42 protein-coding genes, 6 tRNA genes, 2 pseudogenes and 1 other annotated feature are annotated in these 46897 nt (G+C 32.7%); of the genes and pseudogenes, 3 read left to right on the top strand and 47 right to left on the bottom strand.

Annotated elements, in window-relative coordinates:
* The first annotated feature begins 552 nt into the window (after positions 1-552).
* On the top strand, positions 553-726 hold the full coding sequence (locus ACH6CY_RS07680) for a transposase domain-containing protein (protein WP_374066747.1): 174 nt from the start codon (positions 553-555) through the stop codon (positions 724-726).
* A 276-nt stretch (positions 727-1002) separates the two neighbouring features.
* Here ACH6CY_RS07680 and ACH6CY_RS07675 read toward each other — a convergent pair whose 3' ends face one another.
* From ACH6CY_RS07675 to ACH6CY_RS07585, 19 genes and pseudogenes are all read right to left on the bottom strand, one after another.
* The gene (locus ACH6CY_RS07675) at positions 1003-3321 is read right to left on the bottom strand and encodes an ABC transporter permease (protein WP_374066746.1); all 2319 of its coding nucleotides are present in this window, start codon (positions 3319-3321) and stop codon (positions 1003-1005) included.
* Between the two features lie 13 nt (positions 3322-3334).
* Positions 3335-4039 carry an ABC transporter ATP-binding protein gene (locus tag ACH6CY_RS07670; protein ID WP_374066745.1) on the bottom strand — a complete coding sequence of 235 codons (705 nt, stop codon included), beginning with the start codon at positions 4037-4039 and terminating at the stop codon, positions 3335-3337.
* A gap of 15 nt (positions 4040-4054) precedes the next feature.
* Positions 4055-4993 carry a PEP/pyruvate-binding domain-containing protein gene (locus tag ACH6CY_RS07665; protein ID WP_374066744.1) on the bottom strand — a complete coding sequence of 313 codons (939 nt, stop codon included), beginning with the start codon at positions 4991-4993 and terminating at the stop codon, positions 4055-4057.
* A 28-nt stretch (positions 4994-5021) separates the two neighbouring features.
* Positions 5022-5876, bottom strand: coding sequence for a beta-ketoacyl synthase N-terminal-like domain-containing protein (locus ACH6CY_RS07660; RefSeq protein ID WP_374066743.1), 855 nt, complete (start codon positions 5874-5876; stop codon positions 5022-5024).
* Positions 5869-6810, bottom strand: coding sequence for an ACP S-malonyltransferase (locus ACH6CY_RS07655; protein ID WP_374066742.1), 942 nt, complete (start codon positions 6808-6810; stop codon positions 5869-5871). Before ACH6CY_RS07655 ends, ACH6CY_RS07660 begins: the two co-directional genes overlap by 8 nt.
* Before the next feature lie 4 nt (positions 6811-6814).
* Positions 6815-7987 carry a beta-ketoacyl-[acyl-carrier-protein] synthase family protein gene (locus ACH6CY_RS07650; RefSeq protein ID WP_374066741.1) on the bottom strand — a complete coding sequence of 391 codons (1173 nt, stop codon included), beginning with the start codon at positions 7985-7987 and terminating at the stop codon, positions 6815-6817.
* 18 nt (positions 7988-8005) lie between these two features.
* Positions 8006-8497 (bottom strand): 4'-phosphopantetheinyl transferase family protein, encoded by a 492-nt coding sequence (locus ACH6CY_RS07645; RefSeq protein WP_374066740.1) that lies wholly within the window; start codon positions 8495-8497, stop codon positions 8006-8008.
* Positions 8490-10454, bottom strand: coding sequence for a PEP-utilizing enzyme (locus tag ACH6CY_RS07640; protein WP_374066739.1), 1965 nt, complete (start codon positions 10452-10454; stop codon positions 8490-8492). Before ACH6CY_RS07640 ends, ACH6CY_RS07645 begins: the two co-directional genes overlap by 8 nt.
* Entirely contained in the window at positions 10448-11197 is a 750-nt protein-coding gene (locus ACH6CY_RS07635; protein WP_374066738.1) for an SDR family oxidoreductase, read from the bottom strand. Before ACH6CY_RS07635 ends, ACH6CY_RS07640 begins: the two co-directional genes overlap by 7 nt.
* Complete coding sequence (locus tag ACH6CY_RS07630) at positions 11191-12225, bottom strand: 3-oxoacyl-ACP synthase III family protein (RefSeq protein ID WP_374066737.1); 1035 nt, start codon at positions 12223-12225, stop codon at positions 11191-11193. The genes ACH6CY_RS07635 and ACH6CY_RS07630 overlap by 7 nt, the downstream gene beginning before the upstream one ends.
* Positions 12226-12241: 16 nt before the next feature.
* Complete coding sequence (locus tag ACH6CY_RS07625; protein ID WP_374066736.1) at positions 12242-13486, bottom strand: beta-ketoacyl synthase N-terminal-like domain-containing protein; 1245 nt, start codon at positions 13484-13486, stop codon at positions 12242-12244.
* A 12-nt stretch (positions 13487-13498) separates the two neighbouring features.
* The gene (locus ACH6CY_RS07620) at positions 13499-13864 is read right to left on the bottom strand and encodes an ApeI family dehydratase (protein WP_374066735.1); all 366 of its coding nucleotides are present in this window, start codon (positions 13862-13864) and stop codon (positions 13499-13501) included.
* Positions 13865-13873: 9 nt separating this feature from the next.
* Positions 13874-15130: a beta-ketoacyl-[acyl-carrier-protein] synthase family protein gene (locus ACH6CY_RS07615; RefSeq protein ID WP_374066734.1), complete on the bottom strand. Its 1257-nt coding sequence runs from the start codon at positions 15128-15130 to the stop codon at positions 13874-13876.
* Entirely contained in the window at positions 15120-15578 is a 459-nt protein-coding gene (locus ACH6CY_RS07610; protein ID WP_374066733.1) for a hotdog family protein, read from the bottom strand. Before ACH6CY_RS07610 ends, ACH6CY_RS07615 begins: the two co-directional genes overlap by 11 nt.
* Entirely contained in the window at positions 15579-15959 is a 381-nt protein-coding gene (locus ACH6CY_RS07605) for an acyl carrier protein (RefSeq protein ID WP_374066732.1), read from the bottom strand.
* Between the two features lie 26 nt (positions 15960-15985).
* Positions 15986-16714, bottom strand: coding sequence for an SDR family oxidoreductase (locus ACH6CY_RS07600; protein ID WP_374066731.1), 729 nt, complete (start codon positions 16712-16714; stop codon positions 15986-15988).
* A 27-nt stretch (positions 16715-16741) separates the two neighbouring features.
* The gene (locus ACH6CY_RS07595; RefSeq protein WP_374066730.1) at positions 16742-17380 is read right to left on the bottom strand and encodes a TetR/AcrR family transcriptional regulator; all 639 of its coding nucleotides are present in this window, start codon (positions 17378-17380) and stop codon (positions 16742-16744) included.
* Between the two features lie 297 nt (positions 17381-17677).
* Entirely contained in the window at positions 17678-18076 is a 399-nt protein-coding gene (locus tag ACH6CY_RS07590) for an IS110 family transposase (protein WP_374066729.1), read from the bottom strand.
* A 128-nt stretch (positions 18077-18204) separates the two neighbouring features.
* Positions 18205-19165: pseudogene (locus tag ACH6CY_RS07585) on the bottom strand (IS30 family transposase).
* 393 nt (positions 19166-19558) lie between these two features.
* Between ACH6CY_RS07585 and ACH6CY_RS07580 the strand changes: the two are divergent.
* Positions 19559-20180, top strand: a pseudogene (locus ACH6CY_RS07580) (transposase); the annotation flags it as partial.
* A gap of 526 nt (positions 20181-20706) precedes the next feature.
* Here the strand turns inward: ACH6CY_RS07580 and ACH6CY_RS07575 are convergent.
* From ACH6CY_RS07575 to ACH6CY_RS07525, 11 genes are all read right to left on the bottom strand, one after another.
* Complete coding sequence (locus tag ACH6CY_RS07575) at positions 20707-21318, bottom strand: superoxide dismutase (protein WP_374066728.1); 612 nt, start codon at positions 21316-21318, stop codon at positions 20707-20709.
* Positions 21319-21701: 383 nt separating this feature from the next.
* A tRNA-Phe gene (locus ACH6CY_RS07570) sits at positions 21702-21774 on the bottom strand.
* 24 nt (positions 21775-21798) lie between these two features.
* Positions 21799-21891: transfer RNA gene (locus ACH6CY_RS07565), tRNA-Ser, on the bottom strand.
* 17 nt (positions 21892-21908) lie between these two features.
* A tRNA-Ile gene (locus tag ACH6CY_RS07560) sits at positions 21909-21982 on the bottom strand.
* A 10-nt stretch (positions 21983-21992) separates the two neighbouring features.
* Positions 21993-22068 (bottom strand) — tRNA-His (locus ACH6CY_RS07555).
* A 32-nt stretch (positions 22069-22100) separates the two neighbouring features.
* Positions 22101-22177 (bottom strand) — tRNA-Met (locus tag ACH6CY_RS07550).
* 4 nt (positions 22178-22181) lie between these two features.
* Positions 22182-22256 (bottom strand) — tRNA-Asn (locus tag ACH6CY_RS07545).
* 189 nt (positions 22257-22445) lie between these two features.
* Positions 22446-24089 (bottom strand): Na/Pi cotransporter family protein, encoded by a 1644-nt coding sequence (locus ACH6CY_RS07540; RefSeq protein WP_374066727.1) that lies wholly within the window; start codon positions 24087-24089, stop codon positions 22446-22448.
* A 254-nt stretch (positions 24090-24343) separates the two neighbouring features.
* Positions 24344-24973 carry an NfeD family protein gene (locus ACH6CY_RS07535; RefSeq protein ID WP_374066749.1) on the bottom strand — a complete coding sequence of 210 codons (630 nt, stop codon included), beginning with the start codon at positions 24971-24973 and terminating at the stop codon, positions 24344-24346.
* 567 nt (positions 24974-25540) lie between these two features.
* The gene (locus ACH6CY_RS07530; protein WP_374066726.1) at positions 25541-25963 is read right to left on the bottom strand and encodes a hypothetical protein; all 423 of its coding nucleotides are present in this window, start codon (positions 25961-25963) and stop codon (positions 25541-25543) included.
* A gap of 83 nt (positions 25964-26046) precedes the next feature.
* Positions 26047-26748: a transglycosylase SLT domain-containing protein gene (locus ACH6CY_RS07525; RefSeq protein ID WP_374066725.1), complete on the bottom strand. Its 702-nt coding sequence runs from the start codon at positions 26746-26748 to the stop codon at positions 26047-26049.
* Between the two features lie 150 nt (positions 26749-26898).
* On the opposite strand from ACH6CY_RS07525, the gene ACH6CY_RS07520 reads away from it, so the two are divergent.
* On the top strand, positions 26899-27183 hold the full coding sequence (locus ACH6CY_RS07520; protein WP_374066724.1) for a DUF2624 family protein: 285 nt from the start codon (positions 26899-26901) through the stop codon (positions 27181-27183).
* A gap of 68 nt (positions 27184-27251) precedes the next feature.
* Here ACH6CY_RS07520 and ACH6CY_RS07515 read toward each other — a convergent pair whose 3' ends face one another.
* The 17 genes from ACH6CY_RS07515 to ACH6CY_RS07435 form a co-directional block, all read right to left on the bottom strand.
* Positions 27252-28142 (bottom strand): deoxyribonuclease IV, encoded by an 891-nt coding sequence (locus tag ACH6CY_RS07515; protein ID WP_374066723.1) that lies wholly within the window; start codon positions 28140-28142, stop codon positions 27252-27254.
* Positions 28143-28184: 42 nt separating this feature from the next.
* The gene (locus ACH6CY_RS07510) at positions 28185-29495 is read right to left on the bottom strand and encodes a DEAD/DEAH box helicase (protein WP_374066722.1); all 1311 of its coding nucleotides are present in this window, start codon (positions 29493-29495) and stop codon (positions 28185-28187) included.
* Positions 29496-29558: 63 nt separating this feature from the next.
* On the bottom strand, positions 29559-30668 hold the full coding sequence (locus tag ACH6CY_RS07505; protein ID WP_374066721.1) for a Nif3-like dinuclear metal center hexameric protein: 1110 nt from the start codon (positions 30666-30668) through the stop codon (positions 29559-29561).
* Positions 30661-31371, bottom strand: coding sequence for a tRNA (adenine(22)-N(1))-methyltransferase (locus tag ACH6CY_RS07500; protein ID WP_374066720.1), 711 nt, complete (start codon positions 31369-31371; stop codon positions 30661-30663). Before ACH6CY_RS07500 ends, ACH6CY_RS07505 begins: the two co-directional genes overlap by 8 nt.
* A gap of 33 nt (positions 31372-31404) precedes the next feature.
* Complete coding sequence (locus tag ACH6CY_RS07495; RefSeq protein ID WP_374066719.1) at positions 31405-31953, bottom strand: hypothetical protein; 549 nt, start codon at positions 31951-31953, stop codon at positions 31405-31407.
* 132 nt (positions 31954-32085) lie between these two features.
* A complete protein-coding gene (gene rpoD / locus ACH6CY_RS07490; protein WP_374066718.1) occupies positions 32086-33201 on the bottom strand; it encodes an RNA polymerase sigma factor RpoD in 1116 nt (371 codons plus the stop codon).
* Between the two features lie 32 nt (positions 33202-33233).
* Positions 33234-35054 (bottom strand): DNA primase, encoded by a 1821-nt coding sequence (gene dnaG / locus ACH6CY_RS07485; RefSeq protein ID WP_374066717.1) that lies wholly within the window; start codon positions 35052-35054, stop codon positions 33234-33236.
* Between the two features lie 308 nt (positions 35055-35362).
* Positions 35363-36166 carry a pyruvate, water dikinase regulatory protein gene (locus tag ACH6CY_RS07480; protein WP_374066716.1) on the bottom strand — a complete coding sequence of 268 codons (804 nt, stop codon included), beginning with the start codon at positions 36164-36166 and terminating at the stop codon, positions 35363-35365.
* 18 nt (positions 36167-36184) lie between these two features.
* The gene (glyS, locus tag ACH6CY_RS07475; protein WP_374066715.1) at positions 36185-38278 is read right to left on the bottom strand and encodes a glycine--tRNA ligase subunit beta; all 2094 of its coding nucleotides are present in this window, start codon (positions 38276-38278) and stop codon (positions 36185-36187) included.
* Complete coding sequence (glyQ, locus tag ACH6CY_RS07470; protein ID WP_374066714.1) at positions 38265-39158, bottom strand: glycine--tRNA ligase subunit alpha; 894 nt, start codon at positions 39156-39158, stop codon at positions 38265-38267. Before glyQ ends, glyS begins: the two co-directional genes overlap by 14 nt.
* A 326-nt stretch (positions 39159-39484) precedes the next feature.
* Positions 39485-39656: a binding site (T-box leader), on the bottom strand.
* Positions 39657-39883: 227 nt separating this feature from the next.
* Positions 39884-41545 carry a DUF4091 domain-containing protein gene (locus tag ACH6CY_RS07465; RefSeq protein ID WP_374066713.1) on the bottom strand — a complete coding sequence of 554 codons (1662 nt, stop codon included), beginning with the start codon at positions 41543-41545 and terminating at the stop codon, positions 39884-39886.
* A 300-nt stretch (positions 41546-41845) separates the two neighbouring features.
* Positions 41846-42610 (bottom strand): DNA repair protein RecO, encoded by a 765-nt coding sequence (gene recO, locus ACH6CY_RS07460; RefSeq protein WP_374066712.1) that lies wholly within the window; start codon positions 42608-42610, stop codon positions 41846-41848.
* A gap of 47 nt (positions 42611-42657) precedes the next feature.
* Positions 42658-42801 carry a YqzL family protein gene (locus ACH6CY_RS07455; protein WP_374066711.1) on the bottom strand — a complete coding sequence of 48 codons (144 nt, stop codon included), beginning with the start codon at positions 42799-42801 and terminating at the stop codon, positions 42658-42660.
* A gap of 128 nt (positions 42802-42929) precedes the next feature.
* Positions 42930-43832 carry a GTPase Era gene (era, locus tag ACH6CY_RS07450; protein WP_374066710.1) on the bottom strand — a complete coding sequence of 301 codons (903 nt, stop codon included), beginning with the start codon at positions 43830-43832 and terminating at the stop codon, positions 42930-42932.
* Positions 43833-43941: 109 nt separating this feature from the next.
* Positions 43942-44319, bottom strand: coding sequence for a diacylglycerol kinase family protein (locus ACH6CY_RS07445; RefSeq protein WP_374066709.1), 378 nt, complete (start codon positions 44317-44319; stop codon positions 43942-43944).
* The gene (gene ybeY, locus ACH6CY_RS07440; protein WP_374066708.1) at positions 44297-44761 is read right to left on the bottom strand and encodes an rRNA maturation RNase YbeY; all 465 of its coding nucleotides are present in this window, start codon (positions 44759-44761) and stop codon (positions 44297-44299) included. The genes ACH6CY_RS07445 and ybeY overlap by 23 nt, the downstream gene beginning before the upstream one ends.
* Positions 44762-46885, bottom strand: a complete 2124-nt coding sequence (locus ACH6CY_RS07435) for an HD family phosphohydrolase (protein ID WP_374066707.1) — start codon at positions 46883-46885, stop codon at positions 44762-44764.
* Positions 46886-46897 lie beyond the last annotated feature (12 nt).

Raw genomic sequence — 46897 nt, 5'->3', positions numbered from 1 at the left:
GAAAAAGAGAATCCCACTAGAAAGCCGACATGAACGCTTTTTAGTGGGATTTTATATTTGACGGTGAATAATCTAGGACTAGATATATTTAATTTTTACTGGTGAACTCGTTAACTAATCAATCATTCTAGAAAGGTGTTTGAATATGGTATCTTTCACAGCAAAAGAAGCTACTCAGTTCTTTCGTACATACGAGCTTAAATGTGATTAAGAATTAGTCCAGGAATGGCTAAATCAGACAAAGAATAAATTTCATAATACTTCAGTCACTGAAGAACTTGTTTGGGCATTTACTGATTGGTGGAAACGGCAAGGTACAGCCTACGAAGATGGAATAGATGATAAAACCAAAATCGAAAGATTAATAAAGGAAATTCAAAGATTAGAAGAAGAAAATAGCAAGTTACGAAACGAGAAAGTATTCCTCGAAATGGAATTAGGCATTAGCCCATTTGATTGATTATCTGTAGTGAATACCGGTAGAGGAAAGACATGGATCATAAATTATTTGGTTCATGTCTTCCTTTTCACTGGTAAAGAGGTCCGCAAACAGTGGTAAGTTCGTTCGCAAAGACTGGTAAAAACAACCTTAATCCCTATGCCTATTTAAAATATTTATTTGAAGAACTTCCTAATGGAGATCTGACAAATCCTAATGAAATCCCAAAGTATCTATCTTGGTCAGACGCCTTACCAGAAGCTTGCCGAGTACCAAGTAAGAAGTAACCCAATCATAGACCTGAATGATAGGTGTGAGCTATTTGACGCTTACTTAAATAAGAATCTGTTTTATCCTATTTGATTTACGACCAATAATGTTTTACCATCCTCTCTTAATTGATAGAATACACGAGTAATTAAAATACAGAACATCTTTCTTTGCCTAATGCATGCGCTAAAAACCTTATCACCTCTACCCCATGTAAGAAAAGGAAGATAAAATCTTGATTTCATAATATCATAAAAAGTCCAACTGATTATTTCTCAGTTGGACAAAAATCTTTATTCTACTCCTTTCAATGATTCAACCATATCAATTTTTTTAATCTTTCTTTTTAAGAAAGCATTAGTGATAAACGTAGACACTAATGTTAACAAAAGTGCTATAGGTATACTCATCAAATTTAAGGAATGTGGGAAAGACATTTCATCTGATGCAATAAATTCACATAAAATAACATACATTGGGTAACTAATCAATATTCCAAACAAAGAAGAAAATAAAACAAGAAAAACATTTTCAACAAAAATAACTCGTTTTATTTCTTTTAATGTTAAACCTAATACTTTCTTCGTAGCAATATCTCTTCTCTTTTCAAAGATGTTAATAGAACTAATATTATATATAACTGTAAAGACAAGTATTATTGAAGCTCCAATCATAATTAGAACCAAAGAATCCATAGAACTTGAAGCATTTAGATATTCATTCTTTTGTGTTTCTTTAATAGTAACATGAGAGATTTGTGAATCATCCTCTAATGTTTCTTTTAAAGTATCTTCATCACTATTTGCCGTTAATTGTATACTCATGATAGGGTAATCTACATCATGGTTTTTTAATAACTCAAATGTTCCATAAAAACCTTGAGTAGTATAACTTACATATTTATCTATAACTTCCACATCAATTGATTTATTTTCAATTACTGGGGAATTCAAAACTAATTCAAGCATGTCTCCTTTTTCAATACCATGATCTTCAGCAAATTTTTCAGAGACATAAATCCCCTTATCGCTTAAAGTTATTTTCTCTCCGTTTGCATTATACAAATGGTTTGATTCTGTATCTTCATTAACTATATTCAAACCTGCATTTTCATTGTCATAACTCACCGGAGACGTACTAAATAAATCAGCTGTTTTAGCATTATCGAGATCTTCAAAGTCTCCTTCTTCTAGGGATGGTTCATTTAAAGTGGCTGTAATATCATAGCTTCGAAATGAATCAAATTCTGTATCAACTATATCTTCAAAAGCATATTTAATCCCTATTGAAGCTATCATAATACTCACACAAAAAATAATACCAATAGAACTCAACCAAAATCTTTTTTTATTCATAGAAATATTTCTAAATATCATTCTATAAGCATAAGGTATCCTGCCCCATATAAATTGGTTTCTCTCAACAATTGATTTTTTTGCTTTTTTTGGCGGTAAAGGTCTCATCCCCTGAGCAGGGATTTCTTTTAGTATTTTTCTACATGCTAATCTTGTTGCAATAGCACCAGCTGCCAAAGCAACAAGGAAACCAATAATTGATAAATGAATATATGAAGTTGTATTTAAAGTTGGAAATACAAATAAAACAGAAAGTGTAGAAATCAATATTTTAGGAAATAATAATACACCTATTGTCGTTCCAACAATTGTCCCTATAATAGCCGAAAACAAAGGGTATTGCAGAAAACTAACACTAATTTCTACGTTTGAAATACCAAATGCTCTCATTACTGATATTTGTTCTCTTTGATTCTCAATTTGTCTTGTCATACTTATAGAAGTTATGACAGCAGCCAAAGCTATAAAAATAATTGGTAAAATAATGCTTAAATTATTTACTGTTTCTAATTTACTTGAAACCATCTCGTAGCCTACTTCTTGTTCTTGAACAGTCGATTGAAGAAAAGTCGAAAACTCAGTTTCAACTTGGTTAATAAACTCACTATCATTAGTTCCTTCAGATAACTTAATGAGAGCTTGATTATAATTGATTCCAATTTCTTCAATAAAAAAGTCTTCATCCACTATCCCAACTGTATAACTGTTATGATTAGGGACAGGTATAGTATTATCATCTGTATAATACACATATTCTCCACTTTGAAAAACACCGGAAACAGTGAACTCATAATCAATCTTTTCATTTCCAATAGTTAAAGAAATCTTATCTCCAATTTTGATACCATTATTATTAACATATTCACTATCTAAAATGATTTGGTCACTATTTTCAGGATAATCTCCTTTCAATATCGTAGGGATATTTATAGATTGATTATCTGACTGGGATTGTAAGGTAATAGTATCATCAGAAGAGAGCCTTCCTTCAAAAATTGCTCTTCCCTGAACCTCTTCCACATCATTAAATTCTTGAATTGCATCAATATCTTCTCTCTCTAATTCCGTAAAGGAAACTGATACATCAGCTAAATTTGTCTCATCGTAATAATCATTAATAGATTTGTCGATGGTATTATAGGAATAAGTAAGACCAACGAAGAATGCAATTCCAACCGATATTACAAGAGAAATAGCTATAAATTGGCCAATATTTTCTAAGATGTCTTTCCTGAATTTTTTTATTAAAAATTTCATAAAAACCTATCACCTACCATTCGATATCATCAATATCTTTCTTGTGTTCATTCATGTAAATTTCTTCTATTTCTCCGCTCTTCACTTTAATGACTTTATCAGCCATATCTGCAATAGCTACATTATGTGTAATAACAATAACGGTTTTATCATATTCTTGATTTACTTCCGATAGAAGCTTTAAAACTTCTTTACCAGTTTTATAATCAAGAGCACCAGTAGGTTCATCGCACAACAATAAGGTCGGGTTTTTTGCAACGGCCCTCGCAATGGCTACTCGCTGTTGCTCACCTCCTGATAATTGTGCAGGAAAATTATTAAGTCGTTCCCCTAAGCCTACTCTTAATAATATTTCTTTTGCATCAAATTTATCATCATTATAAGAACTGGCAAATTGGACATTTTCTATAGCATTTAAATTAGGAATCAAATTATAAAATTGAAAGACAAATCCAATTTTATTCCTTCTAAAAAAAGTCAATTCTTTTTCGTTATATTTATTAATCGCTTCATCTTCAACCAAAATTGCACCTTCAGAAACAAAATCCATCCCACCTAGAAGATTCAGAACAGTAGTTTTTCCAGCTCCACTAGCCCCTAAAATAACAACAAATTCCCCCTTTTCAATACTGAAACTAACATCTTTTAAAGCTAAAATTTCTGTTTCTCCTGAAATATATCTTTTAAAAACATTTTCAAATTTAATAATTTTATTCATAATCATCCTCCATCATTACGTTGTAATTGGTCTAGTTTGTAAAACATAAATCTTTCCATCTGATAATGTCCATTCTATATCTTGAGGTTGACTATTATAATGTTGTTCTATCTTCTTACCAATATTCGTTATTTTTTTAATTTGTATATCGTTTAAAGACTGCTTCTCTCTTATATTTTTTGGCACCTCTTCTATTTGATTACCCACTCCATCTTTATAGATCATCATATTTTCTTTCGAACCAATAAAGTCATTAATAACTTCTTCTGATTCATAATCACAAACATATGTATCAGGAGTTACTTGCCCAGATGCAATCAATTCACCTAATCCATATGATGAATTTATGAGGAATTCATGTTTTTGATTTATTGGATTTTTGGTAAAAATAATACCTGAAACTTCACTATTAATCATTTCTTGTACCATGATTGCTATAGAAATATCGTTTTCTTCATTAATATGAATATTTTCCCTATATTTTATAGACTTTTCTGACCATAAAGATATCCAGCAATCAATTATCTTTGTTTCCAATTCTTTTAAACCAATAACATTTAAGTATGTTTCATGTTGTCCTGCAAAACTGGCTGAATTTAGATCTTCTAAAATTGCAGAAGATCTTACCGCAATCTTATGAAGATTTAAATCAGAGTATTTTTTAGATATCTCACTTCTAATATCTGGTGGAATACTAGCATTTCTAAAAAGCGAAGAAATAGTACTAGAATATTCCGTTAAATTAATTTTCTCGGATGAATATTTATTTTTTAATCTTTGAAGTTCACTAGCTAATTTATTGAAAGAGATAAATTTTTGATATGCTAATGTTGTAATACAAAAAGCTTTTGGAACATTTAAACCAAGTTGAATCAACTCATGTGTATTTTTGCACTTGCCACCTGACAAATTTATATCTTTACTTTTTACATCTTCAAGATTTAATGTATACATTTTTACCTCCTTAATTTTTTTAAAAATATTATTGTTTAACAAATTCGATATAAATATTAGAACCATTTTCCAACATTGAAAAGACTCCACCAGTAGTCATATTACTTTCATCTAAATTCCTTAGTAGTTGTTTTATATTTACAATAGATTGTAAACAACCTATATAGGTATCAGAGGATAAAATTGGATGATTCCCTATCAAATAACCATTTCCATATGTGTTTATTTTTTGATTTACCTCTTTTTCAAATAACATTTTTGAGCGCTTTGCAAGGGTATCATTACTAAAGAAATATTTATAATTGTTAATTTTATATTTATTTCTCATATTATTATCCTTAGTTAAAAGAAGCGCACCACCGCCTGTATTATAAGACAATTTATTTTGATGGTATAATTCTGCAAAAGACAACGCATTATATGAAATACAAGATTCACTTCCAACGATTATTACCGAATCGAGTTGTCCTTGTTGTATATAATCAATACCATTAATAATTGCTTCTAAGAAAGCTGTTACGCCAGTATTAATACAGTAATTTAATCCTTGAAGATTTAAATCGATAGATAAATTACTAGCTACCATATTTGGTAGTATATTTGGTAAAAATAGAGGAGAAATATTATTAGAACTGATATATTTTATGGTACCCTGCTCTTCTTCATCTATAGCTCCAAAACATGAAGCGTAAATAACCCCAGTATCTTTACCCATTATTGGTATATTTAAATTCTGTTTAAGCATTTGATCAATAACTAATTTTGCTATTTGCCCGTTTCTTGACATCCTTCTTCTGGCATGTTTAGGTAACTCAAGAATTTCGGATTCTTTTGGATCGGTTATAAACATAAAATTACTTAACATGACTTTTGTATTAATCATTTACTAATGCACCACATAATAAATCAACATTTTCAGAATTGTTTGTCAGATAAGTTGTAATTTTTTTCTTACTGATGTCTTTATTTAAATTTCTTAATGTGGAACTTGGACCAACCTCTATAAATTTATATACTTTATTACTTTTTATATAGTTTATTGACTGTTTCCAAAGTACAGGAGCACACATATGGTTTGATAAAATTTCAGCAAAATTATCTGTGCTTTTATAAGTATTTGCTGTGGAATTTTTAATAACTTTTCCATATTCAAAATTTCTATTCCAATTGATTGATTTTAATTCCTTATGAAACTTCTTACTTATTTCTCTATAAAAGTCAGTATGGAATGGACCTGAAACGTTTAATTTAGATACATCAAGTGCTCCATTTTTTATAAATCTATCTTTTAATAACTCTTCATCAAGGGTCTTACCAGATATCACCGTTTGTCTTTTACTATTATAATTTGAGATACTCATTGAATGGGTAGTCATCTCATTTAGAATTTGATTTATTTCATTAGGGTCCATACCTAATATGGCATACATACAGGTGCCTCTCTCAGAGAATTCCCCCATTAATTTTCCTCGTTTATAAACTAAAGATAATCCATCTTCCACTGTTAGTGCCCCGCTCAGCGTAAGCGCAGAAAACTCTCCTAATGATAAGCCTGCATAATAAGTGGGTTTAATATTAGAAGAAATTAATAAATCACCTAAGGCAACACTCATTGCATATGTTGCTATTTGGGCATTTTCTGTTTTTTTCAATTCAGTGTCAGAAAAAGTTGTTAATAAATTAATTAAATCTACTTCTGACAAAACAGAATCATAGTATTCAATCCTTTTGAGAAATTCTTTATTACCATTCATTAGATCTGTCCCCATCCCAGAATGTTGATCCCCTTGACCAGAGCATAAAAATGCGTATGACATAATATCACCTCTTTGTATATTTTTTTAGAATTAAAGATACATTTTGTCCTCCAAAAGCAAATGTATTACTCATAACATAAGATAATTCTTTTTTTACATTGTCATTATTTATTGTTATTCCACTACTCACTAATGGCTGACTAAGATTCACTGTAGCTGGAATTACTCCCTCTATTAACGAAATAGTAGAAATTATAGCCTCTATTATTCCACTAGCACCTAATAAATGTCCTGTAATACTTTTAGTGGAAGTCGCATAAAAATAATCTCGATTTTTTTTACAAGGAAACACTTGTTGCATCGCTTTCAATTCAGCGTCATCGTTAGAATTAGTACCTGTTCCATGTACATTCACATAAGAGATACTTTCAGGAGATAAATTGGCGTCAATTAGAGCATTATGCATAGCTTTTACAGCTCCTGTTCCTGTCTGATCCGGAGTAAGTATATTATAAGCGTCGCAACTCATTCCAACACCACTAATTTCAGAATATATTTTTTTGTTATTTTTTAACGCCAAACTTAAACTTTCTAAAATTAACACACCACATCCATCACTCATAACAAAACTATTACTCTCATTATCAAAAGGTTGCATTGCCAGGTGAGGAGAAGTATCTTTTGATAAAACACTTAGAGCATCAAAACTGGCTATTCCCATATTGTTGGAAACATTTTCTATGCCAACTACACATACCATATCCGATTTTCCATTTTTAATTAAATTGTATGCATTATTTAAAGCTACCGAAGAAGATGAACAAGCACTGGATATTACATTTATACGTCCATTTATTTGAAGTTTATTAATTGCTTCTTTTACTGTATCGTTTGAGTTGAAATATCTAGGTGAGTTATTAAATTTAGAAGATAGAGTTTCAAATTTTTTAATGATGTCACTATCGCCAATACTTGTGCCTAAAATAAAACTAATTACTTCCTCATTTCTATTAGGTAGTAAACATGGTGAAATTGCTTCCTGAATAGCATGTTCAATCATATTTTCATACCTATTAATCTCAGGTAAAGGGCTTGGAGTAGGTCCTGCCACTCTCTTAAATGATTCTTGATAATCAAAAAGCAATTTTTTTGTTATTACATTATGCCATAGTTCAATTAAGTTATCAGAACAAGAAACAACCGCCCCCATACCAGTAACAACAACTCTTTCACTCATTAAATCAACTCATTCCGTTCAAGTATATATATTTAACATTAGAATATTTTTTTCTCTATTTTGAATACAAACCGATAATACATGATTTTTATCAATCCACTTCGTGTAATACTGAATATCTTTTTCATTGGTTATCAATTCTAATTTTTTTGAATCTATTCCGACAGAATCAATACCATTCAACCCTTCACCAGTAAATTTCAAATAACTTTCAATTCTAGTCCATAATTTATAAAAATTTCTTTGAGACAAATCAGCATTACAAATACTCCTAATAAAATCTCGGTCCTTAACTTTTGTAATGCATTGTATGTCAATTCCTATATTTTTATGAGAAAGAGCAATTACAAACCATTTTCCTGAAGCAGAAATACTGATAAAACTTTTTTGTAGATATGGTTTTCCATATATAGAATATTTAATATCTTTTTCGTTAATTCCTATCTTTTTAAACATTTTTTCTTTGTTATTTTTTTCTTTGGTTATTCTAAAAAGAAATACCTCAATCATAGTCCAATAATATATTTCCTTCTTTAGCATCGAGTATTATTTTGTCACCATCTTTTAGCACTGTAGTGGCATCCTTGACATTTACTAACGTTGGAATATTATATTCTCTAGCAACAATTGCTGCATGAGATAATAATCCTCCAATTTCAGTTACAACCCCTTTTACTTTGGAAAAAATGGGACTCCAGCTAATATCCATGGTTTTAACAACAAGAATATCTTCTTTGTTTACATCTTTTACATTATTAATATCATGTACAATTCGAGCTGTACCTTTAACATATCCTTGACACGCTATCATACCAAGTATCTTCTTTTCAATAATTTTATTAGTTTGCTTTTTAGATTGATTTTTTAATGAATTATAACCATAAAACAACATCTTTCTTTCTTGAACTAAATCAATTAAATTATCTGGAATGATTTTCTTGTCTATTATTTTAGTTACTTCACTATAAGAAAGATAATAGAGATCATCACGATTTCGAGTGTAGCCTTTACTATTAAATCTAATTTCAATTTCTCTAAAAATTTTTTTCACTTCAGAGATAATATAGTATAAATAGTGTTTATTATTTTCTCTTAATATAGTCATATCTTTAATTTCCTGAATCAGATTCCTGTATGGCTTTAATTTCTTAGAAAGTGTTTTTTCTTGGATAGTAACATCTTTCCAATCTGTATAATATCTATCCACTATAAAGTTCAACAGTAAAGATGGGTCTTCTCCCCAAGTTCTTTCCATAACTTCTAATTCATTGCTTCCGCGATGTCCAAAGCGATCTATAAGCTTAGCCTTTATTAATTCAGCATATCTGTTTAAATTATTATGATTAAGCTTTTCAATCCAATTATCGCTTGATAAACAGTCTATAATTATTTCTCTCTCATCTGACTCTTTTATACTATGGACGATTTCTTTAATAACTTCCTTTAACTCTGCTATTTCAATCCCCTTAATATTTTCGAGTTCGCTTAACAATTCATCTTGATTATCTAATCCTTTTTTCTTTAACTTCCATCTTAAAATAGCGGTTTTTGTAAATACAGAAGAAGTTGCATCAGTATGAAGATACATATTTTTTCTTCCATAATTTATTAAAGAAGATACAGTGCTGCCAAGCTGTTCTAATGTCATCTCAGCATAATTATTCTGTTTCCAATCAATGTTTTTCAATGAGAATTCTTCCCATTTTTTTAATGAACTCTCTTTTAATGAATCATAGTGTTTCTTCCCTTTTTTTACTTGTTTATAATTTAGTAATAAACGAAGTATACTAATTTTTTCAGCTGATTTTCCTCTTCCTGTTCCAGCTGTGTCGCCACCAACTACCTCATCTAAATTAACAGAACCAACTTTGTTAATAAAATGGTTAACAACTCCGATATTGTAATACAACAACCCATTTTTTAATTTTATGAAAGAATATTCTTGAGACTCTTTAAAAAAAGAATAAAATCTAAACGTACCCTTTAATAAGTCATTTACTACATTTCCCCATAAAGACCAGCTTAATGGGGTTAGTACATGAGGAAATGCTTCTGCAACATTTCCTCGTGTCCAATTATCAAATTCTGATTCTTTACCCACATAGCTACAATCTGTTAAGTAAATATTATCTATATCGTAATTTAATATAGTTTTTAGAACCTCAATTTCCCCGTCAAATAATCCTAATTCACATTTTAACCTGCTGGAAGAATCTTCATTATATTTATTTACTATTTCAATAATTTTGCTATTCAATTTATCTGTCATTACTTCTTTGCTATTAGGATTAATCAATTTACAAATTGATGTTTCATTATTACAATTAAACCCTAGTAAGATATAAAAATTACTTTTCTTATCTGGGAAGTTTGTTATAACTTTATAAATTTTTTCATAGTGTGCTTTTTTCTCATTTATTTTTTCAAATCCAGTGCTAATAGTTTTTAATTCTGTACTGTTCAACATATAGAAGCTCCTCCATCAACATATATAGTTTGACCACATATACGATTAGCAAAAGGAGAAGTAAGTAACTCAACAACATCAGCTACTTCACTTGGTTCAATCAATTTTTTTTGAGGACATTTTTCTAAATAGCTATCTATTACTAATTTTTTATCAACAAAATAATTCAAAGCATCTGTATCAACAAGCCCACTTGATATGGCATTGACATTAATATTAGAATTTGCAAGTTCTACAGCAAGATACTTTGTCATATTCTCAATATACGCCTTACTTCCCCCAACTAATGAATAACCAGGTATATACTTATTACTCCCGCTACTTATGATATTAATAATATTTTTTCTTTCGTAAGGACTGTTTTTCATGAGTTTTACAGCGTTTACTGAAGTAAAAAATGTACCTCTTCCATTAACTGAAAAAGTCCAATCCCAATCTTTTCGTCGTACCTCTAACATATCTTTATGAACTCCTGTGGCTGCATTATTAACTAATAAATCTAAATACCCTTTTTCTTCTTCAATTTTCTTATACATATTTTTAATTTCCTTTTCATCTCCAAGATTTGCTCCTATTACGGAACACTTGTAACCTTTTTGACCAAAACTCTCTTTTAATTCTAAAGCTGCTCTTTCATTCATAAAATAATGCAAAAAAACGTAATATCCTTTTGCACCTAATCTTGAAACAATTGCTTTCCCAATACCTTTAGCGCTTCCGGTCACCAGAGCTACCTTTACCACTTTAATAACACACCTCCATATAACCATTTAGAAGCTTCTCCACCAATGATAGCTACTCTTGTTCCATTTGATAATTTCTGATCTGTATATAACTTATCTAGCACATGAAATAAAGAGGCAGTTGCACTATTCCCTTGTTCATGTACGATTGAAATAACCCTATCTGTTGGAAAGCCAACATTTTTTAATCGATCCATATCTGATTCAAGTAAAGAAGGGTTAGCTTGTGGGAATATAAAAAAGTCTATTTCTTCAGGTTTTGAATTGGTTAATTTTTGAATTTTTTCCAATGCTATTTTTGAAAGATTACTTCCATGTTTTCTAATTAATTTTGTTTTTTGTTTCCATTTATGCAAACCTTCTTGAATATTACTGTAGCTCCCTGGATAAACAGCTCCGCCCATTTCTAAAAAAATACCTTTTGGTATGTCGGCTCCGTTGCTACCAGCAAAAACGCATTCAATACCATTTTCATTTGATGCTTCGACAACCACTGCGCTTGCACTATCAGAAAACATTGCTATGTTTAACTGATCATCAATACTCTCTACATCTTGATTTTGAATATCTCTAGACCAATATGTGCTCATTAAATTACTGGTAGATACTAATGCCTTTTTAATTTTCCCGGTTAATATTTGGCTTAATGCAAAATCTAAGGCTTGAATAGCTCCTACACATCCCGAATGAATTTCAATTGCATTGCAATCATTAATTTTTAATTTTTCTTGTAAAATAGTTGCAGTAGTTGGCAAAGTATAATCCGAAACTGTCGAAGAAACGATTAATAAATCAATATCTTCTGCTTGTGTTTTACCGTTTTCCAAGGCTATTTTTGAAGCTTTTTCCAACATATCTGCTTGTGTTTCTTCTAAAAATAAAGTTTCTGGATTAGTAGCCCAATATCTATGCTTTATACCTAATTGCTCTAATAACCATTCATCAATTCCAAAAGTATCAACTAAATCTTGATTATTAATTTTATATTGAGGGTAATATCCTCCAGTAGATATGATCTTAGCTTTCATTTTAAAATCTCCTTATTCAAAATTTTTTAACTATTGCAATTACAATTTCTCCTTCAAATCCTGAAGATACTAACATAACATGCTGAACATTACAGCTTTTATGTTTATTAAATACAATATTATTTTTAAATAATTCATCAATTTCCCCTGCATGAGGGATATGTGGTATTTGTTGCTTTTCTAAAATTAACAATAGACTCAATAAAGCAATCGCACTATTTGCTCCAATCATTGAGCCAAAATTTAATTTTGTATCAACAAAAAATGAGTCTGAGAATATATTGAGTACTACTTTTGAAACAATACCCTCATAATAATTTGATGAAGATGCGTCAAAATGTATTACTTGTATGTCACTTTTTTTAAGTTTTACTCTTTCAAGAAACTCTATTAACGCTCTTTTTAAATGTAACTGATTCTGTTGTTCTGAATCAGTTTTATTAATAAACAATTGCTTAAATCCAACGATTTCACCATATACCGTTGTATTTCTTTTAATAGCATTTTCCTTTTCTTCTAAAATGAACATCCCAGCACCCTCACTTAAAAAGGGTGCGGTCCTATATTTAGCAAAAGCTCCTTGAAATTGATCTTGATTGGACTTCTTAGAAATTATATTTCTATCACTTAGTACCTTATATAGTCCTTCTTCTGAATATGAGTCAAATCCACCGGCAATAACAACGTCACTTTCATTATTAACAATTGAATTAAATGCTTCGTTTAAAGCCTGTAAAGATGCAACATTATTATTCATAAATTGAGAGTTTTCCCCATTTATCCCGTACTCTGCAGAAAAATAGTGTAGACAGGCATTAGGTAAGGCCTCAACAACGAATAAAGGAGATAGGTTAGTAGTTGCAGATTTAGCAAAAGCTTTTGTATCTATTTTCTTTTCATTGTGATCATAAATCTCATTAATTACATCTAATAAATCTGCTTTAGAGCCAGACTCTTTTGTATTTCCTAAAAAGATTCCTTTTCGGTAACTTGGAATTCCCTCGTTTATATTTGCTTCTTGAAAAGCTTGTTTTAAAGCAATTGTTGCAAATTTTTCACTTCTTGAAAGAAATCTACGTACTTTTCTATTTTTAAAATACCCTTTCATATTTAAATCTGCTTTAACAATACCCATTAATATTTCATTGTTTTCTCCATTAGTTAAAATGGAACCTTGATTTAGTGCTTCATCCATTTCATCAATTGATTCTATATCTGGACCTAGCACTCCTCTACCAGTAATTACAACACTTCTATCCAAGGACATCTCTCCCTACTCCGCATAATTACATTCAATTTTATTAGCCCTACAAACCAACTCATTATCTTGGTTTGTTATTACCGCATTATAATAATATTCTTTTTCAGATTTATTTTCTTTCGTTACACTAGTAACAATTACATCTCCCGGATGAACTGGTTTATATAATTTTACTTTTTTACATTTTTTAATTTTCCAGTTCAATTCACTACTCTGCTCAAGCAATTCAATAGATTGCTTAATATTTTCTAAAAGTAAGACAGCCGGTAATATCGGAAAATAAGGAAAATGGCTTTCATAAATTTCTTCTGATATTGAAGTTAATTTCTTTGTTTCTATATATTTATACTTTTCGAAATTTAGAATACTGTCTACCATGTTAAACATCTAATCAATTCCCTTTATTATTATGCTTGAATTTGAACCACCAAACCCAAGAGAGTTTGACATTCCATATTGTATTTTTTTGTTGTGATTTTCTAAGATGTGGTTTAAGGCACATTTTCCATCAATATCTACTAAATTATGAGTAGCTGGAAGTACTCCATAATTAACAGCATTTAATGTAAATATTAATTCTGCTGTACCAGCTGCAGATATCATGTGTCCTGTTGAGGATTTTGTGGAACTTACTAAAGTTGAACATGTGTCAAGAGGAAAAACGTCTCTAATAGCATATGATTCTGATGAATCATTATCTCTTGTTGAGGTTCCATGAGCATTAACATATCCAATTTCTTCATTTGTTAATCCAGATTCTTCTAGCGCTTTTCTCATTGCTAGAGACAGCCCTTCTCCTTCTGGATGAGTATCTAACATGCTATATCCGGAAATTGTATTACCAAACCCTACAATTTCGCCATAAATTTTTGCATTTCTTGATTTTGCATGTTCCAAATCTTCTAATACTAATGCAGCCCCACCTTCTCCTAATACAAATCCACTTCTATCTCTGTTAAATGGTCTTGAAGCTACTTTCGGATTATTATTAAAATTAGTAGTTACTGCACCTAAAAGACAGAAACCTATTAAATCTAACTCTGTGATCATTGCATCTGATCCTCCTGCAATAATCATTTCTTCTTCCCCATTTTTTATTTTCCTAAAGGCAAGGCCAATTGATTGGGTTCCAGATGTACATGCTGTTGTTAATGAGATACAAGCGCCACCTAAATGGAAATATTCGCTAAGATATTCTGCCGCAGCAGAATATCTATTCTTGTAATAAATTTCAGCATTATTAATATCATTTACCTCAAAGTGTTTTTTATCATTATGTTCACTTAATGCTTCAGAAAAATCCGGCATTTGCATTCTATATCCAGAATTGCCGAAAACAACACTGCATTTTTCTTTCATTTCATCATTTCCAATTATGCCACACTCTGTTAGAGCTTCTTCAACTGCTCTTCTAGCAAATAATGTTGATCTACTAATATTTTTATAATCGTTCTTATCAATATTTTTCACTTGTGCTGCTATTTCACAAGGAAAGTCTGTGACATCAAATAAATCGATTTTATTAATTCCTGAATCTCCTTTAAGTAAAGATTTCCACGAATCATCAACATTATTTCCTAAAGGAGAAATCATACCCCTGCCAGTTACTACAACGCGTCTTTTTTTGTCCAAATTAGATTTCACTCGTGTCTCCTCTCGTTTGTCTTAATAGAAAATTCATATAAATTTTAGTTTCACTTTTATTTTCTAAGTCTTTAGATTCCAATAGATGTAATAAAGCATAATTTATTTCTGCAACTAAATCCGTATCAATATAAACTCTTCCTTCAATTGCTATATTTAATTCATCTATTGGCTCAACAGAAACTTCTATTCGTAATTGATTACCAACTTCTATGTCTCTATAGACTTTAAATTTACTGAATGAAATTATTGTAGGTCGAAATTTCTGATTTGATGAGCATACTACTAACCAAGCCGCTGTTTGAAAAATACTTTCTAACATTAAGGTATTTGAAAAGGTAGAATCATTTTCCAGAAAAACATTTTGTGCTTTAGTTACATTTTTTATTGCAGTTGCGTTTTTCCACTTATCGTAAGAAATTAATTGATCTATTAAATGAAATCTCATTTATTTTACTGCTTCTCTTTCATAAAATTTCAAGATGTAACTTATCGTAACAAGCTTTAAAACATCTTTTGAAGTAGCGTTACTTAAAGCAATTGTTTCATCATTAAATGCTTTTCGTATATTTTCAACTCCTGTCTCTGTTATATATCCATCTTCATCCAGAAATTCTTCTTCTGTTAATCCACCGCGCACATCATTTTGAATATCTTGCATAGAAACCTTAATACCAGTTTGCTTACTTAATTTAAATAAAATGTCCAATAAATCTAGTGATTCAGCATCTAAATCAGAAATAAGACTTGTATTTTCATCAAATTCATTTTCCTCTACCTCTAGTACATCAGCCACGATTTCTTTTGTAATGTTGATTAATTTTGTCATTTTATATTCCTCCATTATAAATTATATTAACTAACAGGAAGTGTTCTTCCCAACCCTCCACCTATATGGATATTTTCGCCAGTGATATATGTTGATTCATCTGAAATAAGAAAACTCACTACAGAAGCTACTTCGTTTGATTTTCCAAATCTTTTCATTGGAACTAGCCTTTTAACTTGTTTACCAATTTGTTTTTGTGCCTCTTTGGTCATTGAAGTATCAAGCATACCTGGACTAATTGAATTCACTCTTATATCAAACCTAGATACTTCTGCTGCTAAAGATTTAGTAAAACCAATAACTGCACTCTTAGCTGCACAATAATCTGTCATTCCAGGTATTCCAAACTCACCAAGTATGGAAGAAATATTAATTACTACACCAGACATATTTTCTAACATAATCGGGATAACATTTCTGCAGCTATAAAATACACTATTCAAGTTTGTATCGATTACTTTATGCCAACTTTCAAAGCTTTTATCTGTAATAAAAGCTTCATCTGATAATCCTACACAATTGATTAATATATCAATTTTCCCATGTTTTTCATTCACTATATTAACAACGTTTGAAACTTCTTCAGGATTTGTTACATTACACTTAATCCTATTAATGTAACTAGTTAATTCATTCATGTTATCCTTGTTATTATGGTATGTTGCATAAATCGTGATGTTCTTTTCAATTAATTTTTTGCAAATTTCTACACCCACACCACCTGAACCTCCAAAAATTAATGCTATCTTTTCCATAGAACCTCCCTATATATTTAGAATAATTTATTTATAAAGTTGGAGAAGCAATATCCTTATCTGCTCTATATCCTCTTTTTTAATCAAACCTGGTACTATTTGATTTATAATATTAAATAAATAATCAAAACGCGACTCTACTTCTTTTGGGTTCCACCCAAATATTGTAGGATCTAACCAAACATCCACCAATATTAATATAGTTTCTGCGGCAAAATCGGGATTGTCACACTTTATATCTTTTTTTTCAATTCCTTGTTTTAATATATTAGCAAGAATTGGTGATAAGTCTTTCATGGCACCACGTAAGGTAGTTAATAAAGCAAAAGGTACTTTTTCGATCCACCGATTCTCAATTAAATTGCTATGTTCTGAATTATTGCCTAAAAAACTAACAATCCTTAGAATTTTTTCTCTTGTATTAATTTTATTATCGGATTTTACATCTTCAAAAAAGTCCCTCACTTTACCTTGTGCATTTTCTGTAATTTTTCGTAAAATATCTTCTTTTCCAGTAAAATGGTGATAAATCGCTCCTTTAGACATACCCGTTTTATTCATAATATCTTGCAAGGAAGTACCTTCATAACCTTGTTCTGCAAATAAGATTAATGATTCATTTAAAATATTTTCTTTTACTATTTTTGTCTTTTCTTGTTGCCTCATAAATTATTTTCCCCTCATTCAAAACCGACGGTCGGTTTTATTAATTTAATACTAACACTTTTTCCCTAAAAACGTCAATGGGTTTCCTTTTTTTTTAAAAATATACATATTTAGAAATAATCCTATTTTTAGCGATTTTAGACATTTAACAATTATGAGTTTAATTGCATTTGAACTATAGAATTCAAACCTTATTATATACTCCTCCCTTCTTAAACTACCGTCTGCTAAAGCAGGTGGTAGTTTAAGAGAAAGATTTTTCTGGTATTCTTTTTCAGCCTATTTCTAATTACTTTTTTAGAATGTACCAATAAAAATGATGGATGCGGATATAATTGAACGATGTTTAAAAAGAATGCTGAGCTCGGTGTAATCACTCGTTCTAGTTCTGGAAAAGATAAATGTAAAATCGCATGCATTTCCCCCCCTTAATTGCGTTAATTCTTCATCAACTTCATCGTAATATCGTGATAGGGCGCGCATTTGATTATAATAGGTGTCTTGTTTAAATGTTGGCTTACGATTCATTTTAAAGTGTGTTTTAGCCAACTCATGCGCATCGCTTTTATCGGTCTTATTTCTTCGCATAGCTGCTGTCTGAAGTTTTGCCTCAAGTGGATTTAAGCGACAATATATGTATCCAAGATCTTGAAGGTGTTTTTCCAGAGCCATTGAATAAACTTCCAGTTGCTTCAAAAACAATTTCCGGCCTTTGACCCGATTGTTGTTCTAACAATACCATTCGCTCACGTAGTGATTCAAAGTCTACTTGGTATTGCTTTATTTTCCCTTCATATATACAGCGTTTTTGATTATTTTATTTGTCAAATTAAGCGAGACAAAGTATCCTTGCCGACATGCTTCATAAAACACTCAATTGGTGTTTGATAATTTAATGATTTTCTTGGAATGTTGTTTCTTCTAGAAGCAACATTTGATATATATTCTTGTGTAACAGAATTGAAATCCATCTCTTTTGGTAGACCTTTTTTACGTAGTAGACCATTCGAATTTTCATTCAATCCTCTTTGTGATGGCGTTCCTGGATCGGCAAAATAGATGTCAATATCATGATTATTACTGACGTTTTTCCAATTCGAAAATTCTTTGCCACAGTCAAAGATAATGGATTTGAATAGGTGTCTAGGAACGCCTTGCAGCCAGCCGTTTAGTGCTTCTTCAATATCTTGGGCTTTTCTGCCTTTAGGTTTGATCGCAATGATGCATTTACTTAACGACTCAACCAAAGGGATTATCGCGCTCTTGTGTTTGTTACCAACAATGGCGTCACCTTCTAGATGGCCAAATTCATATTTGTAGTTTAGATGTTCTCGATTCCGCTCATCGATTCTACGTCTAAATGCTTGTTTGCCTCTTTTTTTCTTGGTGACCATTTGGTTTTCTTTTCCCTTTCATCGGTAATTTCTCTTGTTTGAAAACACCCTTTTCAAACTGCCGATAAAGTGTACGCATACTACAAGAGATGGGTCTTTCTTTTCTACCAACGATGACGTCTGGAGTCCAACCATCCTCTACTTTTGCGTTGATGTAATCCACTTCATTTTTGAAAAGTTGAATCGGTTTACGACCACATTTTTGCTTGTTTTTCTTGTATTCAAGATAGATATCAATCGCTGTTTTTCCTTCTTTTAGTTGTCTGATGACTCGATAAATCGCCTCATGACCTCGTTTGAGCTTTTCGGCAATTTGCCGCCCCTTAAGACCGATTGAAAAATATTCTTCTATGAATATGAGTTCTATTTTGGTAAGATGGGTGTAGGACATGTCAGGTACACTCTCCTTAACTTTAGTCGGTTTTAGATTGAGTATATCATGACATGTCTTTTTTAGTTTTCTTAGTGTCTCGCTTAATTTTACAATCAAAGTTATAAATAACCACCGTACTTTTACCTTTACTTACATCAAACGCAATTACATGTTTCATCTCGTCTCCTCCAGTTAATTACTCATAGAAGCCTTCACATAACCTTTTCGATTCCATTTTCTTATACACGGTCTCTATGGTAAATTGATTCAAATAAGGGCGTGAAGTGAGCCTGTTTAGGGTGCGGATTCAGTATTGATCCCAAAGTTAGATCGGCCTTTCTTCACTTCTACTATAAAAAAATAGTAGCACAAAACCATGGCCTTGGTTTTGTACTACTAATCTTAGTATGTTTGGGGTCTCTTTTTTCTTCAGGTAATCTAAATAATGGGAAGGCTGCCATCCCATTACTGAAAACTGTTCAAGAACACTTAGGTTTCTTATCCTTGCGTTATCACACGATGGATGCCGGTTATGATTTTGAACCCATTTATGAACAAGTGCATCGGATGGGACACCAGTCTGTGATTGCATACAACAAGCGAAATGAAGGAGAACTTCTAGGGTATGACAAATATTTTGCACCAACCTGTTTTCGTGAGCACTCGTATTGTTATGATAGCTTCGATTCAAAATATGAAGCGTCAAAATACACCAGAACAAAAGAATGTAGTGACTGTCCTTTAGCCAACGAAGGTATCTGTCAAAAGGTTTTTAAAGTAAAAATAACTCAAGACCTTCGAAAACACACTGCGCCAGCTCGTGGTTCGGTGGCTTGGAAAAATATTTTCAACCATCGTACCGCTGTAGAACGTGTCAACCCTATCTCAAGGGATTTTTTCAGCTTAACAATGTTCGATACCGCACTGGAGAACGTGCGAAAGTCCATTTTGATATGGTAACACTTGTTTACAACGTTCCAAACTAGCTACAGAACGTATTAATGCACAATTAAACCAGAAAAAAGCCGCATGATTTCTGTTTTTTAAAATCCAACTTTAAAATTCTGTATCTCTTTGGATTTTTAAAAACAGAAATTATGAAATTGACTCATGTGATAAAATAACCTAGTTTTTCATCTACTGTAACTCACTTTAAGGATAACCACATTAAATATTCTTCACACTTCTAATTGTTGTAATTTACTATCTACAAAAAAGCGTCCAAGATCATACATTATTTTAAACAGAAAAAATGTATGATCAATATTACTATAGGAGGATAGGCACTAGTAAAATACGCGTCCTTTCCAGATACACTGCTTCTAGCTCACATAATCTAAGTCAGTTAGACGTTGCAACTGATCATGGTGGTTTTAGACTAACATCCATTTTTCAGCCGGTTGATTTCCTGCTCGTGCTGTTGCCGTAGAAGTATCACATATCTTAATGACTAAGCTATTTGCTCGATCAAAAAAAAGAACTATCATCCAAAACATATTGGAATGATAGTTCTTTTCTAATTATCGGTTATTAAGCTTTATTTCCACTACTATATAGTATTATTTTGCTGCTTGATATAATTTTTCTACTTCATCCCAATTCACAACATTCCAAAAAGCTGAAATGTAATCAGGACGTCTATTTTGATATTTAAGATAATAAGCATGTTCCCAAACATCAAGGCCTAAAATTGGGGTTTTCCCTTCCATTACTGGGCTATCTTGATTTGGAGTGCTCGTAATTTCAAGCTCACCATCGTTTACTATTAACCATGCCCAACCTGATCCGAAGCGACCAGTTGCAGCTGCAGTGAATTTTTCTTTAAATGCATCAAAATCACCAAATGTTTCACTGATCTTTGTTGCTACTTCACCCGAAGGCTCTCCACCACCATTTGGTGATAATAACGTCCAGAAAAGAGAGTGATTCGCATGTCCACCACCATTATTACGTACTGCTGTTTGAATGGATTCAGGTAAACTATTTAAATCAGCAATTAAAGTGTTTAACGATTTATCCTGTAAATCTGCATGCCCTTCTAATGCCGCATTTAATTTTGTAACATACGTATTATGATGTTTCGTATGGTGAATGTTCATCGTTTCTTTGTCAATATGTGGTTCCAATGCATCATATGCATAAGGTAATTCAGGTAATTCAAATTTTGCCATAATATATTCCTCCTTAATAATTATGTAAGAAAAACGTTCACATAATTTTCGTTTTTCCTTTAGTCTAATGGTAACAAAGGTAGAACTTAGTTGCAATTTATATGCTTAAATCACATTTAGTCCAATTACCATCTGTTGATATATTCCTTTTTTTCATATAATTAAACTTAATTTTAAAACATTTATTATCCATAGTATTTTTTCTTACTTAACATATAGTTCTCATATTAACCTGTATTATGCATGACTAATATAATATTTTAATCAACAATACTCATGCTTTACCACTTTATCACATGTTATACAAGTGCGATATCCTCTTAACCAAGGTATACAATATTTATAACAAAAAAAACAAGCAAATTAATTTGCTTGTTTTTCGATGGCTCGGGACGGAATCGAACCGCCGACACACGGATTTTCAGTCCGTTGCTCTACCGACTGAGCTACCGAGCCGAAAATAACGGTTTTATGTATAAATGGCGGAGGAGGAGGGATTCGAACCCCCGCGAGCCGTGAAGCCCCTGTCGGTTTTCAAGACCGATCCCTTCAGCCGGACTTGGGTACTCCTCCGTATTATAAAAAAATGATGGACCCTGCAGGATTCGAACCTGCGACCGATCGGTTATGAGCCGATAGCTCTAACCAACTGAGCTAAGGGTCCAAGTTATATATGGGGCGACCGGTGGGGATCGAACCCACGTATGCCGGAACCACAATCCGGTGCGTTAACCACTTCGCCACGACCGCCATAAAACATTGCCTTTATTAAATTTTATATATGGTAGCGGCGGAGGGGATCGAACCCCCGACCTCACGGGTATGAACCGTACGCTCTCGCCAGCTGAGCTACACCGCCATAATGGCTCCACAGGTAGGATTCGAACCTACGACCGATCGGTTAACAGCCGATTGCTCTACCACTGAGCTACTGTGGAATAATATGTATTACATCTTAATCTCTTAAGCGACGATATATAATATATCATGTAATTAACAAAACGTCAACAAGTTTTTTTACGAAAAAATTCAGCAACAAAAATAATATAGCATGTCCTACTAAAACATTCAAGCTTTTTTTCAATTTAGGGCTACCTTAGTCTAAAGATAGCCCTAATTTATTTTTCTTATTGTTGTTCTGGAGTCTTACCTTGCAATACTTCTTCTGCTATATTCACTGCGTGATCACCGATTCTCTCTAAATTACTTAAAATATCGACAAATACAATACCAGCTGATCCAGTACATTCACCTTCATTTAGCCGTATAATATGCTTTTTGCGGAATGTACGCTCCATTTGGTCAATCTGGTTTTCTTTATGAGCCACTTCTAATGCTGTTTCTCGGTTCATATCTCCTAATGATTGAATAGCTTGCTTTACAGTAATTGCAGTGAGATCAAACATCTCATTTAAATCAAGTTTTGCTTGCGCTGTTAAGTGAATCTTATTTGATATTTTATATTGAATTAATTCAATAATATTTTCAAAATGATCACCAATACGTTCTACATCTCTAACAGAATCTAATAATGCTGTGTGTTTTGCACTTTCTTGATCTGAGAACGATATCCCTGATAATTGAACAAGATAATTGGTTATTTCTCTATCTAAATTATTTAAAGCACCCTCTATTTGCATCGCCAATTCTGCATGCTTTTGGTTATGTGTATTTAAATACTGACTTGTTTCTACTAAACCTTTATGTGCATATTCTCCCATATGAAGTATTTCTTCTTTTGCTTGGTCTAATGCAACAGAAGGCGACTGTTGAATAAAGATAGGATCTAGATGCTTTGGTTTATATTCAACTAATACATCTTGACCTGGAATTAGTTTTGTCACTAACATAGCAAGACCACCAATGAATGGAAATTGCATTAATGTATTCGTTACATTAAACGTTCCGTGAGCAAATGCGATCGTCATTGGATCATTCAAATTAAATTGTGCTTGTAAAAACATAACAACTTCCGTAAACGGACCTATTAAGATAACAAAGATAGTTGTACCAATCAAGTTAAATATAACATGTGTATAAGCAGCTCTTTTAGCGGCAATACTTGCTCCAATCGAAGCTAATACGGCAGTGATAGTTGTACCAACGTTATCACCAAATAACACTGGTAAGGCAGCTTGGAGCTCAATTGCATCGTTACTAAATAATTCCTGTAAAATACCAATTGTTGCACTAGAACTTTGAACAATAAACGTAAAGATTGTTCCAATAATAACACCTAATATAGAGTTGTCACTCATGCTTATCGTCAAGTCCTGGAAAGCTTGTACTTCACGTAATGGTGACATACCAGAACTCATTAATTCTAACCCAAAAAACAATGCACCAAAACCGAAAATCGTTTGCCCTAAGAAAATAATACGATTGTTTTTAAAGAAGAATATTAGAAAAGCTCCTGTCGCTAAAATTGGTAATGCGTATTGACCAATGTCAATACCAATAATAAACGCAGTAACAGTAGTTCCAATGTTTGCACCCATAATGACACCTATTGATTGGCGTAATGTCATGAATCCAGCATTAACAAGGCCTACTGTTAGTACTGTTGTTCCTGAACTGCTCTGAATCAAAATAGTAACTATTATACCAGCTAATACACCCATAAAAGGATTACTTGTAAAGCGATCTAGAATTTCTCTAAGCTTGTCCCCAGCTGATTTTTGAAGACCTTCCCCCATAGATTTTAAGCCTAATAGAAAAATCCCTAAACCACCAATAAATTCAAACACTAGTGTTTGCACATCAAACTGCATGGATTCTCATCCCTTCATTATCAAATATCTATTTATAAAAACATCTCTTTCATTATTAATGAATTACAATGTAAATGTAAAGTTTTTCGAGCAAAATTTACACTAATTTTACACAACAACATTTATTATTCGACATAAATTTTCTTTAAATGAAAATTCAGGTATTTACTCTTACTTTTTTCGGTAAACAGGAAATTTATATTTGACTTTTCCCAAAATAAAAACATTGCTCCTATTATAGAAGCAATGTTTGATTAAATATTTAGTTGTTCCACTAGTATTTTCGTTCCATCAACCTGTTTCACTGTAATTGGCGTTCCTTTTTCTATCCACTGACCATTTGAAACAGCACTATAATCCTCACCATTAACTCGTATTGTACCTACCGGGCGCATATCGGTTAATGTATCCCCTTTTTCACCAACTAACATTTTATACGATCGATTCATTGTACTGTATCCTTTTTCTTCTGTAAGTTGATCTATTAGAGCTAATTTACCCCACATTTTTCTTTTCTTAAATACTTTTAGAAATGCTAAAGAACTAACACCACCAACAAACACACCACTGACCGCGAAAAGACCCGCAGTCCAATTTGGTGAACTTAATCCTACTGATAATACCATGCAAATCACACCAATTGTCGCCAATGTACCGTCGTTAATTAATTTGCCGTCTATAATTATGAGTAATATTCCAATTAAATAAATAATAAGCATAATCATAAACATGTTTGGTTCTAGATAATTTAAAAAATAAATAGCAATAAAGCCGAAACCTAATATCGCAAAAAAACCACGCATATTAACTAATAACTCACCAATCAAGAATAGGGTTCCTAACCCTACAATTACAAAGCTTATCCAACTAATATCTAAAAACATCACTTTGCATCACTCCTCAGTCGCTTTACTTATATTTACGAATAACAATTAAAAATGTTTCAAGATATATAAATGAGGGATTATAATGAATCGTATTAACAAATTTTTTTTAACTATACTTTTTATATTAGTGATATACAGTATTAAGACTGATTTATTCAACACTCCTCCTCTCAATCATAGCATAAACAATACAGAGAACAACCAAAAAACAAGACATGATACTAATTTCAATATTGTTTCTTACAAAATGAAACAAACAGATACCTTTATTAGTGTAGTGGATCAGCTTAATCCACATTTAAAAAGGTATGATCTTAATACAATTACAAATGATTTCGAGAAGTTAAATCCCAAAACAAAAATTTCTCAACTTCAACCTAACGTACATTACTTATTTCCCGTATATAAATAGTAAAGCTAAACACCTTGCTTGTATTTGCATCGCTCATTTCTTTCTATACCTATTCTCAAGAACAATGCTATGAAATAACCAATAAAAAGAGAGTGGTTTCCAAAAATAAGGAATAACCACTCTCTGTATTTAAGCAACAATTGTTATGCAATTTAAACAATGAAAATAGTGATAATAAATGACAGTACACCGATAATAATCGCAGTATTACCAAGCGTATCTGCACCTTTTCCTTTCGCAATAAAACCAACAATTACAGCACCTACACTAAAAAAAATTGGCAAGATAAACAAAGAAGCTACTGCCATTACAAGCGCAAACCATCCAAGCCCCTTTTGTGCATCAATTACCTTTCTTTCATCGGCTTCAGGGTCAGGTGTTATTGCGTGTTGAGAATAATCAGCTACAAGCTCTTGTGCAAACTCTTCATCATAAGATGTTTGATTGTTCGAAATGGAGGTTACTTCGTCCATTTCATCCTTTGTGTAAACTGGAGCTTTCACATTGTTTTGTTCACCAAATTTTGGTGCTTTCTCTATATGAGTATTACGATATTGTCCATTGTTTTGTTCCATTTAAGACCCTCACTTTCTAAGCGTTGAGGTGCCCTTATAGTGTACGCATATGCCCTACATTCCATACGTTAGATTCTTTTTAATCAATTCGTAAATGCAACCGTTCGATGTGTTTTTGCATTCGTTTGAATTTTTATGGCATACTTACTTTTAGCTGATCCATTTGTTTGTTTATAAATTTCCATTCCTGCCATTCCTCTATGATAAGCTGTTAAAGATTCATCCCAATTATGATATTGCTTATATAAATAATCTAAATATACAACAGATAATTTTATCGAATAATACGGATCAAATAACAATTCATCATGATACGGCAACTTTGCCATATCGGCTATCCAAGGAGCCGTATTTTTCATAAACTGAGACATTCCATAGGCATGGCCGTACTTTGTTTCCGGCCCTACTAATTCAGGATCGAACGTCCCTCCAGTTTCGACCTTTAATAATTCGTAAACCAAATATGGATCAAGCTTATGTTTTTCTGCTTCTTTTGCTAAATAAATTCCCCATGTTTTTTTAAACGCACCATTACTATCCATTGAAAAACTTGTTGCTATACTTTCTAATTCTCCCCAAGTTTCATAATTCATTTCATTTTCTTGAGTTGTATTCATGTTTTTATAGCTAACTGTCGATGCTAATTTTTCGTTTTTCAATAACAATTTTTCACTTTCTTTTGTTAATGCGTCAAGCTTAGTGGAATAATTTTTTAATGATATCATTAATATAATTACAGTAATCGATAGTATTCCCAAAAGCACAACTATAAAGTTTTTATGCATTGATCGCACTCCTTTCTGTTTTTTTCTGCTATTTTATTGTTATAGCTTGATATCCTAACGCAGAATTTAATTTATTGCAACTGATACACACCTTTTTTCAATAGAATGCATAGATTATATAAACAAAATTATTTTCAAGGAGTGTTCTTTGTGCAGCCATTTATAAAGCAAATTATTGAAAAAAAATTAAAAAATTTGTCCTCTGTAGAGCTACTTGATTACGCAGAGCAGTATCAAATTAGCATAACAGCAGAACAAGCCAATCATATTGTTCAGTTTCTACAATCAACTCATTTAAATCCTTTGTTACAATCAGATCGAATGAAAATGTTTAGAACACTCGCACAAATTACCGATTTAAATACTGCTAAACAAACACAGCGACTATTCAACCAATTAATCAAGCAATACGGTGTCGAAGAATGGTTTGTATAAATGAGTATACATCCACCCTTGCTTTATAATAATAAAAATGCAGCCACATGATAGTAGCTGCATTTTCGTTATTGTTCACTTATTTTTTCCTTCAAATCAGAATCAAAGCAATTAGCTTTTAACATATCTATTTCAAACTTATAAGGGGCTTTTTTATTCTTTTTATCTTCTCCAACGTATGGTGTCTCTAATATTTTTGGTAAATGCTCTAATTGCTTATGGTGAACAATATAGTGTAATGCCTCATAGCCGATATGACCAAATCCGATGTTTTCGTGCCTATCTTTATGCGCTCCTAGCTGATTTTTACTATCATTAACATGTACTACTTTCAAGCGGTCTAATCCAATTATTCGATCGAAATCATTTAATACACCATCAAAATCATTTACAATGTCATATCCTGCGTCATGCACATGACACGTATCCAAGCAAACGGACAGCTTATCATTTCGCGTAACACCAGCAATAATTTGTGCAAGTTCTTCAAAAGTTCTTCCTATTTCTGATCCCTTTCCTGCCATTGTTTCTAGGGCAATTTGTACATCTTGATCTTTTTCTAAGACTTCATTAAGACCTTCAATAATTTTTGCTATTCCTTTATCTGCGCCTTGCCCAACGTGTGCACCTGGATGCAATACAATTTGCTTTGCCCCAATCGCTGCTGTTCTTTCAATTTCACTTTGCATAAAAGAAACACCTAGTTCAAAGGTTTCTTTTTTAGTTGTGTTGCCTAAGTTAATAATATACGGGGCATGCACAACGATGTCCTCTATACCATTTTCTTTCATATGCGCCGTGCCAGCCTCAATATTTAACTCTTCAATAGCTTTTCTTCTAGTATTCTGTGGTGCTCCAGTATAAATCATGAATGTAGTCGCACCATAAGAAGTTGCTTCTTCACTTGAACCTAATAGCATTTTTTTACCACTCATGGAAACATGTGAACCTATTTTCAAATGTAACACCTCTCCCAAATCAACATGTAGTCATGCGATTACTTATTTTTTGTATTTCTTTTTATTCAGTTGTTTTTTTATTTTATTATGTTGATATTTCATTTTTTTCTTGTAACCGGGTTTTACTTTTTTGGTCTTTCTCACTCTATTCCATGCTTCTTTATCAACATCATGTCCTTCTTTTTTCCGTTGCGTCCGCTCATCCCAAGCTTTCACTTCACGCCACTCGCCCTTAACAATATCATAATTTGAAAAAGTTATACCATTTTGAGTTAACTTTTCTATTAGTGGTTTGTCTTCATCTACATATAAGTTAATAGCAGTTCCTTCCATACCCGCACGAGCAGTTCTACCGACACGATGAATATAAAACGGTTCTTCTTTAGGCATTTGTGCATTAATTACATGACTAATGCCCTTAATATCTATCCCTCTAGCGGCCAAATCAGTTGCTACAATGTACTGGTATCGTAATGCTTGAATATCTTTTAAAACCCGCTTACGTTCCCTTGGTTTCAAGCCTCCATGAATGACGCCACTAGATAAACCTTTTTCTTGTAATTCCTGTTGAAGCTTATTAGCCGCTTCTTTCCCATTGGTAAATATAATAGCAAGATAAGGATTAATTACTTGCGTTATACTGATGATTATATCTGAAATTTCACGGTGACGTAATGGTATAAGGCGATGTTCAATTGTCTCTGGTGCATAATGATCCTTTATATGAAAATATGATGGATTATGCAAGTATTTCGTTAAAAATGGTTGTAATCGCTCTGGTATCGTAGCAGAGAAAACAAATAATTGAATCCGTTCATGTGCTCGTACTAGCATTTGATCTATTTCCTGGATAAGGCCTAAATCAAGCATTAAATCCGCTTCATCAACTACAAAAGCTTGAGCTGAATAAATATCTAACACGCCTTCTTCAATTAGATCTAATATTCTTCCAGGTGTTCCTACAACAATTTTAGGCTGTTTAGTTAATTTTTCTATCGTTCTTTTTTTATCGGTTCCACCAATCAATAGTTTTGCGTCTATTTGTTCTCCTTGTTCTGAATAACGAATCATCGTTTTTACTTCGTTAAAGATTTGAGTTGCTAACTCTCTTGTTGGAGAAGTGATCACACATTGAACTTCTTGTTTATCCAAATCTAGTTGGTTAAATATCGGAATAAGAAATGCGTGTGTTTTTCCTGAACCAGTATGTGATTGTCCGATCACATTTTCCTTACGCAATGCAGCAGGTATGACCTTCTGTTGAATCGGCGTTGGTTCACTAAATTCTAATTGATCAATAATATGATGTATCCATTCCTGTAGTCGATATTGTTTAAACTGATGATTTTTCATTTAAAAACTCCTCTAAGTTCTATTCCTTTTATTTTGCCATTACATATTTCACACGATATAACATCACAAAAATTGAAAAGGATCAGTATTACTAGTTGAAGGAGTAAACGTTAATGGCCATTTCTTTTTTTGTAAAAATGCGATCATTCCTTCAATCATCACTTTTTCTACATAATGCCCTGGATCTATTACTGTCAACCCCATCTCCCAAGCTTCTTGCGCTTCATGAAATGTAAGGTCACCAGTAATATACACATCTGCTCCCATACGTTTTGCTTGACTTATAAACCCTTCACCACTTCCACCGAGAATTGCTACCTTTCTTATTTTTTTGTCCAGATCACCAATTACTCGAAGATTAGATACATCTAGTTTTTCTTTTACTGTATCACAAAATTCTTTTAATTTTATATCTTGATCTAATGTGCCAATGCGTCCGAGCCCAGTCACCCTTCCCTTATTAACTAACGGAATTAAATCATATGCTGGTTCTTCATATGGATGCGCTGTAAGTAATGTTTTTACAAAAAAATCTTTTTTTGATGCAGGAATAATCGTTTCTATTTTTATTTCTTTTACTTTCTCTTCTTTTCCGATCGTGCCAATATAAGGGTCTGTTCCCTCTTTTGGAACAAATGAACCTGTACCCTCTTGAGAAAATGTACAATGGCTATAATTGCCTATATAACCGGCTCCATTATCACCTAATGCATTTTTGACTTCAACTAGATGTTGCTCAGGAACATATACAACTAATTTTATAAGCGTTTCATGGTCAAAAGGTACTAAAACTTGCGTGTTTTTAATAGCTAATTGATTCGCTAACATATCATTTACACCACCAAAAGCAATATCTAAATTGGTGTGTGCTGCATAGACAGAAATATCATGTTGGATTAACTTTTTAATTGTTCTCCCTTTAGCTTGATCGAGATTAATTTGCTTTAACGCTTTAAATAACATCGGGTGATGAGCAATAATCAGGTCAATTCCTTTTTCGACTGCTTCATCAACCACATTCTCTAACACGTCTAGCGTAACCATTACTTTTTCTACTTCTTTATGCATTGATCCAATTTGAAGACCTACATTGTCCCAATCATAGGCAAGGTCTTTTGGTGCCATATCTTCTATTACATCTATAACATCTTTCACAACAATCGATTTAGTCATATGTTAAAACCTCCTCAATCATTTCTATTTCATGTTGAAACAGTTGAATTTTTTCAAAATTAACGTCTTTCGCTTGATGCATTTGCTTGATGACTCGCTCAAGCTTTTCTCTCTCTCCATACCACTTTTCTTGAAACACCGCATTTTTTTCTTTCAATAAATATGGTCCGAATAATAACGAAGATTCAAGACGCATTCCTTCATAAGGTATGGTTGCATCTCCTTTGTCAGCTACCAAAATCTCATAGATATGACCATCTTCTTTTATTATTTCTTCGGCAACCAAGCAATAACCATTTTCATAAAACCATTCTCTAACAGCGTGTGCATCTACATTTGGTTGGGCAATAATACGTTTGACATTCCTAATTCTTTCTTGTCCACGCATTAGTATCGATCGTATTAATGTTCCTCCCATACCAGCAATAACAACTTGATCAATGTCCTGGTCATTGATAACTTCTAGACCATCTCCTTTGATTACCTGGATCTGATCTGTTAAATGAAAATCAGCGACGTTTTTTTTAGCGCTCAAATAAGGTCCTTCATTTATTTCACCGGCGATTGCAGTTGCTCCTTTGTCCTTAGTACATACAAAACAAGGTAAATAAGCATGATCACTACCTATATCAACAAAATTTGCTTGATTAGGTAAAAAACCTGCAATAGTTTTCAATCGTTTTGAAAGTATGCTTTCATTCATATCAGGTACTCCTTATTCATCTGTTAATCCAATCTAAAATAGTAAAAATAGCAAACTGCTAACAAAACCAACAAAGCCAACACTAATTAGGAGTATACGTTTTTTCATCGTTCCAATCAATAGCCACCCTAACAACTGTATCATTGCGACACCATTTATTAAGCCTGATTGCTCAGTTAACTGCTGCAAGATCCCGATAGAAACCATAAGAAGTGTTAGTAACAAAACGAAAAAAGAATATGCTTCTAAATACTGAATTCTTTGCTTTACAACATAATACATACTTAAACTAAATACTACCATTAAAATTCCAAAAGAAACTTGCAAATTGATTTTTAAATCAGTAAAATATAATACAATAAATGTAACAGGTAAAATAAAAATGTTTGCAATAAAAAGTAGCACATGTTGCAACCGTATTTTATGTGTATCTATTACGGTATTGCTTACTGACTCTAGCTCAGTAACATCCCCTTGTGTATACAAGGCTAACAAATAATCGCAGTATTTTTCTGGTAATAAATGGTTTTCTTTCCAATAATGGATTTCTTTTATAATAACTGATTTTTTTTCGTCTGACATGGTTAACACCTCAGTCTATTTTGCATAAGCTACTAACAAACACAACTAATTATTAATAAAAAAAGACACAGTCAACATGCCCAACCAATCTAAACTAATTGGAAGCAAGAGACTGAGCCTTATGTTTATTTTTTATTCAAGAAAATCCTTTAATCGTTTGCTTCGACTAGGGTGACGTAATTTGCGCAATGCTTTTGCTTCTATTTGCCTAATTCGTTCACGCGTCACACCAAATACTTTCCCTACTTCTTCTAACGTTCTCGTACGACCATCGTCAAGACCAAAACGCAATCGAAGTACATTTTCTTCTCGGTCAGTTAATGTGTCTAGTACGTCTTCTAACTGTTCTTTTAATAATTCATAGGCAGCATGATCAGAAGGAGAAGTAGCTTCTTGGTCTTCAATAAAATCTCCTAAATGCGAATCATCTTCTTCACCAATTGGAGTTTCTAACGATACAGGTTCTTGAGCAATTTTCAAGATTTCTCGTACCTTCTCTGGGGTTAACTCCATTTCTGCTCCAATTTCTTCAGGTGTTGGCTCGCGTCCAAAATCTTGTAATAATTGACGTTGCACACGAATTAATTTATTAATTGTTTCTACCATATGAACAGGGATACGTATCGTTCTCGCTTGGTCAGCGATTGCTCTTGTGATAGCTTGTCTTATCCACCAAGTTGCATACGTACTAAATTTAAAACCTTTTCTATGATCAAATTTTTCAACAGCCTTGATTAATCCCATGTTTCCTTCTTGAATTAAATCTAAAAATAACATACCTCTACCAACATATCGTTTAGCAATACTTACAACTAAACGTAAATTAGCTTCAGCTAAACGTCTTTTCGCTTCTTCATCACCTTGCTCAATCCGTTCTGCTAAACTAATTTCTTCTGCCGCCGATAACAAATCTACTCGACCAATTTCTTTTAAGTACATACGAACAGGATCATTAATTTTTATACCCAGTGGAACACTCAAGTCATTTAAATCAAATTCCTCTTCTTTTGCAATTTGTTGCATGCTAGGGTCTTCTTCTGAATCACCTATTATTTCTATTCCTTGTTCACCTAGGTACTCATAATATTCGTCCATTTGTTCTGACTCTAGTTCGAAATTGGCTAAGCGTTCAGCTACTTCTTCATATGCTAGCACGCCTCTTTTCTTACCTATTTCTAACAATTGTTCTTTAGCTTGCTCCAGTGTCAATTCATTTTCTTTTGAACGTGATGGCTTGTTGTTTGCCATGAGTCCCCCTCCTTCCAAAACTACTTACCCTATCAATGATTAGCATTTTTAATCTTTTTTTGAATTTCTAATATTTCCATACCGATCTGCGCTGCCTTAACAAAATCTTTTTGTACTTCTGCCTTTTTTTGTTCTTCTTGTAGTTGTCTGATTGTCGCTTTATCTCCATGCTCTGCTTTAATAATACGAATATAATCTTGTATTTCTTTATCGCTAACATCGGAATGAACTGTTTCCATAGCGAGTTCAATAATATGATTTTTTATCTCTTTATTATCAATTCGCTCAATAAACTGACTAATATTAGCATCATGCCCTTCTTCATAAAAAGCGTATAAGTGCGTTACAATAATTTTATGCATGTCAATATTAAAAGAAGCACCTAGACTTTCCTGTACTTTTTCTGCAATGAAAACATCATGAAGCATATAAGTAAGTAACTGTTTTTCTGCATTATGAAAAGCTGGAAGTAATTTACTTTTCCTTTTAAAGATTGGTTTGTTTTTAGTATGGCTAGTTGCTCTATGCTTATCCTGATGACTTCCTAACTTTTTCCTACGGTTACTTATTTCTTGGATAATTGTTTCAATAGACAACTCATATTCAGTTGCTAATTCTTTCGCATAATATTCTCGTTCCATAGGTCGATTAATTAATGCAAGTTCATCTATTACTTTTTCGATATATTGTATACGATCTCCTTCTAATTTAAGATTATAATCTTTTTTAAAATATTCCATTAGAAATGATATATACGTATAACTTGCATCAATAATTTCGTGTTGAAAACGATCTGTTCCGTATTTCACAATATAAGAATCTGGATCTAATCCCTCTGGAATGGCTGTCACTTTCACATTACTACCAATATGATGTAATAATCTTGCTGCTTTGTAAGATGCATTAATTCCAGCTTTATCCCCGTCGTAACAAACAATAATTGTGTCGGCATATCGATTAAGCAAGCGTGCTTGTGACTCGGTGATAGAAGTGCCTAATGTAGCCACACCATTTGTTATACCCGCTTGAAAAGCAGAGATAACATCCATATAGCCTTCAAATAGAATTGCCTGCCTATTTTTTCGAATTGAACTACGAGCTAAATCAAAATTAAATAATAACTTCCCTTTTTGGAATAAATTCGATTCTGGACTATTAAGATATTTAGGCTCCTGATCAGTTATTGTCCGTCCACCGAATGCAACATTTTTACCAAGATGATTTCGTATAGGAAACATCACCCTACCACGAAATCGATCGGTTGTTTGATTTTGATCATTTGTTGTCAATACTCCAGCATTAACCATATGTTGCGAATGAAAACCTTTTTTATCCAAAAAACGCACAATGACATCTCTAGACTGTGGTGAATATCCTAATTGAAATTTTTTTATCATTTCATCAGTAAATCCACGTTGCAATAAATATTGATAAGCTTGCTTTCCTTCTTTCGTATGTCTCAATAGATGATGATATAATTTTGTTAACCACTCATAAGCCTTCAAATTCATTTGTTCTTCATTTGAAATTCCCTGGGCTTGTTGCTGTTGGAATCCTTCAGGTAAAGATAAACCTTTTTTATCCGCTAAATGTTGTACAGCCTGATAAAAAGTAAATCCTTCAATTTCCATAAGAAAAGTAAATACATTACCACCCTTTCCACAGCCAAAACAATGAAAAATCTGCTTGTCTTGGGTCACCGAAAACGATGGAGTCTTCTCACCATGAAAAGGACATAGTCCGAAAAAATTTTTTCCTTGTTTTTTTAATGTGACATACTCACCAATTACGTCAACAATATCATTTGACTGACGAATTTCATCGACTGTTTCCTCTGGAATATGCATTGTCATTTTTACATCACCATCATTATTATTTCTATAAAAAAAGAAGAATCCCTGCAACATTCGACATTTTTTTATAAATTAATTCGTACATTTCTTAAATACATATACATATATATATAATACCTCTGACTTAACAGAAATAAACCTACCCATCTACTTATCCTATTAACGCATGATGTATCTATGAGACATTTTTTTCACAAATACTAATTATAATACAAAAACATTAAAAATACTATAAAAAAGTTTCACCACAAAAACGTCATAAAACAACGCAACAAGCGAATTATTTCTATCACTTGTTACGTTGTTAATCAAATTGGTGTTTGCATTTGCAAGATGAGGTTAGCTGTTTCTTCGACTGCTTTATTTGAAACATCAATAACTGGACAACCTATACGGTTAATGACGGATTGGAAAAACTCTAACTCGAAATCGATTCGTTCAAAAGTTGCATAACTCGCTTCTTCTTTTAAACCTAATGACTTAAGCCGCTCTTTTCTTATATCATTTAATTTTTCTGAGCTTATTTTAAGACCTACACATTTTTGAGGAGCCACTTGAAACAACTCAGCTGGTGGTTTTACCTCAGGAACAATCGGAACATTTGCGACTTTAAAACTCTTTAATGCTAAATATTGCGACAGCGGAGTTTTAGATGTTCGAGATACACCTATCAGTATTATATCCGCTTGTTCTATCCCTCTAGGATCACGTCCATCATCAAACCGCACTGCAAATTCAATTGCTTCCACTCGTCTAAAGTAGGCTTCGTCTAACTGATGAACAAGTCCAGGCTTCAATTTAGGTTTTTGTTGGAAATATCGTTCCATCCCTTCTAGCATTGGTCCAATAATATCGATTGATTCAACATTTAACTCTAATGATTTTTGTGTCATGCATTGGCGTAAAATAGGATTGACTAATGTGAAACCAATAATTGCATTATCTTTGGCAGCTTTCTCCACAACTTCTTCAAGTTTCATAATATTTTCTACATAAGGTATTCGTATAATCTCATATTCAACCCCATTTATAAACTGGGATAAAGCCGCTTTAATTACTTGTTCTGCGGTCTCACCTACTGAATCAGACACTAAATAAATGATTGGTTTCATTTATAATCCTCCAACTTATTAGGAACTTACTTGTTGTTTCCATTCAATAATACTTAAATCAGCAAACTGGTAAATTAAATTAGCAACATCCTTTAATAAGGAAATTCTATTTTGTTTAATTATTTCATCCTCAGTCATAACCATTGTATGTTCAAAGAATGCATGAACCGTTTCAGTTAGTTTAGTTAATGTGTCCATCGACTGTTCTGCTTGTAAAGCACGGAGTTGATTTGTCAATGTTGGTTTAATTAACTGGTACTGATCATAAAGCTGTTGTTCATAGTCATTCTCAAATAAGCTGGAATCAACACCGGTATATTCACCTTTTTTCGCGATGTTCAAAATGCGAACAAGTGCTTCTTGTGTTTGTTTAAAATGAGAATCATGTTTTTTCAATGCTAACACTTTAGCTTTATTGTAAGCAAAAGAAATATTACCTATCCCGTTTGCAAGAACTGCATGAATAATATCTTGCTCATTTGTTGCTTCTTTAAGAAGATATGAAGCACGTGCATAGAAGAAGGAACGTATATGTTCTTCAGTTATTTCGTCTGATTCCGTTTCGATATCTAACGATTGGAAAACTTCTTTCGTCACTTTTAATAAAGTTTCAACTGAAACATCCCATTTTTTTTCATGTAGCATTCGTAACACACCAATCGCTTGCCTTCTTAATGCATATGGATCTTGTGACCCGCTAGGAATTAATCCAACAGAAATACACCCGACTATAGTGTCTAATTTATCAGCAATGCTAACAATGGATCCTTCTACCGTACTTGGTAATGCACCACTAGTAGATAGCGGCATATAATGTTCATTAATTGCTCTAGCTACTCGTTCATCTTCACCAAAAATACGTGCATATTTTTCACCCATAATTCCTTGTAGCTTAGTAAATTCATTTACCATATTTGAAACTAAATCAAATTTGCTAATCTCTGCCGCACGAATGGCATTTCGTTTAGTAACTTCATCGACTTCAAGTAACCCAGACAACTTATCAGTAAGTATAGTAACACGATTTACTTTATCAGCAATTGTACCAAGCTTTTCTTGAAAGACCATTCGAGCTAATTTTTTATTATTTTCTTCAATCGACTGTTTCTGATCTTCTTCGTAAAAAAACATCGCATCGGATAGTCTAGCTTTTAATACTTTTTCATTACCTTTTGCAACTAGATCAATGTGATTTTCATCACCATTTCTGACTCCAATAAAATATGGAAGTAATGCACCGTTATCATTTAAAACAGGAAAATAGCGTTGATGCTCCTTCATAGAAGTAATTAACACTTCATCCGGAATAGTTAAATATGTCTCATTAAATGTCCCAAAAAACACAGTTGGGTATTCAACTAGTTGTGTTACTTCTTCTAGCAAATCATTATCTTTCAGAACATGCCAACCTTCCTGTTCTTCAAATTGCTCTATTTGCTCCATAATATATTGTTTTCTTTCGTTACTTTCAACCATTACAAATTGATCTTTCAATACTTTTTTATATGCTAGAGGACTATGAACCGTTATTTTCCCTCCTAAAAATCGGTGGCCATACGTTACGTTTGAAGTCGTAACACCAGCAATTTCAAATGGAATAACTGAGGAATCATTTATAGCGATTAGCCATCTGATCGGACGAATAAAACGCAAACTTTTATTTGCCCAGCGCATATTTTTCGGGAAATGCAATTGTAAAATAACTTCTTTAAAACCAGGTAATAGCGCTTCAGCTGTAGCTCCTTCAATATACTTGTTTACAAACACATATTCTGTCCCTTTTACTTCTTCAAAATAGATATCAGCTACAGACCTTTTTTGTCCTTTTGTGAAACCAATTGCTGCTTTTGACCAATTTCCTTCTTGATCTAAGGCTATGCTTTTGGCTGGCCCTTTTACTTTTTCAGATTGATCTGACTGCTTTGTAGCTAACCCTTCTATTACAACTGCTAATCTTCTTGGTGTAACAAAAGTTGTGATTTTTTCATATGGTAACCGAATTGACTTTAACCAATCAATTGTTTTTTGTTCCAACTGTTTTTCTGTATCTGTCAAAAAACGAGCAGGCATTTCTTCTAAGCCAATTTCAAATAAAACATTAGTTGTTGTCATGCTGATTGCCTCCCTCTTTTAACATCGGAAAACCTAGTCTTTCACGCTCTGCCACATATAATTTTGCTATTTTTCTAGCTAGCTTTCTTACACGCCCAATATAACCGGTACGCTCTGTTACAGAGATTACGCCTTTTGCATCAAGTAAATTGAAAGTATGTGAACATTTCAACACATAGTCATAGGCAGGAAACACAAGCCCTTTCTCCATAATACGCTTCGCTTCTTTTTCATACGTAGTAAATAGTTCAAACAGCATATCAGCATCTGATTCTCTAAATGTATAAGTGGAATGTTCGAGTTCTGGCTGGAAAAATATATCATTTACAGTGACACCATTTGTCCATTCTAGATCAAATACATTCTCTTTATCCTGAATATAAGAAGCAAGCCTCTCTATACCATAGGTGATTTCAGCAGAGACTGGCTTTGCTTCTAACCCACCAATTTGTTGAAAATAGGTAAACTGTGTAATTTCCATTCCGTCTAACCACACTTCCCAACCTAGACCCGCAGCTCCTAATGTTGGGTTCTCCCAATTGTCTTCAACAAAACGGATATCATGCATGAGTGGATCAATCCCTAGCTTTTTAAGAGATTCAAGATATAATTCTTGAATATTATCAGGAGATGGTTTCATAATGACTTGAAACTGATGATGTTGATATAAACGATTCGGATTTTCTCCATAACGACCATCCGCCGGTCTTCTTGAAGGCTCAACATAGGCCACGTTCCAAGGTTCTGGTCCTAGACTTCTAAGCAAAGTCATTGGTGACATAGTCCCTGCTCCCTTTTCCACATCATATGCTTGCATTAATATACAATTTTGATCAGACCAATGCTTTTGCAAGGTTAAAATCATTTCTTGAATATTCATCTACTTGCCTCCATTTATTTAAATTCATTTCTCTTATTTGTTAGTTTCTAAAAGTCTCTTTTTATTTTTTCTAAGTAATATATCCTTAAAAACATCCGGTTCTCTGTCAAATATGATGGTATGATTTTCACTTCATCATCACTTTTATTAGATGTGTACTATAAATAATGCATATGCTTGATCACCGGGGGGAAAATGCATGTGTTTTTTTCTTCAGTTGAAGCCTTGATAGAACAGAGGATACCACCACATTTAGTATAGAGCCAAATATCGGGCTATCCAACATATAAATAAAACCCCGTCCCTATACTTCAATACTCTCGAAGTATAGGGACGGGGATTCCCGCGGTTCCACCCTATTTGTCATTCATCGAATAACCACTTTTTCACAATTGCTCCAGAACGCCTTCCCTTTAAACTCTATGTTCAGCTCCCACCATCACTGAACTCTCTAAAATAGAAAAAAATAAAGGTACTACTTTCTATCTGCACAATACATGTCATTTTCTATTTATGATCATAAGTTAAAACATATCGTTTGTCAAGAAATTGAACTAGTTATAAATACAAAAACAATATAAATCATGCAGTTTATAATAGAAAAAATGTATCTATTCCCTTCTTCCGAAGATGAGGAAGAATTCTAATCATCTTAGGTACGGGATTTTTCATATCACTACAATTCATAACAATGCAACATTTGCAAACAATGTTCAATAGAAATCTTATTGTATATATTCTTTTACAATGAATGAATTGATTGCTTCACGTTTTTTAAGTAACCACTCGGTTTCTCTTGGATATTGTTTAAATGTGATTGGCTGTTCTAATTCCTTTTCTAAAAACTTGATCACACGTTCTTTCCCAATTTTATCTTCCAATAATTCTAAGGCACGAAGATCTTGTAAGGCTTCGTAAAACACCTCTAGACGTATTGATTCAACCGGTCCTTCTTCTCCTGGATAAACCAAAAATGCATCACCTGATGCAAAAGCATAACCACCATCCGTGTTTTCATATGGATTGATTCTTTTTTTAGCGTATTGTGTAAGCCAAAAATTGTACCCCCAATGCAAGAATCCTTTAATGTCATATTTAAACAATTGTAAGCCGATCACTCTATTTCTTGCAGATGAAAAAGCAAAAAAACGATTAGAAACATCTTTATATTGTGCACAACAGTAATACACCCATAAGTCATCCACTTTATTCTCAATAAATGGTTCAATATGGTCATTTGCAGGGATAGGTCGCTTCATGTAACCCCTTTCATAAAATTCATAATCTGACAAAGCATCCATAATTGGAAAGTTTGCTAAATATTTATGAACGATAGCACTCGCTTTTTGATATGATTCTATATATTCAAGTGTTGGTTCATCTGATATATGAAAATATACATAGTCTTCTAAGTTTTGCTCTTTTATAAATTCCACTAACTGCGGAAGAAATTGTGAAAGAAATTGGCTATATTCCTCCCCTGCTGCATCTGTATCCCAACCAAAAATTTGATGTTTTTTATCATTTATGTTCACAATAATCTTCGGAGCATGCTTCGCTCCCCACTGCGTGAAAAAATGAGAAAATTCATAGTATTTAATACCATGCTTTTTACACATTACAATCCAATCTTTTAGTTTAGAAAAATCAAATTCATAATGTGTATCCATTTTTTTTATATCAATTAGTTGAACTGTGAGACGTTCTCCTCCTACTTCCGTATCAAGCGGTGGTGTAAACAACGGTGTATAGATCATATTCATGCCATGTTTAGCAGCAGTATGTATATATTTATCCATCCATTCCCAATGCTTGTCACTAAAAACTTCCACATCATACTCTAAAGCTAAGGAATCAGCGTGAAACCACTCCGTATGAATAAGCTTCTGTTCAGGTAAAGACACAGGAATAACGTCTAATTTAAACGTTTCTTCCCCAAGGTGCTGACCATTTTTCATTTTAAAAGCTATTTTTATGTTGTGAATACCTGCGGGCACTTGTTCATTTAAATAAACTGTTACCCATATAGACCGCCATTGATTAGGTAACCCAACTAAACCTTCGTCCTGAATAGGATAGAGCGGATCAGGATATAACCCTGGTGTTACACGCAACATATCGTCATCATGATCATGATAGATCGGTAATTCGGAAGGGGCAAGACCGACAAATCTTAATGTGATCAGATCTCGCAATTCTGATTCCACTTCAATCAAAATTTGATTAAATAAACTTTGGTTATTTCGAAAGGCAACTTGAAAGGAATAGGTTTCGTTTATAAGTGCTGATGCCTTATGAAACGATTTGCATGACAATTCCTCATCTGGGAATACCTTCTCTAGTGAACTAATACACTTGGTTTCCAATACACGCTTAAACTCTATCAATTAGATCCCTCCTGATTATTTTTTAAGTACTTCATCTAATACAATAAAAAACACCTCATCTTTTTTGTAAAGTGTATCAAGTTCAATCACTTTACATAAGAGGTGCTATTCACAACAATAATTTCGCACTTTTTTATTTTATTTTTTGTCATATATTAGTGAGCTCATATCGTTTGAGACGTTATGGTAATAGTATTCAAAAAGAACTAGTTAATGGATATTTTGTTTTTGACATTGACAAAATGAGCGCTTTGTTCAAAAAAACTAAACCACGATACGTTAATATGTTGACCATCTCACTCATTCATCTCGATCATACCAGTCTGAAAAGAAATGCATTTGTTTTAAAAACTTTTTCGTTTTTAGAAAAAAACTACCATATTGCTCATAATACACTTCAATCAGTTGTTTAAGGATTAGCTTATTTTCATTTTTTACAGAAATATTACCAACTTGTTGAAGATCTACTTGAGAAAAAATTTGTAACAATTTAGTTAGTTTTTCGGATAAAGAGACTGCATGATTATCCAAATATTTGCATTTACTACAAAGAAAACCACCTTCTTGAATCGAAAAGGCATACGTACTTTCTTTTCGTTCACAATGCACACATTGACTTAGCACTGGGGCAAAACCTGCTTTTTTAAATAGTTTCAATTCATACATCATCATAATAATATCCGAGTCTTTGTTTGCTTCGATTGCTTGAAGAGAAAAGAAAAATTGCTCGTATAGGTAACTTTCAACCACTTGTTGATCAAGGGTTTTTTCAGTTAACTCTGCTAAATAACTCGTATAAGCCGTCTTTACAATATCTTCTCTTATTTTACGAAAAGAAAGAATGACCTCGCCTTGCTGCATCGTTCCAAGGTTTTTCCCTGTCTGTATTAAGAACACGCCATGGATAAAAGGCTGTGTAATGGAAGCCATACGACTGTTAGGCTTTTTTGCTCCACGAGCAATACAAGCAATTTTTCCTTTTTCCCTTGTAAACAATGTAACAATCTTATGTGTTTCCCCATAATCTTGGGTACGTAAAATAGTCCCTTCTAGTTTCTCAAACAATCGTTTCACCCTATCCCTTATCTCACTACAAAAAAATCATATAAACATTATATTCTTTGATCATATTCTTTAATTACTTCTCTAAATTGTACTAACGCACTTTCATTATACACTGCTTCTATTTCTTTCATTAGTAAATAGGTTTCAATGTTTCCTGTCTTAGTGAATATTCTCCATGACAAATCGATCACAAGAAACCCCACCTTTCCATTTTATAAATGATTTATTATTTAATGATACATCTAATTTCTATCATTGTTCATTCACTTATAGAATTTCCATAACCTAATAAAGCATGTGTTTTAAAATTTACCATGTGTTAATATTCTTCTTCACTAAAACCATAAGCCTGTAAAAGCTGAGAGCGGTTACGCCAATCCTTTTGTACTTTTACCCAAAGTTCTAAAAATATTTTTGTACCTAATAAGCTTTCTATATCTTTTCGTGCTTTTGTACCGATTTGCTTTAACATTGTTCCTTGCTTACCAATCACTATTCCTTTTTGCGAATTTCTCTCCACTACTATGGTTGCTTGAATACGTACTTTTTCATTTTCTTTCTTTTCGATTTGATCAATGATCACCGCTATCGAGTGTGGTATCTCCTCACGAGTCAATTCAAGTGCTTTTTCTCTAATCAACTCACTCATTATAAAACGCTCTGGATGATCAGTTACTTGATCTTCAGGATAATATTGTGGGCCTTGTGGCAAATGCGTTTTCAATACTTCCAACAAATGAGATACATTATTACCTTGTAAGGCGGATATAGGAACAATTTCTTCAAATGGATACTTGTCCTTGTACTGGTCAATTAATTTAAGTAATTTGTCTGGATGTATTCGGTCAATTTTATTAATAATTAAAAAAACAGGGTTGTTCACATTTTCCAATCGATCGATAATATACTGATCTCCTCGGCCAAACCCTTCTTCTGCATTAATCATAAACATAATAATATCTACTTCGTTTAGCGTGTTCTCTGCTAGCTTAACCATAAAATCACCTAATCGGTGTTTTGGTTTATGAATTCCTGGTGTATCAATGAAAATAAATTGTGCTTCTTGTTGTGTTAAAACTCCTTGAATCGTATTTCGTGTAGTCTGCGCTTTGTCACTCATAATCGCAATTTTTTGTCCAATTACTTTGTTAATAAACGTAGACTTTCCTACATTTGGTCGACCGATAATTGTGATAAATCCAGATTTATATGCATGCTCCATGATGTTTCCTCCAGTAATGTGTTTCTAAAATTATTTTACTATATCTTTAAACCGATTTCACACATTCGACAAAAGTTCTCAAATATCTACTTGTCATTCAATTTCATTATTAATACATTGCTATCAGTTTAGGTAAAAATATGATACAACCAATTACAACTGCGATACATGCAGCGATAAAAACAGTGCCAGCCATCATATCTTTCATTCTCCCAACTAATGGATGTCTTTCAGGTGCCAAATAATCCAATAAATGTTCAATCACTGTATTTAACATCTCAGTTACCATAACTAATCCACTGACAAAGATAACGATCGTCCACTCAAGTCTTGAAATTTGTAATAACAGACTTAGAACAATAACGGATATAAAAGCAATGCCATGAATACGCAGGTTCCATTCAGTAGAAAATGCATATCGAATCCCGTCTAAGGCATACTTTAAACCAATATGCTTCTTTTTATTACCTTGATAGTCCGAACGCATTTAACAATTCCTCTTGTCTAGTAAACATCGCCTTTTCATCATTTTCGTTCATATGATCATACCCGAGTAAGTGGAGAAAACCATGTAATGCTAAAAATCCTAGTTCTCTTTCTAATGAGTGATTATATTGATCAGCTTGTTCTTTTGCCATATCAATCGAAATAACGATATCTCCTAAAATAATTGGCAAATCTTCTCCAATTATTTTTATTTCTCCCTCTCCTGTTTCTTCAAGTGCAAAAGATATTACATCAGTAGGTCGATCGATTTGTCGATAATTTCGATTAATTATTTGAATTTCCCTATTATCTACGAAGTTAATTGATATTTCAGCTTCTTGCGTAATATTTTCACGTTCTGCTGCAAAGCTAATTAGTCGTTGTATCATATCAATGTGAGATTCATTCACTTGATTTGTTTGATCATGGAAATCGATATGCATTTATAACTCCTCCTTCAATTTCTTATCATCCGGATATTGAATTCTTGAATGATATATTCCATTTAACGTTTCACTAATTGTAATTTTAACCATTTCTAATTCATTAAAAGTCAATGAACTTTCATTTAACTGACCATCTGTTAGTCTAACATGAATAATATTTTCAATCATCTCGTTAATTTTATCTTTTGATGGGGCATCAATTGAACGTACAGCTGCTTCAATAGAATCACAAATTGAAATAATAGCTGCTTCTTTTGTTTGTGGCTTAGGTCCTGGATAACGATAATCAGACTCTGCTACGTCTTTGTATGTTTCTTTTGCTTGATAATAAAAATACTTCAGTAATGTCGTGCCATGGTGTTGTTTAGCAATATCAATAATTTCTTTAGGCATATTATACTTCTCTAACATCTTTGCGCCATCATAAGGATGTGACATAATAATCGACGCGCTTTGGATTGGCTCAATAAATTGATGAGGGTTTTGTATACCTATTTGATTTTCTATAAAATAATGTGGATATTTTGTTTTTCCTAAATCATGATAATAGGATGCTACCCTTGCAAGCAAACCATTTGCTCCAATTTTTTCACACGCTGCTTCACTTAAATTCGCCACCATCACACTATGATGATACGTCCCTGGCGCTTCAACTAAAATTTTACGTAATAATGGATGATTCGGGCTTGCTAATGTTAACAGTTTCGAATCAGACAAAATACCTAATCCAGATTCTAAAAATGGTAAAATGCCAATCGTTAATGCACAAGCAATTAAAGCAGCCATTAAACCATAGCCTCCATATTGCAAAAGGGAGATCCATTCATATTTTTCAAAAGAAAGAAAGAAAAACATACTAACCATGCTTACATTGACAATAGCCATGCCAATACTTGCTTTTAGTATAGTGGTTCGATCTTTTATCGAGTGTACCATAACAATACCAGCAAGTTGTGAGGCAATAAAATATAATGCAACTTCAGAATTCAGTGAACCCGGAATTTGCCCGTTAAAAATTAGACTACCTATGAAAGAAAAAATCAAAGCAAATTTAATTGCTGTCTTCTCTCGAAATAATAACTTTAATAGCATGACACCAATCGGTACAGGCAATAAATAGTATAACGGGTTGCTAGAGCTAGTGTAATAACTGGCGAATTTCATCATAGCTATCATCAATAAACTAATAACGACAATAGCAATTAAAGAGCGTAAATTTAAACCTACCTCTTTATTTAATTGAACAAACTCATGAAAAATAAAACTTACAAATAATATAACAAGTAAGATTAAACCAATAACTGGGTAAAAATTACGGTTCGTGTTAAGTAATCCAACAAGCTCTAACTTTTCGTAAATTTCGTTTGTTATCGTTTGTCCTTCTTGTACAATCACTTCACCAGCTCGTATCATGACAGGTTCAATATTATTTATTGCTTGTTTTTCTGCTTCTTGTGTCTTATCAACTGAGAAAAATGAATTCGCTACCAATGTAAATGAACCGATGTCTTCTAGCGCTTGCTTTATATCACTATTTAGGCTTGAAAATCGCAACCTATCATTAAACCGTTTAATTGCTTGATCTACTTCTTTTGTTCGTATGCCATCATTAAAAATATTGTATAGTGTCGTTCTCAATAATTCTTTTGCCACCGATTGATCTTTTTCACTCATCTCCAATAAAACAGAGAGTGTTTGCTGATCTACTTCTGCAACAATTTCAGAACTAAGTATTTGTTGTAAATCCTGCACATGATCAGACAATGATTCTTCTTTTTCCTCAGATTGGTTTGATTTAATCGTTGCAATTGCATCGAATAACTCTTCTATATAGCCCATTCGCTCATCAATCGTATCCGTGGAAATATAATAACGATCTTTCACTGATTGAATGGCTTCTCTACGTCTTTGTTCTGTTTCTTTCTTATCTTCTATTGTTATCGGTGACCGTATCGTTTCTTTTGCATTATTAAATCGTTCGATTTCAAACGTTTCTGTGAAAACGTTTGATAACATGAATATAAAAAATAGACCTCCAATTAAAAAACTCGATAAAATCATAGACATCGGCTTATTTAATGAACCGATGGATTGAAATATATTTCCCCACTTTTCTTTCATCAATATTCCCCT

The organism is Paraliobacillus sp. JSM ZJ581 (assembly GCF_044383835.1).
GTDB lineage: Bacteria > Bacillota > Bacilli > Bacillales > Amphibacillaceae > Paraliobacillus.
This window is presented reverse-complemented; position numbering and strand designations above follow the sequence as displayed.

Excerpts from the sequence above, each read along its gene's own strand:
- glyQ (WP_374066714.1), bottom strand. The coding sequence starts at position 39,158 with ATGAATATTCAAGAAATGATTTTAACCTTGCAAAAGCATTGGTCTGAT.
- ACH6CY_RS07610 (WP_374066733.1), bottom strand. The coding sequence starts at position 15,578 with ATGAGATTTCATTTAATAGATCAATTAATTTCTTACGATAAGTGGAAA.
- ybeY (WP_374066708.1), bottom strand. The coding sequence starts at position 44,761 with ATGCATATCGATTTCCATGATCAAACAAATCAAGTGAATGAATCTCAC.
- ACH6CY_RS07525 (WP_374066725.1), bottom strand. The coding sequence starts at position 26,748 with ATGCATAAAAACTTTATAGTTGTGCTTTTGGGAATACTATCGATTACT.
- glyS (WP_374066715.1), bottom strand. The coding sequence starts at position 38,278 with ATGACAACAACTAATGTTTTATTTGAAATTGGCTTAGAAGAAATGCCT.
- ACH6CY_RS07675 (WP_374066746.1), bottom strand. The coding sequence starts at position 3,321 with ATGAAATTTTTAATAAAAAAATTCAGGAAAGACATCTTAGAAAATATT.
- ACH6CY_RS07630 (WP_374066737.1), bottom strand. The coding sequence starts at position 12,225 with ATGAAAGCTAAGATCATATCTACTGGAGGATATTACCCTCAATATAAA.
- ACH6CY_RS07575 (WP_374066728.1), bottom strand. The coding sequence starts at position 21,318 with ATGGCAAAATTTGAATTACCTGAATTACCTTATGCATATGATGCATTG.
- ACH6CY_RS07540 (WP_374066727.1), bottom strand. The coding sequence starts at position 24,089 with ATGCAGTTTGATGTGCAAACACTAGTGTTTGAATTTATTGGTGGTTTA.
- ACH6CY_RS07605 (WP_374066732.1), bottom strand. The coding sequence starts at position 15,959 with ATGACAAAATTAATCAACATTACAAAAGAAATCGTGGCTGATGTACTA.
- ACH6CY_RS07510 (WP_374066722.1), bottom strand. The coding sequence starts at position 29,495 with ATGAAAAATCATCAGTTTAAACAATATCGACTACAGGAATGGATACAT.
- ACH6CY_RS07530 (WP_374066726.1), bottom strand. The coding sequence starts at position 25,963 with ATGGAACAAAACAATGGACAATATCGTAATACTCATATAGAGAAAGCA.
- ACH6CY_RS07505 (WP_374066721.1), bottom strand. The coding sequence starts at position 30,668 with ATGACTAAATCGATTGTTGTGAAAGATGTTATAGATGTAATAGAAGAT.
- ACH6CY_RS07645 (WP_374066740.1), bottom strand. The coding sequence starts at position 8,497 with ATGATTGAGGTATTTCTTTTTAGAATAACCAAAGAAAAAAATAACAAA.
- ACH6CY_RS07640 (WP_374066739.1), bottom strand. The coding sequence starts at position 10,454 with ATGTTGAACAGTACAGAATTAAAAACTATTAGCACTGGATTTGAAAAA.
- era (WP_374066710.1), bottom strand. The coding sequence starts at position 43,832 with ATGGAGCATGCATATAAATCTGGATTTATCACAATTATCGGTCGACCA.
- ACH6CY_RS07650 (WP_374066741.1), bottom strand. The coding sequence starts at position 7,987 with ATGAGTGAAAGAGTTGTTGTTACTGGTATGGGGGCGGTTGTTTCTTGT.
- ACH6CY_RS07665 (WP_374066744.1), bottom strand. The coding sequence starts at position 4,993 with ATGTATACATTAAATCTTGAAGATGTAAAAAGTAAAGATATAAATTTG.
- ACH6CY_RS07435 (WP_374066707.1), bottom strand. The coding sequence starts at position 46,885 with ATGAAAGAAAAGTGGGGAAATATATTTCAATCCATCGGTTCATTAAAT.
- ACH6CY_RS07655 (WP_374066742.1), bottom strand. The coding sequence starts at position 6,810 with ATGTCATACGCATTTTTATGCTCTGGTCAAGGGGATCAACATTCTGGG.
- ACH6CY_RS07535 (WP_374066749.1), bottom strand. The coding sequence starts at position 24,973 with ATGTTTTTAGATATTAGTTGGATAAGCTTTGTAATTGTAGGGTTAGGA.
- ACH6CY_RS07500 (WP_374066720.1), bottom strand. The coding sequence starts at position 31,371 with ATGAATGAAAGCATACTTTCAAAACGATTGAAAACTATTGCAGGTTTT.
- ACH6CY_RS07620 (WP_374066735.1), bottom strand. The coding sequence starts at position 13,864 with ATGGTAGACAGTATTCTAAATTTCGAAAAGTATAAATATATAGAAACA.
- ACH6CY_RS07595 (WP_374066730.1), bottom strand. The coding sequence starts at position 17,380 with ATGAGGCAACAAGAAAAGACAAAAATAGTAAAAGAAAATATTTTAAAT.
- rpoD (WP_374066718.1), bottom strand. The coding sequence starts at position 33,201 with ATGGCAAACAACAAGCCATCACGTTCAAAAGAAAATGAATTGACACTG.
- ACH6CY_RS07670 (WP_374066745.1), bottom strand. The coding sequence starts at position 4,039 with ATGAATAAAATTATTAAATTTGAAAATGTTTTTAAAAGATATATTTCA.
- ACH6CY_RS07480 (WP_374066716.1), bottom strand. The coding sequence starts at position 36,166 with ATGAAACCAATCATTTATTTAGTGTCTGATTCAGTAGGTGAGACCGCA.
- ACH6CY_RS07660 (WP_374066743.1), bottom strand. The coding sequence starts at position 5,876 with ATGATTAATACAAAAGTCATGTTAAGTAATTTTATGTTTATAACCGAT.
- ACH6CY_RS07445 (WP_374066709.1), bottom strand. The coding sequence starts at position 44,319 with ATGCGTTCGGACTATCAAGGTAATAAAAAGAAGCATATTGGTTTAAAG.
- ACH6CY_RS07600 (WP_374066731.1), bottom strand. The coding sequence starts at position 16,714 with ATGGAAAAGATAGCATTAATTTTTGGAGGTTCAGGTGGTGTGGGTGTA.
- ACH6CY_RS07495 (WP_374066719.1), bottom strand. The coding sequence starts at position 31,953 with ATGTCAGACGAAAAAAAATCAGTTATTATAAAAGAAATCCATTATTGG.
- dnaG (WP_374066717.1), bottom strand. The coding sequence starts at position 35,054 with ATGACAATGCATATTCCAGAGGAAACAGTCGATGAAATTCGTCAGTCA.